General features: G+C 60.6%; 52 protein-coding genes and 1 tRNA gene (1 of these 53 only partly in view). 23 read left to right on the forward strand and 30 right to left on the reverse strand.

Annotation, left to right across the window (positions count from 1 at the left end; all coding sequences use genetic code 11):
* Positions 1-187: 187 nt before the first annotated feature.
* Positions 188-1177: a glycosyltransferase family 2 protein gene (locus tag BTE54_RS11935; RefSeq protein WP_078052603.1), complete on the reverse strand. Its 990-nt coding sequence runs from the start codon at positions 1175-1177 to the stop codon at positions 188-190.
* 110 nt (positions 1178-1287) lie between these two features.
* On the reverse strand, positions 1288-1566 hold the full coding sequence (locus BTE54_RS11940) for an exopolysaccharide production repressor protein (RefSeq protein WP_078052604.1): 279 nt from the start codon (positions 1564-1566) through the stop codon (positions 1288-1290).
* Between the two features lie 340 nt (positions 1567-1906).
* Here BTE54_RS11940 and BTE54_RS11945 point away from each other — a divergent pair, with 340 nt between their 5' ends.
* Positions 1907-2173: a DUF6074 family protein gene (locus tag BTE54_RS11945; protein WP_078052605.1), complete on the forward strand. Its 267-nt coding sequence runs from the start codon at positions 1907-1909 to the stop codon at positions 2171-2173.
* A gap of 71 nt (positions 2174-2244) precedes the next feature.
* On the opposite strand, the gene BTE54_RS11950 is transcribed toward BTE54_RS11945, so the two are convergent.
* Together BTE54_RS11950 and rpsU are read right to left on the reverse strand one after the other, a co-directional pair.
* A complete protein-coding gene (locus tag BTE54_RS11950; protein ID WP_003508539.1) occupies positions 2245-3141 on the reverse strand; it encodes a tetratricopeptide repeat protein in 897 nt (298 codons plus the stop codon).
* Between the two features lie 133 nt (positions 3142-3274).
* On the reverse strand, positions 3275-3502 hold the full coding sequence (gene rpsU / locus BTE54_RS11955) for a 30S ribosomal protein S21 (protein ID WP_003508541.1): 228 nt from the start codon (positions 3500-3502) through the stop codon (positions 3275-3277).
* Between the two features lie 316 nt (positions 3503-3818).
* Between rpsU and BTE54_RS11960 the strand changes: the two genes are divergently transcribed.
* The 5 genes from BTE54_RS11960 to BTE54_RS11980 are packed head-to-tail and all read left to right on the forward strand — an operon-like array spanning position 3819 to position 9312.
* Positions 3819-5072 carry a sarcosine oxidase subunit beta family protein gene (locus BTE54_RS11960; RefSeq protein ID WP_059756984.1) on the forward strand — a complete coding sequence of 418 codons (1254 nt, stop codon included), beginning with the start codon at positions 3819-3821 and terminating at the stop codon, positions 5070-5072.
* Complete coding sequence (locus BTE54_RS11965) at positions 5072-5482, forward strand: hypothetical protein (protein ID WP_161987979.1); 411 nt, start codon at positions 5072-5074, stop codon at positions 5480-5482. The genes BTE54_RS11960 and BTE54_RS11965 overlap by 1 nt, the downstream gene beginning before the upstream one ends.
* An 11-nt stretch (positions 5483-5493) precedes the next feature.
* Positions 5494-5808, forward strand: coding sequence for a sarcosine oxidase subunit delta (locus BTE54_RS11970; protein ID WP_003508553.1), 315 nt, complete (start codon positions 5494-5496; stop codon positions 5806-5808).
* Complete coding sequence (locus BTE54_RS11975; RefSeq protein WP_078052606.1) at positions 5805-8765, forward strand: sarcosine oxidase subunit alpha; 2961 nt, start codon at positions 5805-5807, stop codon at positions 8763-8765. Before BTE54_RS11970 ends, BTE54_RS11975 begins: the two co-directional genes overlap by 4 nt.
* A complete protein-coding gene (locus BTE54_RS11980) occupies positions 8758-9312 on the forward strand; it encodes a sarcosine oxidase subunit gamma (RefSeq protein ID WP_078052607.1) in 555 nt (184 codons plus the stop codon). The genes BTE54_RS11975 and BTE54_RS11980 overlap by 8 nt, the downstream gene beginning before the upstream one ends.
* Here the strand turns inward: BTE54_RS11980 and BTE54_RS11985 are convergent.
* From BTE54_RS11985 to BTE54_RS12035, 10 genes are all read right to left on the reverse strand, one after another.
* On the reverse strand, positions 9309-10352 hold the full coding sequence (locus BTE54_RS11985) for a DUF2332 domain-containing protein (RefSeq protein ID WP_078052608.1): 1044 nt from the start codon (positions 10350-10352) through the stop codon (positions 9309-9311). The two genes, BTE54_RS11980 and BTE54_RS11985, sit on opposite strands and share 4 nt — an antisense overlap.
* Before the next feature lie 23 nt (positions 10353-10375).
* Complete coding sequence (locus BTE54_RS11990; RefSeq protein ID WP_020809754.1) at positions 10376-10864, reverse strand: MaoC family dehydratase; 489 nt, start codon at positions 10862-10864, stop codon at positions 10376-10378.
* Between the two features lie 54 nt (positions 10865-10918).
* On the reverse strand, positions 10919-12874 hold the full coding sequence (gene glgX / locus BTE54_RS11995) for a glycogen debranching protein GlgX (protein ID WP_078052609.1): 1956 nt from the start codon (positions 12872-12874) through the stop codon (positions 10919-10921).
* Positions 12875-13169: 295 nt separating this feature from the next.
* A complete protein-coding gene (locus BTE54_RS12000) occupies positions 13170-14798 on the reverse strand; it encodes an alpha-D-glucose phosphate-specific phosphoglucomutase (RefSeq protein ID WP_078052610.1) in 1629 nt (542 codons plus the stop codon).
* 4 nt (positions 14799-14802) lie between these two features.
* Positions 14803-16245: a glycogen synthase GlgA gene (glgA, locus tag BTE54_RS12005; RefSeq protein ID WP_078052611.1), complete on the reverse strand. Its 1443-nt coding sequence runs from the start codon at positions 16243-16245 to the stop codon at positions 14803-14805.
* A gap of 5 nt (positions 16246-16250) precedes the next feature.
* Positions 16251-17513, reverse strand: coding sequence for a glucose-1-phosphate adenylyltransferase (glgC, locus tag BTE54_RS12010; protein ID WP_003522150.1), 1263 nt, complete (start codon positions 17511-17513; stop codon positions 16251-16253).
* 21 nt (positions 17514-17534) lie between these two features.
* Positions 17535-19742, reverse strand: a complete 2208-nt coding sequence (glgB, locus tag BTE54_RS12015; protein ID WP_078052612.1) for a 1,4-alpha-glucan branching protein GlgB — start codon at positions 19740-19742, stop codon at positions 17535-17537.
* Positions 19742-22204, reverse strand: coding sequence for a glycogen/starch/alpha-glucan phosphorylase (locus BTE54_RS12020; RefSeq protein WP_078052613.1), 2463 nt, complete (start codon positions 22202-22204; stop codon positions 19742-19744). The genes glgB and BTE54_RS12020 overlap by 1 nt, the downstream gene beginning before the upstream one ends.
* Positions 22205-22641: 437 nt before the next feature.
* Complete coding sequence (locus tag BTE54_RS12030) at positions 22642-23412, reverse strand: class II glutamine amidotransferase (protein ID WP_078052614.1); 771 nt, start codon at positions 23410-23412, stop codon at positions 22642-22644.
* Entirely contained in the window at positions 23413-24126 is a 714-nt protein-coding gene (locus tag BTE54_RS12035; RefSeq protein ID WP_035223929.1) for an aspartate/glutamate racemase family protein, read from the reverse strand.
* 166 nt (positions 24127-24292) lie between these two features.
* Between BTE54_RS12035 and BTE54_RS12040 the strand changes: the two genes are divergently transcribed.
* A complete protein-coding gene (locus BTE54_RS12040; RefSeq protein WP_003522155.1) occupies positions 24293-24754 on the forward strand; it encodes an Lrp/AsnC family transcriptional regulator in 462 nt (153 codons plus the stop codon).
* Positions 24755-24772: 18 nt separating this feature from the next.
* On the opposite strand, the gene BTE54_RS12045 is transcribed toward BTE54_RS12040, so the two are convergent.
* The 3 genes from BTE54_RS12045 to BTE54_RS12055 form a co-directional block, all read right to left on the reverse strand.
* Positions 24773-25756, reverse strand: a complete 984-nt coding sequence (locus BTE54_RS12045; RefSeq protein ID WP_078052670.1) for an aldose 1-epimerase — start codon at positions 25754-25756, stop codon at positions 24773-24775.
* Positions 25757-25914: 158 nt separating this feature from the next.
* Positions 25915-26808, reverse strand: a complete 894-nt coding sequence (locus BTE54_RS12050; protein ID WP_078052615.1) for an NAD(P)-dependent oxidoreductase — start codon at positions 26806-26808, stop codon at positions 25915-25917.
* Between the two features lie 88 nt (positions 26809-26896).
* On the reverse strand, positions 26897-27652 hold the full coding sequence (locus tag BTE54_RS12055; RefSeq protein WP_078052671.1) for an SDR family oxidoreductase: 756 nt from the start codon (positions 27650-27652) through the stop codon (positions 26897-26899).
* 220 nt (positions 27653-27872) lie between these two features.
* On the opposite strand from BTE54_RS12055, the gene BTE54_RS12060 reads away from it, so the two are divergent.
* From BTE54_RS12060 to cydX, 7 genes are all read left to right on the forward strand, one after another.
* The gene (locus tag BTE54_RS12060) at positions 27873-28904 is read left to right on the forward strand and encodes an L-idonate 5-dehydrogenase (protein ID WP_003522159.1); all 1032 of its coding nucleotides are present in this window, start codon (positions 27873-27875) and stop codon (positions 28902-28904) included.
* A 459-nt stretch (positions 28905-29363) separates the two neighbouring features.
* The gene (locus tag BTE54_RS12065; RefSeq protein WP_078052616.1) at positions 29364-29942 is read left to right on the forward strand and encodes a GbsR/MarR family transcriptional regulator; all 579 of its coding nucleotides are present in this window, start codon (positions 29364-29366) and stop codon (positions 29940-29942) included.
* A gap of 17 nt (positions 29943-29959) precedes the next feature.
* A complete protein-coding gene (cydD, locus tag BTE54_RS12070) occupies positions 29960-31756 on the forward strand; it encodes a thiol reductant ABC exporter subunit CydD (RefSeq protein ID WP_143240714.1) in 1797 nt (598 codons plus the stop codon).
* Positions 31753-33444, forward strand: a complete 1692-nt coding sequence (gene cydC / locus BTE54_RS12075) for a thiol reductant ABC exporter subunit CydC (protein WP_078052617.1) — start codon at positions 31753-31755, stop codon at positions 33442-33444. The genes cydD and cydC overlap by 4 nt, the downstream gene beginning before the upstream one ends.
* Before the next feature lie 67 nt (positions 33445-33511).
* A complete protein-coding gene (locus BTE54_RS12080) occupies positions 33512-35089 on the forward strand; it encodes a cytochrome ubiquinol oxidase subunit I (protein ID WP_078052673.1) in 1578 nt (525 codons plus the stop codon).
* Positions 35090-35095: 6 nt separating this feature from the next.
* Positions 35096-36253, forward strand: coding sequence for a cytochrome d ubiquinol oxidase subunit II (cydB, locus tag BTE54_RS12085; protein ID WP_078052618.1), 1158 nt, complete (start codon positions 35096-35098; stop codon positions 36251-36253).
* 22 nt (positions 36254-36275) lie between these two features.
* Positions 36276-36398, forward strand: coding sequence for a cytochrome bd-I oxidase subunit CydX (gene cydX / locus BTE54_RS12090; RefSeq protein ID WP_003508602.1), 123 nt, complete (start codon positions 36276-36278; stop codon positions 36396-36398).
* Between the two features lie 233 nt (positions 36399-36631).
* Here cydX and BTE54_RS12095 read toward each other — a convergent pair whose 3' ends face one another.
* The 7 genes from BTE54_RS12095 to BTE54_RS12125 all read right to left on the reverse strand — a co-directional run bounded on the left by BTE54_RS12095 (position 36632) and on the right by BTE54_RS12125 (position 42038).
* The gene (locus BTE54_RS12095; RefSeq protein WP_003522463.1) at positions 36632-36820 is read right to left on the reverse strand and encodes a hypothetical protein; all 189 of its coding nucleotides are present in this window, start codon (positions 36818-36820) and stop codon (positions 36632-36634) included.
* A 22-nt stretch (positions 36821-36842) separates the two neighbouring features.
* Positions 36843-37253 carry a DUF3597 domain-containing protein gene (locus BTE54_RS12100; RefSeq protein WP_065657363.1) on the reverse strand — a complete coding sequence of 137 codons (411 nt, stop codon included), beginning with the start codon at positions 37251-37253 and terminating at the stop codon, positions 36843-36845.
* A 12-nt stretch (positions 37254-37265) separates the two neighbouring features.
* Positions 37266-37517, reverse strand: coding sequence for a GlsB/YeaQ/YmgE family stress response membrane protein (locus BTE54_RS12105; RefSeq protein ID WP_003522465.1), 252 nt, complete (start codon positions 37515-37517; stop codon positions 37266-37268).
* 150 nt (positions 37518-37667) lie between these two features.
* Positions 37668-38525, reverse strand: coding sequence for a carboxylating nicotinate-nucleotide diphosphorylase (gene nadC / locus BTE54_RS12110; protein ID WP_078052619.1), 858 nt, complete (start codon positions 38523-38525; stop codon positions 37668-37670).
* A 1-nt stretch (position 38526) separates the two neighbouring features.
* Positions 38527-40098: an L-aspartate oxidase gene (locus BTE54_RS12115; protein ID WP_078052620.1), complete on the reverse strand. Its 1572-nt coding sequence runs from the start codon at positions 40096-40098 to the stop codon at positions 38527-38529.
* Positions 40095-41066 (reverse strand): quinolinate synthase NadA, encoded by a 972-nt coding sequence (gene nadA / locus BTE54_RS12120; RefSeq protein ID WP_003522468.1) that lies wholly within the window; start codon positions 41064-41066, stop codon positions 40095-40097. Before nadA ends, BTE54_RS12115 begins: the two co-directional genes overlap by 4 nt.
* A gap of 69 nt (positions 41067-41135) precedes the next feature.
* The gene (locus BTE54_RS12125) at positions 41136-42038 is read right to left on the reverse strand and encodes a hypothetical protein (protein WP_003522469.1); all 903 of its coding nucleotides are present in this window, start codon (positions 42036-42038) and stop codon (positions 41136-41138) included.
* Positions 42039-42244: 206 nt separating this feature from the next.
* Between BTE54_RS12125 and BTE54_RS12130 the strand changes: the two genes are divergently transcribed.
* Complete coding sequence (locus tag BTE54_RS12130; RefSeq protein WP_078052622.1) at positions 42245-42619, forward strand: PAS domain-containing protein; 375 nt, start codon at positions 42245-42247, stop codon at positions 42617-42619.
* A 73-nt stretch (positions 42620-42692) separates the two neighbouring features.
* Positions 42693-43193 carry a hypothetical protein gene (locus tag BTE54_RS12135; RefSeq protein ID WP_078052623.1) on the forward strand — a complete coding sequence of 167 codons (501 nt, stop codon included), beginning with the start codon at positions 42693-42695 and terminating at the stop codon, positions 43191-43193.
* A gap of 76 nt (positions 43194-43269) precedes the next feature.
* Here the strand turns inward: BTE54_RS12135 and BTE54_RS12140 are convergent.
* Positions 43270-43345 (reverse strand) — tRNA-Ala (locus tag BTE54_RS12140).
* Positions 43346-43497: 152 nt separating this feature from the next.
* Positions 43498-43884, reverse strand: coding sequence for a TIGR02300 family protein (locus tag BTE54_RS12145; protein ID WP_003522472.1), 387 nt, complete (start codon positions 43882-43884; stop codon positions 43498-43500).
* Positions 43885-44083: 199 nt separating this feature from the next.
* On the opposite strand from BTE54_RS12145, the gene cmk reads away from it, so the two are divergent.
* Complete coding sequence (gene cmk / locus BTE54_RS12150) at positions 44084-44743, forward strand: (d)CMP kinase (RefSeq protein WP_035263287.1); 660 nt, start codon at positions 44084-44086, stop codon at positions 44741-44743.
* 170 nt (positions 44744-44913) lie between these two features.
* Positions 44914-46614 (forward strand): 30S ribosomal protein S1, encoded by a 1701-nt coding sequence (rpsA, locus tag BTE54_RS12155; protein WP_004437832.1) that lies wholly within the window; start codon positions 44914-44916, stop codon positions 46612-46614.
* A gap of 95 nt (positions 46615-46709) precedes the next feature.
* Here the strand turns inward: rpsA and BTE54_RS12160 are convergent, their stop codons facing one another.
* The 4 genes from BTE54_RS12160 to BTE54_RS12175 form a co-directional block, all read right to left on the reverse strand.
* Positions 46710-48257 carry a hypothetical protein gene (locus BTE54_RS12160; protein WP_078052624.1) on the reverse strand — a complete coding sequence of 516 codons (1548 nt, stop codon included), beginning with the start codon at positions 48255-48257 and terminating at the stop codon, positions 46710-46712.
* A 254-nt stretch (positions 48258-48511) separates the two neighbouring features.
* A complete protein-coding gene (locus BTE54_RS12165; protein WP_078052625.1) occupies positions 48512-48820 on the reverse strand; it encodes a hypothetical protein in 309 nt (102 codons plus the stop codon).
* Positions 48821-48868: 48 nt separating this feature from the next.
* Positions 48869-50098 (reverse strand): hypothetical protein, encoded by a 1230-nt coding sequence (locus BTE54_RS12170; protein WP_078052626.1) that lies wholly within the window; start codon positions 50096-50098, stop codon positions 48869-48871.
* Between the two features lie 83 nt (positions 50099-50181).
* A complete protein-coding gene (locus tag BTE54_RS12175) occupies positions 50182-50808 on the reverse strand; it encodes a ribonuclease D (RefSeq protein ID WP_003522478.1) in 627 nt (208 codons plus the stop codon).
* A gap of 176 nt (positions 50809-50984) precedes the next feature.
* Here BTE54_RS12175 and BTE54_RS12180 point away from each other — a divergent pair, with 176 nt between their 5' ends.
* The 5 genes from BTE54_RS12180 to BTE54_RS12205 all read left to right on the forward strand — a co-directional run.
* Positions 50985-51599: a nucleoside 2-deoxyribosyltransferase gene (locus BTE54_RS12180; RefSeq protein ID WP_174040201.1), complete on the forward strand. Its 615-nt coding sequence runs from the start codon at positions 50985-50987 to the stop codon at positions 51597-51599.
* Entirely contained in the window at positions 51596-52345 is a 750-nt protein-coding gene (locus BTE54_RS12185; protein ID WP_003522480.1) for an SDR family oxidoreductase, read from the forward strand. The genes BTE54_RS12180 and BTE54_RS12185 overlap by 4 nt, the downstream gene beginning before the upstream one ends.
* A 553-nt stretch (positions 52346-52898) precedes the next feature.
* Positions 52899-54086: a Xaa-Pro peptidase family protein gene (locus BTE54_RS12195; protein WP_078052627.1), complete on the forward strand. Its 1188-nt coding sequence runs from the start codon at positions 52899-52901 to the stop codon at positions 54084-54086.
* Positions 54087-54206: 120 nt separating this feature from the next.
* On the forward strand, positions 54207-55811 hold the full coding sequence (locus BTE54_RS12200; RefSeq protein WP_078052628.1) for an ABC transporter substrate-binding protein: 1605 nt from the start codon (positions 54207-54209) through the stop codon (positions 55809-55811).
* Positions 55812-55874: 63 nt separating this feature from the next.
* Positions 55875-56610 carry the 5' portion of an ABC transporter permease subunit gene (locus BTE54_RS12205; RefSeq protein ID WP_078052629.1) on the forward strand. The gene runs 272 nt beyond the window's last position, so the window shows 736 of its 1008 coding nt (coding positions 1-736); it begins with the start codon at positions 55875-55877; the stop codon falls past the right edge of the window.

A 56610-nucleotide genomic window follows, 5' to 3' on the forward strand; every position in this document is an offset into this window, starting at 1 on the left:
ACCCGCCACCAGACAAACCCACAAACCAAAACCAGATGGCCTTCCAATGGCCGCAAATTTAAACCGGACAGTAGTGGGACAGGCCCGAGGATCTGCAACCGACCGATCATACGATACGTGAGTAGATCCTCGGGACAAGCCAAGCCCGAGGATGACGGCGAGGAATTGGCGCAGGTCGTCTTTTCCCCTACGAAACCGGCGTACCGTCCAGCAGATAACGCACATCCCGCACCGGCGGCGATTTCCGGAATCGGGCGGTCTTGTCGCTCCAGATGCCGCGCGTGATGGCGGGAAGGGCGGGGAGCCGCGCAAGGGCATGGCTCAGCGCGCCGCCCATGCCCTTCTGCTTTTTCGCATCGAGAAAATGGCGAAGCTCGAATTTGGCGCGGATGTGTTTTTCATGTTCGCGCAGGATCGCCGTTTCCTCTGCCGAAAGCCGGCAGCCGGCGAGAATGGCCTTATCCGCCTCATATAAGCGGCGAAGATCTTCGGTGCGATGGCGGCCGCTCAGCGAGTTGCCGCGCACGATCGCGCCGTAACCGCAATGACGTATGACCTTGTAACGCGCGCCGGCGGCCAGCGCCCGCACGTAAAGCTCGTAATCTTCGCCGAGCCGCAGGCCGTCATCGTAACGCAGTGCGTGTTTGTCGAGAAAAGCGCGGCGTATGACTGGCTTCAGAAACCCGGTTTCCCCGCGTTCAACGCCGGGCCTGGAAATATTGCCTTCCACGAATTCCGTCAGCGACAGAAACCGCGCCTGCGGTTCGAAGCGCGCCGGCTGCATGGAGGATGCGCCGGGGACCGATTGCTGGATGAAGGCGATATTGTCGGCCACCAGATCCCAGTCATCGTCGGCCAGCATGGCGGCAAAACGGCCGCGGAAAAAGAAGTCGTCCGCATCGAGAATGCTGATGAGCGGCGCGGATGAAATCGAGATGGCGTGGTTGCGCGCAGCCGAAGGGCCTCGGTTGACCTCGAATCGCACGACCCGCAGACGGCCCGTGCCGTCATCCGCCGCATGCGCCACATCGCTCGTCGTGTCGGTGGAACCATCGTCGATCACCACCACTTCGCCGACCTCCGGCTCCACAAGGGCGGAACGTATGGCGACATCGATTGTTTCGGATGCATTTTTCGCAGCGATGATGACGCAAATGGGCTGTGAACCGCTCACCATGGATTGTCCTTCTGCTTTGACCAACCGTCAGGATTTGGCCAGCAGAAAGTGTCACGGGTGTGGATGCAAGCGATTTTTTTGCGACGCAATAAATGAAGCTGCGTGAAAGCTCACATATCGGTCAGTTTCGCACCGTGCGGCGGCGGGCTTTTTACGGCGTCCGCCTGCATTGCCTCGGCGCCACGATCCCGCGCGAAGGTTTCGCGTATCCGCCGCTTTTCCCGGGCGACCAGAACGAGAATCCCAATGAAATAACCGACTTGCAGAATGACCGCGCAGATGAGGGTCTGGATGAATGCCGTGTAGAACGAGCCGTGGATGAAATATGTCGCAACCGCAAAGGTAAGCAATGCACCGATCATGCTGAAAAAAACACGAGGTGCATACATGGTGCTCTCCTCCCGAGAACGATTTCTCCATTTTTGACTGCGCTGCGGCATTTTTCTTCTTTGCAAGAAATATACGATGAGACCGGTGCTGTTTCAACACACATATACTTCTTCTAACGGTTGCGGCATGAAATTTCGGTAATCTTGATTGGTAAATTCCTCGGTAATCGATGACTTCCCCCAATCGGGGCTGCCTTACCAGGCGATTTCCTGCTTTTTAGAGACATAAAATCGTTCTCTTGCGGCCATTGTCGGCTGTCTTACGCCCTCTGCAGACTTCGTTAACCATCTCGCCTTTAAAAAGTCGGTATTGATTCCTCAGCAAGAGCAAGGTGCCCGCGTGACAACGAGTTCAGAAGTAATCGCCTTTCCGGCAAAGAACCGTATTGCCGACGTAAAAAGATGTGCAACCATGCTCGACCGGCTGCATGGTGTGGAGGCGAATGATTTCTGGCGCAGGGAGTGCCGTGAACTGGCCGCCCGTCTGATGGCGCTTGGCTATGAGGACGCCGCCATGCGGCGCGAGGTCATGGAATTTCAAAACGCCGTGCAGGCTGAATTGTGGGCGGGCGATGCCGCGCCAGAGGCACGCCGCGACAGCCATTGAGGCCTCAGCGTTTTCCATAAAAAAGCCGGCAGGTGTCAAACCTGCCGGCTTTTTTGTTCATGCCCGTTTGATCAGGAAGCGCCGGCGCCGCGTGTGCGGGCAACGCCGTCGAGTGCGGGCTTGTATTTCGGGTCGAGCCGGGCGGCATGTCCATAGGACTTGGCGGCCTTGGCCATCTCGCCGCGACGCTCATAAACAAGCGCCTGGTTGGCCCAGGATTCCGCCACATTGCCATCCAGCGAAATGGCGTGGTTGAAATCGGCAAAGGCGTTCTCATCGTCGTTCAAGGCGACATAGGAAAGGCCGCGGCCGTTATAGGGTTCCGGCGAGGTCGACGACAGCGAGATTGCCTTGGAGAAGTCCTCGATGGCCTGGGCATGCTGGTTGCGCAGCTGGTAGATCAGGCCGCGATTGTGCCAGGCGCGTCCATCGGTGGTTTCAAGCTCGATGGCGCGGGAGAAATCGTTGAAGGCTTCGTTCACACGCCCGGACTGGCGGTAAAGATTGCCGCGGCCGATCAGCGCCACATCGTAGCTCGGATTGATTTGCAGGGCGGCGTTGTAGTCCTGCAGGGCCTGCTGCTGCTGCCCGGAGTTGCGATAGACCAGCGCGCGGTTGGCATAGGCCTGATAAAAGCGCGGGTTGAGCTGCAGCGCCTTGTTGAAATCCTCGATGGCGCGGCGCGAATCGCCGGCGCGGCCGTAAGCCGAACCGCGGACGTTATAGCCTTCGGGATCCTGCGGATTGGCGTTGATGACCGAGGTAAGCGAGGCGATGTTTTCCTGCGAACCCTGGGCACGGTCGATCCTGAACACATCTTCCGTCTGGTTGGATGTCGCGCAGCCGGAAAGACCGGCAAGGACGGTACAGACGACCAGAGAAGCGCGGAACCCTCTGTTGTTTTTCAATGGCACCCGGCGCGTTGAGGCATCGGAGTTTTTCACAACACAGGCGTCGACAGCGATCATTCGGTGTGGGTTCCCTCGCAGGCCGGTCTCACGGTCGTTTTCAAGAGCGTTCTCCGGCCACAAACACAAAGAGCGGCGGCGAATTGATCGCCCCCGCCCAACAAGCATTCAAAAACGTCCAAAAGACGGCCTATTAACGGCCTGCGCGGGGGCCTGCAACCAGACCTTCGCGCTGTGCACGCTTGCGTGCCAGCTTGCGAACGCGGCGAACGGCTTCAGCCTTTTCGCGAGCGCGCTTCTGGGAGGGCTTTTCGTAGTAATCGCGCATTTTCATTTCACGGAAAATGCCTTCGCGCTGCATCTTTTTCTTCAGGGCGCGGAGCGCCTGATCAACGTTATTGTCGCGGACTAGTACCTGCACGTGAATCCCGTTCCTTTGGTTTGGTTAATTTGCTATGTGAATAAGGCATTCGCACGCAAATAAAAAATCGTTCGTTCGGCTGTCGAGCCGGGCGATTGGTGACGTGCAATAACAGATCATTTGAGCCAAGTCCAGCCGGTAGCGCATAATCACCCAGCAAAATGCGGCTTGCCCGGAATTCTGCCTGCGATGTCGAAACAAAATCATTGCGGCGTCGCAAAATGGATATTGCCTCCCATCCCGATTTGCCATGTGTATGATAAGGGCCGGAGCCATGTTTCCGGCTTCTGGCCGGTTCTTGAGGAGCAGATTGCGAATGCGCAAATATTCCGTTTTTGCCGTGGCGCGTGAGGCGCTCAGGGGTCATAAGGGGTGGGATGCGCAATGGGCCTCGCCCGAGCCGCGCAAGGATTACGATGTCATCATCATCGGCGGCGGCGGCCATGGGCTGGGGGCTGCCTATTATCTTGCCAAGGAACACGGCATTACCAATGTCGCGGTTCTGGAAAAAGGCTGGCTTGGCGGCGGCAATACCGGCCGCAACACCACCATCATCCGCTCCAACTATCTCTATGAAGAGAGCATGGATATTTACGAGCATTCCCTGAAACTGTGGGAAGGCCTGAGCCAGGATCTCAATTACAACGTCATGTATTCGGCGCGCGGCGTGATGATGCTGTCGCACAATATTCATGACCGGCAGTCCTTCAGCCGCCATATCAATGCCAACCGTCTTTACGGCATCGACAATGAGTGGCTGACGCCGGAGCAGGCGAAAGCCTATTGCCCGCCGCTCGATATATCAGGCAATGCGCGTTATCCGATCAACGGCGCTGCCCTCCAGCGCCGCGGCGGTACGGCGCGCCACGATGCGGTGGCCTGGGGTTATGCCCGCGCGGCCTCCGACCGCGGCGTGCACATCATCCAGAATTGCGAGGTTACGGGCATCCGCCGTGGGCCGGACGGGGCGGTGACGGGTGTGGAAACCAATCGCGGTTTCATCGGTGCGAAGAAGATCGGCGTTTCCGCTGCCGGTCATTCCTCCGTCATCATGAAAATGGCGGATGTGCGCGTTCCGCTGCATTCCAACCCGCTGCAGGCGCTGGTTTCGGAGCCGCTGAAGCCGATTTTCCCCTGCGTGGTGATGTCCAACACGGTCCACGCCTATATTTCGCAATCCGACAAGGGCGAGCTGGTCATCGGCGCGGGCACCGATCAATATAACTCCTATTCCCAGACCGGCGGCCTGCAGATCATCACCCACACACTCGACGCGATCTGCGAGCTATTCCCGATCTTCCGCCGCGTCAAGATGATGCGCCAATGGGGCGGCATTACCGACAACACGCCTGACCGCTCCGCGATCCAGAGCGTGACGCCGGTGCAGAACCTCTTCGTCAATTGCGGCTGGGGCACGGGCGGCTTCAAGGCGACGCCGGGTTCGGCCAATCTTTTCGCGCATCTCATCGCGCGGGGTGAACCGCATCGTCTGGCGGCGGGGCTGACGCTCGACCGGTTCCGTACCGGCCGTCTTATCGATGAGGCTGCCGCTGCCGCGGTGGCGCATTGATGCTGGCGGCGGCCATGCTTGCGATCAACATATCAGGCGCGGCCGTGCCCGTGCCCGTCGGCAGCGTCATTCCCGAGGCCAGGGATTTTCGCAGCCAGAAGATTGCGAAGATGCAGGGTGAGAAAGACTGGCCCTTCATGGCGGAAAAAGGCCTGCTTCTCTGCGCTCCAAGTCTCGCGAACAAGATGGTTTATTTTGTCGGTGAGAAGGAGGATGGCGGGCAGGATTACCCCTTCGCGATCGACACCGACATGATGGCGGTTGCCATCGTCAATATGGGCCGGGCCTCGGCGCTACGCCCTTTCGATAATTTCGAGCAGCTTTTAAAGCGGCTTTCCCCTTTCGTAGCCATGGGAAAGCGGCTGTGTGACCAACCCGCCGGAACGATCCTTCCGGAAAATTCTCTCTAGGTGGAGCGACGATGCTTCTGATCCATTGCCCCTATTGCGGGGAAGACCGTTCCGAACTGGAATTCCGCTGGGCGGGCGAAGCCCATATCGCCCGGCCGGAAAACATCGCCGATATTTCCGACGAGGCCTTCGCCGAATATTTCTTCATTCGCGACAATGACAAGGGCCTCGTTTTCGAGCGCTGGCGTCACATTCACGGCTGCGGCCGCTTCTTCAACGCCGCCCGCGATTCGGTCAGCGACAAATTCCTGATGACCTACAAGGCGGGTGAGCCGAAACCCGATACTGAGACGGTCCTTTCCGCAGAAAAGGGAGCCGGGCAATGAGCGGCGATTATCGTATCAAGGGGGCCGGTCGTCTCACCCCGGCCAGAACCGCGCGCTTCACCTTCGATGGCAAGATTTATCAGGCGCTGGAGGGGGACACGGTCGCCTCCGCGCTTCTGGCCAATGGCGTGCATCTGATCGGCCGCTCGTTCAAATATCACCGGCCGCGCGGCTTCCTTTCCGCCGGGCCGGAAGAGCCGAATGCGCTGATCGACGTTTCCCGCGACAGTCTGCGCAAGCAGCCCAATGTGCGTGCCACGGTGCAGGAAGTGTTCGACGGCGCGATCATCGCCTCGCAGAACCGCTTTCCGTCGCTATCCTTCGATCTGAGCGCCATCAACGATCTCCTGTCGCCGATGTTCGCGGCCGGTTTTTATTATAAGACCTTCATGTGGCCGAAGGCCGCCTGGCACAGGATTTACGAACCGCTGATCCGCCGCGCCGCCGGTCTCGGCAGGGCGCCGAGCGAGCCGGATGCGGATCATTATTCCGGTCGTTATGCCCATTGCGACGTGCTGGTGGCCGGTGCCGGCGTTGCCGGTCTGACGGCGGCGCTTGCTGCCGCGAAAACCGGCGCCAGCGTCATTCTGGTCGATGAAAATGCCGAAGTCGGCGGCGCGCTGCGTTTCGACACTGGTACTGTCATTGACGGTCTGCCCGGTTACGAATGGGCGCAGAAGGTTTTTGCCGAACTGAAGTCCCTGCCCAATGTGCGGGTTCTGACCCGCACCACCGCTTTTGGTTATTACAACCACAATTTCGTGGCGCTGGCCGAGCGGGTGACCGATCATCTCGCCACGCCCGCCAGACACCAGCCGCGCGAGCGGCTGTGGCAGGTGCGCGCCAAAAAGGTCGTGCTGGCGGCGGGTGCGATCGAACGTCACATGGTCTTTGCCAATAATGACCGCCCCGGCATCATGCTGGCCTCGGCCGCACGTACCTATCTCAACCATTACGGCGTCGCCGTGGGTCAAAATGTCGGGGTCTACACCGCCCATGATTCGGCCTATGAGACGGCCTTCGATCTGAAGAAGGCCGGGGTGAAAATCGCCGCCATCGTCGATTGCCGCGAGAACCCGGATCAGCGCCTGCTGGATGAGGCGCGGGCGCTCGGCATCGAAGTGCTGGCGGGCCATAGCGTTTACAATACCGCCGGCCGCCTGCGTGTGTCTTCCATGACAGTTGGCCGCAATGGCGGTTCCAACAAGCGCAAGATCGCCATCGATGCGCTGGTGGTTTCGGCCGGATGGACGCCATCAGTGCATCTCTTCTCGCAATCGCGCGGCAAGCTGAAGTTTGACGCGGCTAACCAGCGTTTCCTGCCAGATATCCATGTGCAGAACGGTGTTTCCATCGGCGCCTGCAACGGCACGGACGATCTTTCCGCGTTGATCGCCGAGGCTGCGGCTGCCGGTGGCGGCGGCGTGGAGTTTTCCGGTGAGAATGCAAGGATTTGGACCGGTGGCATGATCGGTGCGGCCGAAGGCGCGGGTGAGGGAACCGGCGTCAAGGCCTTCATCGATTTCCAGCACGATGTCTGCGCCAAGGATATCCGCCTTGCCGTCCGAGAAGGCATGCATTCCGTCGAGCATATCAAGCGCTTCACCACCAATGGCATGGCGTCCGATCAGGGCAAGATGTCCAATATGCACGGCCTTGCCATCGCATCGGAGGCGCTTGGCCGGGATTTGCCCAAGGTCGGTCTCACCACCTTCCGTCAGCCCTATACGCCGGTCACCTTCGGCACGCTCATCAACCATTCGCGCGGCGCGCTGTTCGACCCGGCCCGCAAGACGCCGATGCACGAGGAAGAGCTGGCTGCAGGTGCGGTGTTCGAGGATGTCGGCAACTGGAAGCGCGCCTGGTTTTTCCCGCGTGCGGGCGAGGACATGCGTGAGGCGATCAACCGCGAATGCAAGACGGTTCGGACAAGCGTCGGCGTGTTCGATGCCTCCACACTCGGCAAGATCGAAGTGGTCGGCCCGGATGCGGCGAAGTTCCTGAACCTCATCTACACCAATGCCTGGGACACGCTGAAACCCGGCCGTTGCCGTTACGGCATCATGACCCGCGAAGACGGTTTCGTTTACGACGACGGCGTCGTCGGGCGTCTTGCCGAAGACCGTTTCCATGTGACGACCACCACGGGCGGCGCGCCGCGCGTTCTCCAGCACATGGAAGATTATCTCCAGACCGAATTCCCCGATCTCAATGTCTGGCTCACCTCGGCCACCGAACAATGGGCCGTGATTGCCGTGCAGGGGCCAAAGGCGCGCGAGGTTATCGCGCCCTTCGTCGAGGGCATCGATCTCTCGCCGGAGGCCTTCCCGCATATGGCGGTGGCCGAAGGCACCTTCTGCGGTGTGCCGACGCGGCTCTTCCGCGTGTCATTCACCGGCGAACTCGGTTTCGAAATCAACGTTCCGGCCGATTACGGCGCGGCCGTCTGGTCGGCGATCCGCGAAAGGGCCGAAGCCGTCGGCGGCTGCCTTTATGGCACCGAGACCATGCACATTCTGCGTGCGGAAAAGGGCTATATCATCGTCGGGCAGGATACGGACGGAACGGTGACGCCAGACGATGCCGGGCTTGCCTGGGCCGTTTCCAAAAAGAAGACGGATTTCGTCGGCATTCGCGGTCTGAAACGCGCCGATCTCACGCGCTCCGGCCGCAAACAGCTTGTCGGGCTGAAGACGAAAGACCGGCTGACCGTTCCGGACGAGGGCGGCCAGATCGTTGTCGATCCGAACCAGCCGAAACCCATGACCATGCTCGGCCATGTCACCTCCGCCTACTGGTCGGAAAATCTCGGCCATTCCATCGCTTTCGCGCTGGTGGCGGATGGCAGGGCGCGCATGGGCGAAACGCTCTATATTCCGCTCGCCGATAAAACCATTGCCGTCGAAGTGACCGACATGGTCTTCCTCGACAAGGAAGGAGCCCGTCTCAATGGCTGACAAACTTCACGCAAAACGCAAATCTGTGCTCGAGGATTTTCACGGCGGCTCTCCCTTTGTTTCGCTGAAACCCGCTGCTTCCGCCTCGCGGCTCTCGCTGCGCGCCCGGGAAAGCGCCCTGCCGGCACTTTCGGAAGCGCTCGGTCTAGCCCTGCCGGCCCGCCCGAAAAGCTCCGTCACCTCGGGCCTGCGGTCCGCTTTGTGGCTCGGCCCGGATGAATGGCTGGTGATCGATCAGGGCGAGAGCGACCTGATGGCGGCTCTCGCCGGCGTTTCCGGCCTGTTTTCTGCAACCGATGTTTCCCACCGCAATACGGCCGTCATCGTCTCCGGTGCCGGTGCGGAAGCGGCACTCAATGCCGGTTGCCCGCAGGATCTTTCTCTCGCAAAGTTCCCGGTCGGCGCGTGCTCGCGCACCGTTTTCGGCAAGGCGGAAGTGGTGCTGCTGCGCACGGCGGACGATACGTTCCGGGTGGAATGCTGGCGTTCCTTTGCCGAATATGTCGGCGGGCTGTTGCAGGAGGCGGCTGAGGACGTGGCGGTTTAACCCGCCATCCAGCCCCGCCATTCGACCCATCGCCCATGGAAATCGGCCCGGCCGATTTCCTGTTTCTCGCCGGTCGGCCAGATCTGCAGGGTAATGGCGGCGCTGCCCGGCGTCGCATCCGCCTCCATTTGCAGCCGGGCAAACGGGGCATCCGGCGTGGCGCGGGTTCCAGCGTCGGCAATCACAGCCTCGCCTTCCTGTTTCAGTCCATCGGGCAGATATTGCCAGGCGACTGAGTGATAGACGACGTGGACAGCACCCGCATATTGCGTGGCAAGGCGGCATTTCAGCCAGTCGACCGCGTCCGCCTTCTCGACATGCAGACCATGTTCCACGCCTATCCGCAGGGCGGCGGCGGTTCGCTCCAGCCTGTCTGTCTGGTCGGCCCAGACATAGGACATCAGCCGCAGGCGATCTTCCGCGGATGACGGGTCGAGCGGGTTGAGATCGCAGCCGGCGCGCTCGATAACCTCGATCCGCTCATGGGCGGGCGTGTCGCCGCGCCATTCCGGTGACAGGAAAACATCGGATTGCTCACCCCAGGCGAGATCGCCGAGGCGATATCGGTAACGGTCGAATTGCAGGTTGAGGCCCGCGCTGGCTCCGACTTCGGAAAGCACCAGCGGCTTGCCGGTCAGTGCCGCAATCGAAAGAAAGCCCGGCAGCAGAACGGCGGAACGGCGAACCTCGTTGGTTTGCGGCGGCGATTTCAATCTTTCGAGGATGAAGGCGGAATGAAAACGCAGGGCGCTGGCGCAGGCCTGCCAGAGCGCTTCTTCGTCTTCCGGCGGGATATCGGCAAGCGGCGCGATCTTTTCCTCGATGGCGAGCGCATGCAGGGCGCCCGCCAGCCGCAGGGGAACGGAATCGCCCGAGGGGCCGACATCGCCGGGCCAGGACAAGATCCGCTCGCCCACCTCGGTATGGCGGTCGAGTCTTCCTGCCATGGCGCGGCAGAGCCGTGCGGTAAAGGGCGAGCCGAGGCTGTCGCAGGCTCTTGCCTGCACGAGAAACGCATTCTTTACGGCTTCGTCATGCATGCGGTCTCTCCCTTGCGGCAGTTTCAGGCGTCTTCCGGCCTGTCCTCCGGGTTGAACTGGCTGATGGTGGTCCAGCGGGCGGTAAGCGCCGGCTTTTTCTCGTTTTCGATGTCCACCGTCACGTCATAGGTCGTCATCAACATGGCAGCGCCGCGAAAACGCGCCTCCGCCAGCGTGAAGCGGCCGCGCACCCGCGCACCGCTTTTGACCGGCGTAACGAAACGAACCGCATCGAAGCCGTAATTGATGCCCATGGTCTGTTCGCGGATGCGGGGCAGGGCATCGTAATTCAGCGCCGAAAGCAGAGACAGCGTCAGGAATCCATGTGCGATGGTGCCGCCAAAGGGGCTTTCCGCTTTGGCGCGTTCCGGGTCGGTGTGGATGAACTGTTCGTCCAGCGTCGCCTTTCCGAAGGCGTCAATCATCGTCTGATCGACGGTGATCCAGTCGGAGACACCCATTTCCGTGCCGACCAGATTTTTCATCTCCGCCAGCGCAATTTCTTTTGTCATGTTACCTCGTCCGCATTGTTTCCAGGGACTTATACGGCTGGCGACGCGAAGGGATCAACTGCGCAGATAAAACACCACGGAACGGGCGGGCAGGAAGGCGGGATTGCCGAAATCCGTGCCGATCGCATGCCAGCCATCGCCGGGCAGCGTGAAAGGAACGATCTCGCGACCGCGATTGATGAGAACCGCAAGCTCGACCTCGACGCCCGTTTCGCGGTCAGACGTTGAAAGCACCATGGCGAAGGCGGGTCCATTCGGGCTTTCCCAGTCCGCAATCGTCATGGGCTCCCCGCCCGGGGCAAGCCATGTCACATCGCCGCTGCCGGAAAAGAAGCCGGTCTCGGAAAAGACGCCGAAGCGTTTGCGAAGCGCTGCGAGAAATGCCGTGTGATCGATCAGTTCGGGCACAAGCGAAGACCAGTCGACCCAGGTGATGTCATTGTCCTGACAATAGGCGTTGTTGTTGCCATGCTGGCTGCGGCCGCCCTCATCGCCGGCGGTCAACATCAAGACGCCGCGGCTGACGAACAGGGTGGAAAGCAGCGCCTTCACATCCGCAATGCGGGCGGCGACAATGGCAGGATCATCCGTCAGGCCTTCGAAACCATTGTTCCAGGAGTGGTTTTCATTGTGGCCGTCGCGATTGTTCTCGCCGTTTTTCTCATTGTGCTTGTGTTCGTGGCTGACGAGATCGAACAGGGTGAAACCGTCATGGGCGGCGAGAAAATTGACGCTGCGGCTGTTTAAGCGGCCATGGCGGGAAAAGATCGGCGAAGACCCGGAAAGCGCATCTGCCAGCGCCCCGGTGGTGCTGGCGTCGCCGCGCCAGAAGCGGCGCATATCGTCGCGGGCGCGGTCGTTCCACTCCAGAAAGCTCTCGGGGAAATTGCCGAGCTGATATCCGCCGGGGCCGATATCCCATGGTTCGGCGATCAGCAGGCGGTCATAAAGTGCCGGGTCCGAATGCATGGCCGCGAGCGTTTCGCTTGCCATGTCGAAGCCATTGGCCGTTCGCCCGAGTACGGGCGCGAGGTCGAAACGGAAGCCATCCACGCCGGCATTCAGAACGAAATGCCTGAGAGAATCGACGATGAGCTGGCGAATATAGGGATGATCGCAGGCGACCGTATTGCCGGTGCCGGTATCGTTGACCAGCACGCCCGGCTTTCCCGGCGGGTGGCGGAAGGCGGTGAGGTTGTCGAGCCCGCGCAACGACAGGATCGAACCTTCGATATCGCTTTCGCCCGTATGGTTGAAGACCAGATCGAGAATGACGCCGATGCCTTGCGCATGCAGCGCCGCAATCGTGTCGCGCAACTCCCGCACGCCGCCGGGGCAGAGGCGCGGATCGAGCGCCATGAAACCGACGGGATTATAACCCCAGGCATTGGAAAGGCCGAGCGGCGGCAGGTGGCGCTCGTCGATCCATGCGGTGATCGGCATTAACTCCACCGCATCGACGCCGATTTTTTTCAGGTGCGCGATAATGGCGGGATGGGCAAGTGCGGCAACGGTGCCCCTGATCTCTTCCGGCACTTCAGGATGCAGCCGGGTGAAGGATTTGACGGCGAGTTCGTAAATCAGCCCGCCTTCGGCAAAAAGCGGCGGTTGACGCCTGATCGGCTCATGCTGAGAAAGAATCGCTTTCGGCATGATCCCGCCGGTCTCCGCACCAAAGGCGTAAAGTGCGGGATCGTGCCGGAAGGGGCGGTCGATCTCCGTGGCATAGGGGTCGAGCAGCAGCTTTGCAGGATCGAACCAGAGGCCGTGTTCGGGAGCGTAAATGCCGTGAGCGCGAAAGCCGTATCGCGTGCCGGGGCCGGCATCGGAGACGGTCAACCGGTGAACGTCATCTTCACCGCGCGCCATCGGCAAACGCGCCGTTTCTTTCTCGCCGTTAGCATCGAAAAGGCAGAGATCGACCTGCGAGGCGTGCCGGGAATAGACCGTGAATTCCGTTCCGTTTTCCGTCTGGATTGCGCCTTTGGGGAAAACGGAAGGTGTCTGCATGGTCTGTCTCTCCGGGGGATAGTTGTTTCTTCTTCGTAAGGGTAGAAGGTGGCCGTTAATGGAAGGCGGGTATGCGTCCGCCTGTGATCGATGGCGAACCCAAAACCTCTCCTCCGTCATGCTCGGCCTGTCCCGAGCATCTGCTACGCATTGATTGGACGATGCGTTGGCAGATCCTCGGCACAAGGCCGAGGATGACGTCGAGTTTGGAGAGAGGTCTGCTACTTCTCAGACGTCCTTGTGGCCGCCTCCCGTCTTTTCGATTCTGCGCCTCTCCAGCAACTGAACAAAACCCTCAGGTAATAACGCTCGGCTCGCTACGGCCGGTATGGGCCTTGATGCCGGCGATCGTATCGGCAACGGAAATCAGGTCGGCAAGCGCCTCCTGCGTTTCGATGCCGTGACGGGCTGCATCCGCCTCGTATCGCTCGACATAAAGGCGAAGTGTGGCGCCCGCAGTACCCGTGCCGGAAAGGCGCAGCACGATGCGCGAACCGCCTTCGAACAGGATGCGGATGCCCTGATTTTTGCTGACCGACTGATCGACAGGATCGTGATAGGCAAAATCATCCGCCGCCGCGACCTTCAGATTGCCGTAGCTGGTGCCGGGAAGCGTGGCGAGTTTTTCGCGCAGGGTTGCGACCAGCGTGTTGGCGGCGTCCGAATCCACTTCCTCATAGTCATGGCGGGAATAATAGTTGCGGCCATATTCGGCCCAGTGTTTTGTGACGATGTCCTTCACGCTTTCCTTGCGCGCGGCGACAATGTTCAGCCAGTAGAGCACGGCCCATAGGCCGTCCTTTTCGCGCACATGGTTGGAGCCGGTGCCGAAGCTTTCTTCGCCGCAGATCGTCACCTTGCCGGCATCCATGAGATTGCCAAAGAATTTCCAGCCGGTCGGCGTTTCATACATGCCAAGGCCAAGCTTTTCGGCCACACGGTCCGCTGCCGCACTCGTCGGCATCGAACGGGCAATGCCGGAAATGCCGGCGGCATAACCCGGGGCCAGTTTGGCATTGGCCGCGATGATGGCGAGGCTGTCGGACGGGGTGACGAACATGCCCTTGCCGACCACCATGTTGCGGTCGCCATCGCCATCGGAGGCCGCGCCGAAATCGGGGCCTTCCGGGCTCATGACGTCGTCATAAAGCTCCTTGGCGTGGACAAGGTTCGGGTCGGGATGATGGCCGCCGAAATCCGGCAGCGGCGTTGCGTTGCGGACGGAGCCCTTCGGCGCGCCGAGGCGCTTTTCGATGATTTCCACGGCATAGGGCCCGGTGACGGCGCTCATGGAATCGACCACGACCTTGAAACCGCCGGCGATCAGCGCGCGGATGGCGGCGAAATCGAACAGTTCTTCCATCAGGGCGGCGTAATCGGCAACCGGATCGATCACCTCGACCGTCAGTTCGTCCACCTTGAAGCTGCCCACCTTGTCGAGATCGATATCGGCGGCGTCGGAAATCTTGTAGCTGTCGATGACCTTCGAGCGGGCATAGATCGCATCGGTGATCTTTTCCGGTGCGGGGCCGCCATTGCCGATATTGTATTTGATGCCGAAATCTTCGTTCGGGCCGCCGGGATTGTGGCTGGCGGAAAGCACGATGCCGCCAAACGCCTTGTATTTGCGGATGACGTTGGAGGCGGCAGGCGTCGAGAGAATGCCACCCTGACCGACCAGAACCTTGCCGAAACCGGCAGCGGCGGCCATTTTGATCGCCTTCTGGATGACTTCGCGGTTGTAATAACGGCCGTCGCCGCCGATCACCAGCGTCTGGCCCTGAAAGCCCTCAAGCGCGTCGAAGATCGACTGGATGAAATTCTCGGCGTAATTTTCCTGTGCGAAGACTGGCACCTTCTTGCGCAGGCCGGATGTGCCCGGCTTCTGGTCCTGATAGGGCTTCGTCTGAACGGTCTTGATCATTGTTTCAATGGCCTTTCGAAATAAGCTGGCTGTAAAGCGCGGCGTAAAGACCGGCGCTCTTTTCCCAGGAAACATCGGATTTCATTCCGAGTTTCTGCATTTGTGTCCATAGTTTCGGGTCGTGGTAATAACGGACGGTCCGGCGGATCGCCTGTTTCAGACCATCGAGCGTAACGGGTGAAAACTGCACGCCGGTCGCCGATTTATTGGCGATGGCGGCGTGGTTGGCGTCGATCACCGTGTCGGCAAGGCCGCCGGTGCGGGCGACGACCGGAATGCAGCCATAGCGTAGCGCATAAAGCTGGGTGAGGCCGCAGGGTTCGAAACGCGAGGGAATGATGATCGCATCGCAGCCCGCCTGCATCAGATGCGACAGCGGCTCGTTGTAACCGACAGCAACGCCGACGCGGCCATGGTGGCGGGATGCCGCCGCCAGAAGCGCGCCTTCCAGCGCCACTTCGCCGGCGCCCAGCACCACCAGACGGCCGCCGAGGGAAACGATCTCGTCCACGGCTTCCGCCATGAGGTCGATGCCCTTCTGCCAGGTGAGGCGGGAGATGATGCAGAAAAGCGGGCTGTCATCATCGTCGATGCGGAAATGTTCGGCGACAGCCTTCTTGTTCAGCGCGCGGTTCTTGAGATTGGTGGCCGAATAATTGTCGTGGATCAGATGGTCCGTCGCCGGGTTCCAGACATCGGCATCGATGCCGTTGACGATGCCGTGCAACACATGGGCGCGGCTGCCGATGACGCCGTGCAGGCCCATGCCGAATTGCGGGGTGAGGATTTCCTCGGCATAGGACGGGCTGACGGTGCTGAGCGCCGTTGCCGTCTGCAGCCCGCCCTTCAGGAAGCTCACATCGTTGTAATATTCGATGCCCTCCATGCCGAAGGCATGGGCGGGTAATGCAAGCTTGCTGAAGATATTCGCGCCGAACTGGCCCTGAAAAGCGATGTTGTGGATGGTGAGAAGGCTCGGAATCTCCGGCGTTTCGGCATAACGCATATAGACCGGCGCCATGGCGGCCTGCCAGTCATGGGCATGCACCATATCCGGCCGCCAGCCGGGAAGCGCGCCGGCGGCAATGCGGGCCGCAGCCAGCGAGAGCGCCGCGAAACGCTTCCAGTTGTCAGGGTAATCCTTGCCGGTCTGGTCGAGATAGGGGCCGCCGGAGCGCTCGTAATAGGCGGGCGCATCGAGAATGAGGAGGTCGAGCCCCTCATGCCGCACTTCGAGCACATCGGCTTTTTCGCCGAGCAGATCGGTAAATTCGAAACATTTGACGGGGTCCGTCACGGCGGCTTTCACCGCCGGATATCCGGGTATCAATGTGCGCGTCGTGACGCCATGGGCTTCCAGCGCTATGGGGAGCGCGCCGGCAACGTCGGCGAGCCCTCCGGTCTTGATCAGGGGATAGATTTCGGATGAAACCGAAAGGACATTCATGGGCTCTACAGGTCCAGCTTGTCGATCATCGATTGGGTGATAAGGCAGATGCCGTTTTCGGTGCGGCGGAAACGTTTGGCATCCAGTTCTGGGTCTTCTCCTACAATCAGTCCTTCCGGAATGACCACGCCATGGTCGATGACGACATTGCTGAGCTGGGCGTGACGCCCGATCTTCACACTCGGCAGTACTACGGCATTCTCAAGGCGGGAGTATGAATTTGCGCGCACCCCGGTAAACAGCAGGCTGCGCTGCAGGGAGGCGCCGGAAATGATGCAATCGCCGGAGACGACCGAAGACACGGCCGAGCCGCGGCGATTCTCGTCATCGTGCACGAATTTCGCCGGCGGGGTGATTTCCGCATAGGTCCAGATCGGCCAGGACTTGTCGTAGATATCGAGGTCCGGCACCACATCCGTCAGGTCGATATTGGCCTGCCAATAGGCGTCGATGGTGCCGACATCGCGCCAGTAAGGGCCATGCTCGAAATCCGAACGAACGCAACTATCGGCGAAGCGATGGGCGACAGCTTTGCCGTGTTCGACGATATAGGGAATGATGTCCTTGCCGAAGTCGCGGCTGGAAGTCGGGTCGGCGGCGTCGCGGCGCAGGGCTTCCATCAGGAATTTCGTGTGGAAGACATAGATGCCCATGGAGGCGAGCGCGAATCCTTCATTGCCCGGAATGCCCGGCGGATCGGCCGGTTTTTCAATGAAATCGATGATTTCGTCTTTTTCATTCACATGCATCACGCCGAAGCCGGTCGCTTCCATGCGCGGCACTTCAAGGCATCCGATCGTCACGTCGGCGCCGGAATCGACATGCTGCTGCAGCATGTATTCATAGTCCATTTTGTAAATATGGTCGCCGGCGAGGATGACCATATATTCCGGCGCATAGGGCTCGATGATGTCGATGTTCTGGTAGACGGCGTCGGCCGTGCCTTCATACCATTGCGTTTCGGAAACGCGCTGGGAGGCCGGCAGAATATCGAAGCTTTCGTTACGCTCGGGACGGAAGAAGTCCCAGCCGCGCTGCAGGTGCCGAATGAGGGAATGCGCCTTGTATTGCGTGGCGACGCCGATGCGGCGAATGCCGGAATTGAGCGCGTTGGAGAGCGCGAAATCAATGATGCGCGCCTTGCCGCCGAAATAGACGGCGGGTTTTGCCCGGCGGTCCGTCAATTCCTTCAGGCGGCTTCCTCTGCCGCCTGCGAGGACATAGGCCATTGCATCGCGTGCCAAAGGCTGAACTCTTTTTTCCGACATGGTGTCCTCCCTCTCTGTCTGTCAGTTTTCCGGCTCGAGCATGATCGTTGCGAGTGGCGGCAGGACGAGCATTGTCCCGATGTCTCCCCCGGCATCGACCGCCTGAACGCGTCCGCCATTTCCCTTGCCGCTGCCGCCATAAATTTCGGCGTCGGTGTTGAGAATCTCCCTCCACCGCCCCGCAAGCGGAAGCGGCACATAATAGTTTTCCCGATAGACCGGCGTGAGATTGCAGATGACCGCCACCGGCTTTTCACCCGGCGCCATGCGCAGCCAGGCGAAGACGGAATTGTCGTGGTCATCCACCACAAGCCAGCGGAAACCTTCCTGTTCGCAGTCGCGGGCGTGCAAAGCGGGTTTTGAACGGTAGGTGAGGTTGAGATCGCGCACGAGGCGGCGCATGCCCTCATGCATCGGATATTGGCGCAGGTTCCAGTCGAGCGAGCCCTTTTCGCTCCATTCGCTCCATTGTGCGAATTCCTGCCCCATGAACAGCAGCTTCTTGCCGGGATAGCCCCACATGAAGGCGTAATAGGACCGCAGATTGGCGAATTTCTGCCAGTCGTCGCCGGACATCTTGGCGATCAGCGATCCCTTGCCGTGCACCACCTCGTCATGGGAAAGCGGCAGCACGAAATTTTCGCTGAAGGCGTAAAGCAGGCCGAAGGTCAGCTCCTGATGGTGGAACTTGCGATGCACCGGCTCGCGCGAGAAATAACTCAGCGTATCGTGCATGAAGCCCATATTCCATTTGAAGCCGAAGCCGAGGCCGCCTTCGTGGACGGGCTGCGACACTTTCGGCCAGGAGGTGGATTCCTCGGCAATGGTCATGACGCCCGGATGGGTGCCGTAGACGAGGGAATTCATCTTCTGCAGGAAGCGGACGGATTCGAGATTTTCCCGCCCGCCATATTCGTTGGGGATCCACTCGCCTTCCTTGCGGGAATAATCGAGATAGAGCATCGAGGCGACGGCATCGACGCGCAGGCCGTCGAGATGGAATTTTTCGGCCCAATAAAGTGCGTTGTTGATGAGGTAGGACATCACCTCGATGCGGCCGAAATTATAGATGGCCGTGTTCCAGTCGGGGTGAAAACCCTGACGCGGATCGGCATGTTCGTAAAGCGCCGTTCCGTCGAACCAGCGCAAGCCGTGCTCGTCGGTTGGAAAATGCGCCGGAACCCAATCGAGCAAGATGCCGATGCCGACCTTGTGAGCGCCATTGACGAAACGCGCAAAGCCCTCCGGATCGCCGAAACGGGCGGACGGCGCATAAAGCCCGGTCGTCTGGTAACCCCAGGAAGGGTCATAGGGATGTTCGGTGATGGGCAGGAACTCGATATGGGTGAAGCCCATATCCGTGCAATAGGGAATGAGCTGGGCGGCCAGTTCGTCCCAGCTCAGGAACGTGCCGTCCTCGCGCCGCCGCCAGGAGCCGGCATGCACTTCGTAAATGCTGATCGGCTGGCGGCGCTGGTCCACCTGCGCCCAATGTTCCCGGTGGGCCTGGTCTTCCCATTTCTGGGTAAGTTCCGGTGCGGTAACGGAGGCGTTCTTCGGCCGCAACTCGGCGCGCCGCGCATAGGGGTCGGCTTTGAGGGGCAGAAGCTCGCCGTTTGCGCCGAGGATTTCGAACTTGTAGGCACAGCCGGCATAGACGTCAGGCGCGAAGATTTCCCAGATGCCGGTATCCTTGCGGAACCGCATGACATGCCGGCGGCCATCCCAATTGTTGAAATCGCCGACGACGGAAACGCGCCGCGCATTGGGAGCCCAGACGGCGAAGTGGAAGCCTTCGACGCCCTCGAGCTTCAGCGGATGCGCGCCCATCCTGTCGAAGAGCCTCAGATGCGATCCTTCGCGGACGAAATAATCGTCCATGGGGCCGAGAACCGGGCCGAAGCTGTAGGGGTCGGTCACCGCCCATTCGGCATCGTCGCGGCTGGCGCGATACCGCACCGGCTGGCGCTTCGAAAGATCGATCCGGCCTTCGAAAAAACCGTCCGGATCGAGCCGCTTCAATTCGCCCACGAAATTTCCGTCCAGCGTCAGGACGGAAACCTCCTCGGCGCCGGGAATGAAACAGCGGGCGGAAAACCCTTCCGGCGTTTCGTGAACGCCGAGAAGGGCAAAGGGATTGGAATGCAAACCGCTCTTGATCGCCTCGATTTCAGCCTTCGTGATGTCGCCAGTCTTTTTCTCTTCGGCCGAATTGAGCGGTTTTTTCATCAGGCTCTCCAGATCTCGGTGGCATATTGGCGGATTGTCCGGTCGGACGAGAACCAGCCCATGCGCGCCGTGTTGCGCACTGTCTTGGCATACCAGCTGTCCGGATCGCTCCAGATCGCGTCCACCTCGCGCTGCGCATTGGCATAGGCGTCGAAGTCGGCGGCGACCATGAACCAGTCGCTGTTGTAGATACCGTCGATCAGGCCGGCGAAACGGGAGCGGTCATCCGGCGAGAACACGCCGGAGGCGATGGAAGACAGCGCCTGCGACAGCTCGGCCGATCCTTCGATAATCGCGCGGGGATTGTGGCCTTCGGCGCGCGCCTTGGCCACTTCATCCGCCGTCATTCCGAAGATGACGATATTCTCCGCGCCGACATGATCGCGCATTTCGACGTTGGCGCCATCGAGCGTGCCGATGGTGAGCGCGCCGTTGAGTGCGAATTTCATGTTGCCGGTGCCGGAAGCTTCCATGCCGGCCGTCGATATCTGTTCGGAAAGGTCGGCGGCGGGAACCATGATTTCCGCAAGCGAGACGTTATAGTTCGGAACAAACACCACTTTCAGAAGCCCGCGCACGGCCGGATCGTTGTTGATGACCCGGGCAATATCGTTGGCAAGCTTTATGATCAGCTTCGCGTTGTGATAACTCGGCGCCGCCTTGCCTGCGAAGAACTTAACGCGCGGCACCCAATCCAGTTCCGGGTGAGAACGGATCTGATCGTAAAGCGCGACCGTTTCCACGAGGTTCAGAAGCTGACGCTTATATTCATGGATACGCTTGATCTGGATGTCGAACATGGCCGAGGGATCGACGCGGATGCCCATGCGCTGCGCGACAGTATTGGCAAGCCGCACCTTGTTCAGACGCTTTACCTCGGCAAACTTCTCGCGGAACCCGGCATCGTCGGCGAAACGGTCAAGTGCTGTCAGCTTTTCCGCATCGTCGAGGAAATCGTCGCCGATTGCTTCGCGCAGCAGGCTGGTGAGGCCCGGATTGCACTGCATCAGCCAGCGGCGCGGTGTGATGCCATTGGTCTTGTTGTTGATGCGCTCAGGATAAAGGCTATGCAGGTCGGCAAAGACCGTTTCCTTCATCAGGTCGGTATGAAGGGCGGAAACGCCGTTGATGGAATGCGAGCCGATGAAAGCGAGGTTGCCCATGCGCACGCGACGTTCGCCGCCTTCATCGATCAGTGAGATCGAACGGATCTGCTGATCCGCCATCTTCTTTTCCTTGCGGGCGTAGACCAGCGTGTTGGCGTTGATCGCATAGACGATCTGCATATGTCTTGGCAGAAGACGCTCGAGCAGCGGCACCGGCCAGCTTTCCAGCGCCTCCGGCAGAAGCGTGTGGTTGGTATAGGAGAATGTGCCCTGCGTGATCTTCCACGCTTCCTCGAATTCCAGCCCGTGCACATCGCACAGAAGACGCATCATTTCGGCGATGGAAATGGCCGGATGCGTATCGTTGAGCTGGATCGAGACCTTCTCGGGCAGCGAGGTGAAATCGGGATATTGCTGCAAATGGCGGCGCAGAATGTCCTGCAGCGAGGCGGAGGAGAAGAAGAACTCCTGGCGCAGGCGCAGTTCCTGACCGGCCGGCGTCGCATCGGCGGGGTAGAGAACCCGCGTCAGGCTTTCCGCCTTGTTGCTTTCGCGCAATGCGCCGATATGGTCGCCGGCATTGAAGGCGGCCAGCAGAATGGGGTCGATAGGCTGCGCCGACCACAGGCGAAGCGTATTGACGCGGGTGCCGCGCCAGCCGACGACCGGCGTGTCGTAAGCCATGGCGATCACGCGTTCTGCCGGTTTCCAGACGAAACGCTGCGGATCTTCATAACCGCCGATGGTTTCCACCGAGCCGCCGAAGCCGACCTCATAGGAGCTTTCGCGGCGCTCGAATTCCCAGGGGTTGCCGTGCGCCAGCCAGGTTTCCGGCAGTTCCACCTGCCAGCCATCCGCCATCTGCTGGCGGAAGAGGCCATGCACGTAACGGATGCCGTAGCCATAGGCGGGAATGTCGACGGTCGCCATGGATTCCATGAAACAGGCCGCAAGCCGGCCGAGGCCGCCATTGCCGAGCGCCGCATCCGGCTCCAGCCCGGCGATGACATCCAGATCGACGCCGAGCGAGGACAGGGCATCGCGGATTTCGTGCATCAGGCCGATATTGGAGATGGCGTCGCGCATCAGGCGGCCGATCAGGAATTCGAGCGACAGATAATAAACGCGCTTGGAATTATTGGCATAAGCCTTGCGGGTGGATTCCATCCACTTGTCGATGATGCGGTCGCGCACGACGAGGATGGTTGCGGTCAGCCAGTCATGCGGCTTGGCAACCTTGACATCCTTACCGATACGGTAGGTGAGGCGTTCGATGATTTCCGACGCCATGATTTCCGGGTTGGAACTGCGCGGGGCGGGACGGGGAAGATCGGCGGCGTTAAGATTATTGATCATTGGTCGGTCAGCACCTTGGTGGGAGGAGAGGGTCTGAGAGGTTGATCCGGCTTGCCTTTACTGATGCCAGTTTATGCATCGATATGGAGGCGTGGCAACAGCAATTTTTTCGGAAAATTGAACAGCTTAGCGCAATGAAAAATAAGTGTTTTTCTCGGCGCCCAAAGGATCGCCGAAGGCATTGATCGCCCTGTCTGCGCCGTTCTTCAGCGAATTTTCTTGGTCCTTGCGATGCCGGGCATCGCTCGGAAAAGGGGAAGAGGCTGCAATACTTCTGAAATGGTTCACCGGTCCTGAAATCTGTTTCGAACTATCGGATCACACACTAGCCTTCGCGGTTGCGAAAATTCAATGAAAATAAACAGGGCAGCGCCGCTGCCGCGCCGAACTGCGGCGCGGGTGTAAAAACCGGCTGCGATCATCGCCAGTGGCGCTGTTTACGGCAGGAGAAAAGGCTCCATCGCCATCTCGCCGGCGCGGATCGTCACCCTGGTATTGGGGGGAACGGCGCACCAGGGCGCGCAATCGAAGGAAAAGGGTTCGGAACTCAATGCGATGCCGTCATCAAGCCCGCGCCAGTAGAGTGTCGGCGGCTTGTCGTCGCTCGACCAGCGGAAGGCATGCAGGCAATCGCCATCCATAAGAACTGCGCTGAATCGCAGTGCGGAAGAAACACCTGCCGCCATCATCTTTTCCTGGCAAAGCTGCAGCGCGGTGGAAATGGCGCGAACCGGCTCGGTATCGAGGCCATGCCCGGCGGCGATGAGGAAGATCGCTTCGCTGTCGCCGGTGCCGCGTCGCGACGCATAGATATCGTCGGGGATGAGGGAATCGATGTCGCGCCTGATCTGCTCGTAACCGCCGATCTGGCCGTTATGCATGAACAGGTATCGCCCATGCGCAAAGGGATGGCAGTTGGCGCGGGACACTTCGCCTGACGTGGCGGAGCGGACATGGGCCATGAACATGCCCGAGCGGAGTTGGTGGCAAAGCGCCGCCAGATTGGCGTCGGACCAAGCGGGCCTCGTATCGCGAAAAACGCCGGGCGTTCCGCGTTCGCCATACCAGCCAAGACCGCAGCCATCGCCATTGACGACGGTTTTCGCTTCCCTTGCGGCCATGGACTGGCTGACCAGCGATGCTTCCGGCTCGATCAGCAGACTGTCGAGCCAGACCGGCTTACCGGAATAGGCAAAGAGGCGACACATTCATGCGGCTCTGTTCAGGGCCTTGTTTCCGAGCGCGAAGCCGACGGCGGCCTTCGCGTGAATGGCGGTCGAATCGTAACCCGGCAGCGGCAGGGCATCGGGATCGATCAGCAGCGAAATCTCGGTGCAGCCGAGAATGACGGAATCGACGCCGAGTGCGCGGGCCTTCTCGATGACCGCGAGATAGCGCTCGCGCGAGCAGGACTTGATTTCGCCCTGGCAAAGTTCACCGAAGATGATGTCGTGGATCGCGGCGCGGTCTTCCGCATCGGGCACGACCACCTCTACGCCATGGCGGCGCATGCGGTCGGTGTAGAAACCATGTTCCATCGTGTAGCGGGTGGCGAGCAAAAGCGGCTTGCGGCGTCCGTCCGCCTTCAGGGCTGCGGCGGTTTCATCGATGATATCGATCAGCGCCACGCCGGACATCTTCTCCACGGTGTCCGCGACCAGATGCATGGTGTTGGTGCAGATCAGCACGCAATCGGCGCCCGCATTGGCAAGGCGCGCGCCGGCAGCGCCGAGAAGGGCACCGGCCTCATCCCAGCGATCGGCCTTCTGAAGGGCGACGACCTCTGAAAAATCGAGCGAATGCATGACGATGTCGGCCGAAACCAGCCCGCCGCGGCTGTCACGCACGGCCTCGTTGATCATGCGGTAATAGGTTGCGGTGGATTCCCAGCTCATGCCGCCAATCAGGCCGATCCGTTTCATAAGAGTTCCCTTATCAAGTTTGATTGAAATAATAATGCCATCCTCTGGGCGAAAACGGCATGCGTTTTTGCACGGATTTCGCGGCGTAGGTGCAAAATTGGGGCGCACTTTCTCTAAATATCGCAAATTTCTTGCGCAGTTGTGTTAACCTGTGCATTCTTAGCCGATGATTGATGACCGTGACCGCCGAATCCTTGCGATTCTCCAGGAAAACGCAGAAACGCCGCTCGCCGATATTGCGGAGGAAGTGTCGCTGTCGCTATCCGCCTGTTCGCGGCGCATTACGCGGTTGCGGGCGGAAGGTTATGTGACGGGTACGATGGCGCTGCTCGACCGACGCAAGATCAACCTGCCGACCACGGTTTTCCTGCTGGTGAGAACCGGCCTGCATGCGGAGGACTGGCTGGACCGGTTCCATGCCGCCGTCAGCACCATACCGGAAATTGTCGAGGTTCACCGGCTGACCGGCAATTTCGACTATATTTTGAAACTCGTGCTGCCGAATGTTGAATATTACGACACGATCTACAAACAGATCCTGCGCCGCGTCGAGCTTTACGACATGTCCGCCTATATCTCGATGGAAACGGTGAAGCTGTCGTCTTCGCTGCCGACGACACATATCTGAGCGATCATCGAGCCTTGATCAGCGCCCCGTCTCGAAACGAACACCGAAGCGGAAGCTTCGCGTCTCGCCCGGTTGCAGTGTAATCGCATCCGAGAGTTCCGGCTGGTTGAAGGCGTTGGTCGGCGTTTCCACCGGTTCGAGCGCGATGGATTGGCGCCTGTCGCGGGCGAGCGTATCGCCGGTGAAGACATGCATGTGCCCGCGCTCCTGCCATACCGTCAGGCTCGAGCCGTCGTGCCGGTTTTCGAGCCTCGTCTCGTAAAGCCCGTTTTCGGATGCGATGAGGTCGGTGAAGCAGACATCGAGCACATGGCCGGCCAGCGGCGTATGGAGAAAGCGGGTGTCGTCCCGTTTGATCATCCCGCCCTGTGGGTCCTGCAGGGGGATCAGATCCTCGTCTGTTTCAATTGCCGTTCGCGAGGGCAGCGTGAGGAGAAGATCATCGATAGACGTGGTGCCGGGCAGCCGGAAATAGGGATGCCAGCCGGCGGCGAAAGGCAGGGGCCGGTCATCGCGATTGATGCCGCGTATGTCGATGGTGACCCCATGGCCGGCGAAACGATATTCCACCTCGATGGCAAGCCGATAGGGATAACCCATGAAATCCGCAGGCTCTATTTCGGCGCGGAAGACGAGAATGTGAGCGCCGGTTTCCTCGAAAGACTCGGCAAGTGCGAAGGGCAGGGCTCTGGCAAATCCGTGGAAGACGAGGGCTTCATGGGCAAGCACCGGTTCAATGTGGTGCATCTGCCCGCCAAAACTGAACCGACCATCCGGGATGCGATTGGTAAAGGGGGCGAGAATGCCGTTTCTCACGCCATTTTGCGACTGCATTTCGGCAGGCGTCGAATATCCGTCGACAAGATTTTCACTTTTGCCGCCATCGGCAGAGACCGGCCGCCAGCTTAAAAGCGTCGCGCCCTCGTAAGCGATTTCGGCAGTGAAACCGTTTCCAGAAACGGTCAGACCGGCAATCCCCGTGCCTGTGGTGGAGGGTGTCATCGGGAAATTGTCCTTTGCATGCATGCGTCTGCGGTCATCGGGGCAGCTGCCGTGCCGATTCGCCCGATCATCATCGCTGAAGGACAATTTCGCAATGGCCGTTAAGGGCCCGCAAGGGCTCTATCAACAGGCTCCTGCCATCCATGTCTGCCGGGCAATCAGTCGGGAAAGGTGCGTTTCGCGCCGGTGAAATATTCCATCAGCGCGGCCTGATCCTCCCCACCCAGCCCGGCCGCCGTCAGCATGCGGTGCACCTCGGCGCAAACCGCCGTCAGCGGCATGGCAGTGTTGGTGCGCCGGGCGAGATCCTGCGCGCCGTTGAGGTCTTTTACCATATTGTCGATGCGGCCGGTGCGGCGGTAATCCTTCGCCACGTAGCGCGGCATATATTCCTGCAGGATGGCGCTGTCGGCGCGGCCTCCCTTCAGCGCCTGCGGGATTTTGGCGGCATCGACGCCGGCATCCAGCGCCAGCTGCGTTGCTTCCGCCACCGCAAGGAAGTTCAGCCCGCACAGAACCTGGTTGATGAGTTTTGTCGTCTGCCCCGCGCCGCAGGGTCCCATATGAGTGTAATTGCTGGCCACATGCCGCAGCACGCGGTGCGCATCGGCCACATCCGTTTCGCTGCCGCCGGCCATCAGCGTCAATTGCCCGATGAGCGCCTTGGGCGCGCCGCCCGAAAGCGGGCTGTCCACCCAGCGCAGGCCCTTTTCCGCGGCATCGGCCGCCAGTTCCTTCGTCGCTTCCGGATCGATGGAGGACATGTCGATGATGAGCGTGCCGGGCTTGGCCCCCGCCGCGACGCCATCCTTGCCGAAGACGGCGATGCGAACGATTTTCGGCGAATTGAGGCTGAGGATGACCACATCGGAAACCGAAGCCGCTTCCGCCGCCGTACCCGCGCTCTGTGCGCCAAGGCTCGTCAGCGCCGCCACCTTTTCCGCATCCAGATCGAAAACCGTCAACTGATTTCCGGTCTCGATGAGCCGTGTGCCGATTGCCCCGCCCATGGCGCCAGCGCCGATGAGGGCGACTTTGTTCTTCTCGGTCATGGTGTTCACGGCCTCCTCCCAAAGTGTCGTGGTGTCGTCTGTTCAAAACCGGATGGCGGCCGCAGCCGGCCATCCGGGTTCGGTGTTTTTAAAGCGAAGCGGTGATGCCGCCGTCGACATAGAGAATATGTCCGTTCACGAAGGAGGAGGCATCGGACGACAGGAAGATGCAGGCGCCGACAAGCTCTTCGACCTTGCCCCAGCGACCGGCGGGCGTGCGCTTTTCAAGCCATGCCGAGAAGGTCTCGTCCGCCACCAGTGCCGCGTTGAGCGGCGTGTCGAAATAACCGGGTGCGATGGCGTTGCATTGCAGGCCGTATTTGGCCCAGTCCGTCGCCATGCCTTTCGTCAGGTTGCCGACGGCGCCCTTGGTGGCGGTGTAGGGCGCGATGCCGGGGCGGGCAAGGGCGGTCTGAACGCTGGCGATGTTGATGATCTTGCCACGGCCGCGGCTGATCATGTGGCGCGCGGCCGCCTGTCCGGCATGGAACACCGAGGCGATGTTGGTCTGCAACAGGCGCTCGAAGGCATCTGCCGGAAAATCCTCGAGCGGCGTGCGGTGCTGCATGCCGGCATTGTTGACCAGAATATCGATGGGACCGACTTCCGCCTCGAAACCGTCGATGGCCTTGCGCACCGCTTCATGATCGGTGGCGTCGAAGGCAAGCGTTTTCGCGCCCTTGATGCCGGCGGCGGCGGCTTCCAGCTTCCCCTCGTCGCGCCCGTTCAGCACCACTTCCGCTCCGGCTTCCGCCAGCCCTTGCGCCAGCGCGAAGCCGATGCCCTGGGACGAACCCGTGATCAGGGCGCGGCGGCCGGAAAGATCGAACAATTTAAGGCCCACTGTTTCCTCCAGTCTCTCGACATTGCATTCATACAGGTTTATGTTATCGATAACATTCATCCCTTTCAGACGTGGATGTCAAGGCTTAAACGCCCGGTTTCGGTACGGATTGGGCGGGCGGGGAGGCCGCACGACGTGCAAATGCGCGGCAGGCGGCGGTGACAGGGATGCGGATTATTTTGTCGCGCCGCTCAGGCGCGATGTCGAACGGGAGATATTTATGAGAGCGATTGTTGCCCATGGGGCGAAGGATGTGCGCATCGAGGAGCGGCCCGAGGAAGCGCCGGGCCCGGGAGAAGTGCGGCTTCGTCTGGTCCGGGGCGGAATTTGCGGCAGCGATCTGCATTATTACAACCATGGCGGCTTCGGCGCGGTGCGGCTTCGTGAACCCATGGTGCTCGGCCATGAGGTCTCCGCCGTCATCGAAGAACTGGGCGAGGGCGTGGAGGGGTTGAAAGTCGGCGGTCTGGTTGCCGTTTCGCCGTCCCGCCCATGCCGAACCTGCCGCTTTTGCCAGGAAGGTCTGCACAACCAGTGCCTCAACATGCGCTTTTATGGCAGCGCCATGCCTTTCCCGCATATTCAGGGCGCTTTCCGTGAGGTTCTGGTGGCCGACGCCCTGCAATGCGTGCCGGCCGATGGTCTGAGCGCCGGTGAGGCGGCCATGGCGGAACCGCTGGCGGTGACGCTGCATGCCACGCGCCGCGCGGGCGATTTGCTGGGGAAACGCGTGCTCGTCACCGGCTGCGGCCCTATCGGCATCCTCTCCATTCTGGCGGCCCGCCGCGCCGGCGCGGCTGAGATTGTCGCCACCGATCTTTCCGATTTCACGCTTGCCAAGGCGCGTGAGGCCGGTGCGGATCGTGTCATCAACAGCAAGGATGAGCCCGACGCACTTGCCGCCTATGGCGCGAACAAGGGAACGTTCGATGTTCTTTATGAATGCTCTGGCGCCGCCGTGGCGCTTGCCGGCGGTATTGCGGCGCTTCGTCCGCGCGGCATCATCGTCCAGCTCGGTCTTGGCGGCGATATGAGCCTGCCGATGATGGCGATCACCGCCAAGGAACTGGATCTGCGCGGCTCTTTCCGCTTCCACGAGGAATTCGCCACCGGGGTCGAATTGATGCGCAAGGGCCTGATCGACGTCAAGCCGTTCATCACCCAGACCGTCGATCTCGCCGACGCCATCTCGGCCTTCGAATTCGCCTCGGACCGCAGCCGTGCGATGAAGGTGCAGATCGCTTTTTCGTAAGTAAGGTTTCTACGCGCGAATGCGCCGACGTTTTGATCGGCGGCGGGTCATCCCGCCGCCGATTTTTTCGGCGGGTTCTTGCCCGTGGAGACTCGTGATGATGTTATCGATATCATCAACTGCTTTAGGTACGTCATTCCGGCCTTGAGCCGGAATCTAGTCGACGCGCGTCTGCGCGGCGAGAGAGTCCTTTCAGCCCAAGGACTTGGGCTGGCTGGATTCCGGCTCAAAGCCGGAATGACGGTGGGAAAGTGACGGACGCCAGCAAACGCCCCAGCCTGTCATACCCCTAACGCCACTGCCGCATATTTTGCCCCGGGCTGCACCCACGACCGTCTTTACCGAGGTCGTCTCTGCCCGTTTGCACATTTTGACGCAGGTCAAAAAGGTGATTTGCTGCTCGTCGTTTTTTGCGTTATCGAAATTTCAGAAATTACTGAAAATTCAGGAAACGTAAAAATGCCAACCAGCCTGTCCCCGCTCGTTCAGTCCTTCGTGCTGCATTTCGGTGAGATGGGCAGCCGCTGGGGCATTAACCGCACCGTCGGCCAAGTCTATGCTTTGCTTTATATTTCGCCGCAGCCATTGTGTGCGGACGAGATTGTGGAGGCGCTCGGCATTTCCCGTTCCAACGTGTCGATGAGTCTGAAGGAGTTGCAGGCGTGGAACCTTGCAATTCTCAAGCATTTTCCCGGCGACCGGCGCGATTTTTTCACGACGCCTGACGATGTCTGGCAAATTCTCCGCACCCTTGCCGAAGAGCGCAAGAAGCGCGAGATCGATCCCACGCTCAGCGTGCTGCGCGAAATTCTGATGGAGACGCCGGAAAACGAAGATGAGCGGCATGCGCAAAAGCGCATCGACGAGATGAAGACGCTGATCGAGCAGCTGACCGGCTGGTATGACGATGTGAAGCGGCTGGAGACGGAAAGGCTGGCTTCGCTTCTGGCGCTCGGTTCGAAGGTTACGAGGCTTCTGGAGGCCAAGGACAAGATCGTCTCCCTCGCAAGACCCCGTGGCGCGAAGAAGGACGGGTGAGGAGAACGGCCGTGAGCATGTCCGTGGAAATCCGTCAGGGGGCCGATGGTGATGGCGCACTCTGTCCCGCTCCGGTTGGAGTCTCGCCCGATGCGACGCGTCGGCGCTTCTTCAGCAATGCCAATCGCAAAACCTCTCGCGACAGAGCCGCCGGGCGGGCGAAAATGACAGGCGCGCCGGCGGTTGGGAGATCCGTTGCCTTGCTGCATGTGCTGGCGGCTTTACTCTGGTTGCCGCAGGCAGGTTTGCTTGCCTTTTCAGTCGGAAGAATTGCCGATGGCGCGCCGATGATGGCGATTGTGCCGGCTGCGGCTGCGGTTCTCATCCTCGGCCTCATCAAGGCATGGCTGGAAAAGATCGCGGCGCGGCTGTCGTTTCGCGCTGCCCGTACCGTGCTGTCGCAGCGGCGGCTGGAAGCGCTGCAGGCTGTGGCGAAGGTTTCCCCGCTCGATCTGTCGCGCACTGCCTCCGGTGAGGCGGCAGGCGTCGTGGCCGAGGCGGCGGAAGCGCTGGTGCCTTATCTTTCCCGTTTCCAGCCGGCGCGGATGAAGGCGACCATCGTGCCGCTGGTTTTCGTGCTGGCGATCCTGCCCTTTACCTGGATTGCGGCGCTGGTGCTGCTGCTCGCCATGCCAACCATCCCGCTTTTCATGGCGCTCATCGGCTGGCAGGCCAAGGCTGCCAGCGAAAAGCAGCTTGCCGAGACGGGCAATATGAATGCCTTCCTGCTCGACCGCCTGCGCGGACTGGAAACGATCCGCACGCTGAAAGCCGTCGATCTGACGGCGGAACGTCTCAGCGCCGATGCGCAGAACCTGAAGACGCGGACGATGGCGGTGCTCAGGATCGCCTTTCTCTCCTCGGCGGTGCTGGAGCTTTTCGCAGCGCTCGGCGTTGCCATGACCGCCGTCTATATCGGATTCCATCTGCTCGGATTTCTCGATTTCGGCGCCTGGGGCCACAAGCTGACGCTTGCCGAAGGCCTTTTCATCCTGCTGCTGGCGCCGGCCTTTTTCGAGCCGCTGCGGGAACTCTCCGCCGTCTGGCACGACCGCGCAGCCGGTGAAGCAGCGCTTGATGCGCTCGGCAAATTGACGGCCGGCGGTGCGGCCATCGCCGGCGAGGGCGCGGATATGGCGTCTGTCCCATCCCCGACGCCCGGTCTGCTGGAGATCGACGATCTCTCCTTCGCTTATCCGAATGCTCCACCTGTCATCCAAAATCTCAACCTGACGGTTCAGCAGGGTGAGAGAGTTGCGATTCTCGGGCCTTCCGGTTGTGGCAAATCCACTGTACTCTCCTTGATTGCCGGGCTGGCCGAGGCTGGAGAGGGATCGATCAGGATAGGTGGCGTCAAGCTCGATAATGCGACGGCCGATGGGCTGCGCAGGACGATTGGCTGGGTCAGCCAGAAGCCGTTCTTTTTTGCCGGTTCGCTAAAGGCGAATATTCGCTTCGGCCGTTCGGTTGTCAGTGACGGCATGGTGGAAGAGACGCTGTGCCGCACCGGGCTCGATGGCTTGTCGCAGGCGCGCCGGGATCTGCAGATCGGCGATGGCGGATATGGAATTTCGGGCGGGGAGGCGGTGCGGCTTGCCATTGCGCGTGCTTTCGCAGACCCCGCAACGCAGCTTGTTCTGGCCGATGAGCCGACAGCCCATCTCGACCGGGAAACGGCTGCCCTTGTCACGGAAAACCTGCTGCAACTGGCAAATGGCAGGACATTGATCGTCGCGACCCATGATCCGGTGCTTGCGGCGCGCATGGACAGGATCGTGGATATGACGGCGATCCATTCGAGGGGGCAGCCATGATCGCGCGTTTTGCGATATTGAAACCCATTATCGGCCTGTTCTGGTCGGCGCGGCGCGGCATGCTCCTGGCGGGCGCGGCTCTTGCGGTAACGACGGTGCTGGCGGGCATCGGCCTTCTCGGCGTTTCCGGCTGGTTCATCACCGCAACGGCAATTGCCGGTCTTCTGCCGGTGACTGCCTATGCCTTCGATGTCTTTACGCCTTCGGCCGCCATTCGTCTTCTGGCGCTGGCGCGCACCGCCGCCCGTTACGGCGAACGCATGACGACCCATGACGCCACGCTTTCCGTGCTTGCAGCACTTCGGGAAAAGCTGTTTCGCGGCTTTGCCGCGCCGCAGGCCGCGAAATCCCTGGAGGCGAGGCCTGCGCGCCTGCTGAACCGGCTGACGGCGGATATCGATGCGCTGGATTCGCTTTATCTGCGCGTGCTGGTTCCCGCCGCCGTCGCGGTCCTTGCTGCAATCGCGACAGGCCTCGGGCTTGCTTTTCTCCATCCTCTGGCGGGCATTCTGGCGGCGGTTTTCCTCGTCGCGGCGGGGCTTGGAATTTCGGTTCGCGCCGCCTTGCGGGCGGAAACATTCTCGCGCCGCCGGGCAATCGGGCTGGAAGCCCTTCGGGCCCGCACGGCCGATCTCGTGAGCGGGCAGACGGAGCTCTTGACCACCGGCCGCCTTTCCGCGCAGGTCGCGGCGGTGAAACGGGCGGATGGCTACCTCTCTGCCTGCGATGACACCCTGAACCGTATCGAAACCAGTGCCGGTTTTTCCTTTGGTGTTTCAGCGGCCGTTCTTTTGAGTGCCGCCCTTCTTGGCATGGCCTGGCTCGCGGAACAGGGGGCGGTGAGCGCGCCGGCCGCAGCACTCGGGCTGCTCGTCTGTTTTGCCGCGCTGGAGCCTTTCACGGCGTTGCGTCGTGGGGCGATGGAGCTGGGGCGCACATTGTTCTCCGCAAAGCGCACCGCGCCGCGTCTTTCGGCAACGGCTGAAGGCCGCTGTCCCGTCTCGCCGGCCAAGGGCATGGCGGCAGAGCTAAAAAACGTGCGTCTGGAGCGGGAAGGGAACGACAATCCGGTCCTGACGAATATCAACATTGCAATCGCCTCCGGGGAAAGGGTTGCCATCATCGGCCAGAGCGGTGCGGGCAAGACAAGCCTCATCCAGCTTCTGGCGGGTGAATTGCGGCCGGCAGCGGGCACGGTCAACGCCCTGCCGTCCACTCTTATGACGCAGCGAAGCCAGCTTTTCCGCGACAGCATCGCCGACAATCTGCGGCTGGCGAAACCCACCGCAACCGGGGCCGAGTTATGGGACGCGCTCGGGGCGGCTGGCCTTGCCGAACACGTCAAAACCTTGACTGCCGGGCTGGAGACAAGGCTTGGCGAGGCGGGCCAGGGGCTTTCCGGCGGTCAGTCGCGCCGACTGGCGCTCGCCCGTTTCCTGCTCGCCGAGCGGCCGCTCTGGCTTCTTGACGAGGTGACGGAAGGGCTGGATGGCGAGACCGCCCGCGACGTGCTCACCCGGCTGTTTGCGAGGGCAGAGGAAAAGACTGTCGTGATGATCACCCATAATCGCCGCGAGGCGGAATTTGCCGATCGCATCATCGTGCTGAAAGAGGGACGTCAATTTGATGAATGTCAAAGCGGCACCCCGGAATACGGCGTAGTGCTGGAGACGCTGCGCCCGGACTGAGATTTTTTGAGAGCCGGCGTCGTCTTTGAAGTGGAAGGCCGGCCTTCCGGAAAAGGTGGGTAAGATTATGGAACTCGACATAGTGGCGCTGTCGCGCCTGCAATTTGCAGTGACGGCTTTATATCACTTTCTATTCGTTCCCCTGACGATCGGACTATCGGTAGTGATCGCCATCATGGAAACGGTCTATGTCATGACCGGCCGCACGGTCTGGCGGCAGATGACGAAATTCTGGGGCACCTTGTTCGGCATCAACTTCGTGCTCGGCGTTTCCACCGGCATTGTCATGGAATTCCAGTTCGGCATGAACTGGAGTTACTACAGCCATTATGTCGGCGATATTTTCGGTGCGCCGCTGGCGATCGAAGGCATGATGGCCTTCTTCCTGGAAGCCACCTTCGTCGGCCTGTTCTTTTTCGGCTGGGACAAGCTGTCGAAACTCGGCCATCTCGTCGCGACATGGTGCGTGGCGCTCGGTTCGAATTTCTCGGCGCTATGGATATTGATCGCCAATGGCTGGATGCAGAACCCCACGGGCTCCGCTTTCAATCCCCAGACCATGCGCATGGAAGTGACTGACTTCTTCGAGGTCCTGTTCAACCCGGTGGCGCAGGCGAAGTTCGTCCACACGGTGTCTGCGGGTTACGTGACGGCCTCCATCTTCGTGCTCGGCGTTTCGGCCTGGTATGTGCTGAAAGGCCGTCATGTCGATCTCGCCAAGCGCTCGATGACGGTCGCCGCCTCCTTCGGTCTGGCGTCCGCGCTGTCGGTCGTCGTGCTGGGTGATGAAAGCGGCTATCTCTCCACCGAACACCAGAAGATGAAGCTCGCCTCCATCGAGGCCATGTGGGAAACCGAGCCGGCACCGGCGCCCTTCACGGCCATCGGTTTTCCCGATCAGGAAGCACGCGAAACGCATTTCGCGGTTAAGATCCCGTGGGTGATGGGCCTCATCGGCACCCGCTCGCTCGACACGCAAATTCCGGGCATCAACGATCTGATGGAGCAGGCCAAGACCCGCATCCGCGACGGTATCAAGGCCTATGACGCGTTGATGCAGATGAGGGCCACCGGCAAAGGCGCGGAGTTGCCGGAAGAGGTGCGAGGCACCTTTGCCGAACTCGGCCATGAGCTCGGTTATGCCCTGCTGCTGAAACGATATGTCGACGATCCGCGCCAGGCGAATGAAGAGCAGATCGCCAAGGCGGCGGCGGATACGATTCCGCATGTGCCGACCCTGTTCTGGTCGTTCCGCATCATGGTTGGTCTTGGCATCTTCTTCATCCTTCTGACGGCGACATTCTTTTATCTTTCGGCCCGCCGCCGGCTGGATCATTATCCGTTGCTGCTGAAAGTGGCGGTCTTCGCCATTCCCCTGCCGTGGATCGCGGCGGAAATGGGCTGGGTGGTGGCCGAATTCGGCCGCCAGCCATGGATCATCGAGGGCGTGCTGCCCACGGCCGCGGCCGTCTCCAGCCTCAGCGCCTCCACGGTCCTCATCACGCTCCTGTGTTTCATCGCCATCTACACGGTGCTGTTCATCGTCGAAATGGGGCTGATGCTGAAGGCGATCCGCAAGGGGCCCGAGCCGGACCATGAGCCGGAAGCGCCGCTCGTTCCTGAAAAACTCGTCGCTGCGGAGTAAACGATCATGATATTGCACCAACTCATCGACTACGAAATCCTCCGCGTCATCTGGTGGCTGCTGCTTGGCGTGGTGCTGATCGGTTTTGCCGTGACCGGCGGTTTCGATCTCGGTACCGGCGCGTTGCTGCCCTTCGTGGCGAAAACGGATATCGAGCGGCGTGTCGTCATAAATTCCATCGGCCCCGTCTGGGAAGGCAATCAGGTCTGGCTCATCCTTGGCGGCGGCGCGATCTTCGCCGCGTGGCCGCCGCTTTATGCAGTGTCGTTTTCAGGGTTTTACCTGGCGATGTTCGCCACCCTGTTTGCGCTGATCCTGCGGCCGGTCGGTTTCAAATATCGCTCCAAGCGGGAAAGCGCCGCCTGGCGCACCGGCTGGGACTGGGCGCTCTTCATCGGCGGCTTCGTTCCGGCGCTAATCTTCGGCGTGGCCATCGGCAATGTGCTGCAGGGCGTTCCCTTCCACCTCAATGACGACCTCAGGATTTTCTACGATGGCACGACGCTGTTCGAGCTTCTGAACCCTTACGCCATCCTCTGCGGCCTCGTATCCGTCGCCATGCTCGTCATGCACGGTGCCGCATGGCTGGTGCTGAAGACGGATGGTCCAGTCGCGGCCCGTGCCCGCGGTTTCGGCAGCATCGCGGCGCTTGCCACCACCGTTCTTTTTGCGCTCGGCGGCGTCTTTCTGTGGCTCGGTGTCGATGGTTATCGCTTCACCTCGGAGGTCGTCACCGACGGTCCGTCCAATCCGCTGTCGAAGACGGTAGAGGTTGCGGGCGGTGTCTGGTTTGCCAATTATGCGGCGCATCCCTGGATGATGCTGGCGCCGGCGCTCGGTCTTGTCTTTCCGCTCGTCGCTTTCGTCTTGCTCCGCGCCCGCAGGGAAGTGCTGGCGCTGCTTTCCAGCTCGCTCGCGATTTTCGGCATCATCGCAACTGTCGGGCTGACGATGTTTCCCTTCATCCTTCCGTCTTCGGTCGATCCGAAATCGAGCCTGACGGTGTGGGATGCATCTTCCAGCCATATGACGCTGTTCATCATGCTGGTCGTCGCCCTCATCTTCATCCCGATCATCGTTGCCTATACGTCATGGGTCTATCGCGTGCTGTGGGGCAAGGTGGATGAAAAGGCGATCCGCGACGACAGCGGTCATGCTTATTGATTGAGAAAGAAGGAGATCGAACATGTGGTATTTCGCCTGGCTGCTCGGCCTGCCTCTCGCCGCCATCTTCGCCGTCATGAACGCCATGTGGTATGAGCTGATGGAAGAAAACGCGAAAAAGGCCGAAGCGAAGCTGGATAAATAGGGCTTTGGCGGAATCCTCTCCCCCGTCATGCCGGACTAGATCCGGCATCCAGCCACGGCGCGTCTGCGCCGTGAAAAGAGTTTCTCGCGATCAAGGCCTTGATCGCGCTGGACCCCGGATCTGGTCCGGGGTGACGGAGTGCGGATGATGCAACTCCGCCAAATATACAAGGGCGGCATCCGGTTTGGATACCGCCCCTTTTGCTATAACTGCCGTGCCTGCGACGCGCGGCGTCAGTGGATCGCGATGCCGCGCTTGTCCGCTTCTTCCTTGATGATGTCTTCGACGATGGCCCTCTTGAGATTTGGATTTCCCAGAAGATAGTCGTCGGCGATCTCGAAGATCGATTTCGGATTCTCGGTCCTGTGCAGGGTGTCGAGGTCCTGGCCGATCTGCTCTCGAAGGCTGGAATAGTCGTCCATCACGGCGCTCCCGTTTATCGGTTCAATCCAGAAGGTCGGCCGGAACCTTGCCGCCGTTTTCGGACAGTTTCTTGATGACGGCCTTGTGCAGCCAGATGTTCATGGTCGCGGAATCCGAGGTGTCGCCGGTATAGCCGAGTTCGCCGGCCAGTTCCTTTCGGGCGCTGAGGCTGCTGTCCAGATTGAGCGCTTTCAGAAGGTCGACGATCGAATGTTTCCAGTCGAGTTTCTGGCCGTTCTGCTTGACCGCCGCATCCAGGATTGAAGCGACGTCGACATTGCCGGTGGGAGCCGGAGCCGCGGCTGTCGGAGCGGGTGCGGCCGGTGCGGCCGGGCTTGCCGTGGCTGCCGGCGTGCCGGCCGGAGCCGAAGTCTGCGGTGCGGCTTCGGCCTTGCCGAAAATAGCGTTCTTGATCTTGTCGAAAAAGCTCATGGTGTCCTCCCCTTAGCGGCGAAATGCCCGCCCGACGGCGATGAGAATGCAGGCGCCGATGAAGCCGGCGATGAGATAGCCAATCCAGCCTCCGAGCGAAATGCCCACGAGCCCCAGAAGGAAATTGGCGACGATGGCGCCGACAATGCCGAGGATAATGTTCATGAAAAGACCCATATTGCTTTTCATGAACTGTTCGGCCAGCCAACCGGCTACGCCGCCGATGATGATTGCTGCAATCCAGCCAACTTGTGCGTCTTCCATAACAAGCCTTTCCTTTGTAAGAGAGGTCCGCAGGCATATGGACAGGCTTTTGCGCGCACTGATCCCCCCGCCTTGAATAGACCCCAGGCGGAGCAATAACGGCGACATGGGCGATTGGTTCCGTGCGGCGAACTATGCGCCGCATATTCTTTAGCTCTGGCTTTGAAAGTCGAGGCCGATATCGAGAACCGGCGCGCTGTGGGTCAGCCAGCCGACGGAGATGAGATCGATGCCGGTTGCGGCGATGGCTGCGGCCGTCTGTGGATTGATGCGGCCCGACGCTTCGGTAATGGCGCGACCGGCGACGATCCCCACCGCCTCGCGCAGCTGTTCGGGTGTCATATTGTCGAGAAGGACCGCATCGACGCCCTCATCCATGACCTCGCGCAACTGCGCTAGCGTATCGACCTCCACCTCGATCTTGACGAGATGTCCCACGCCCTGCCGGGCCCGGCGGATGGCGTCGCGCACGCCGCCCGCCACGGCAATATGGTTGTCCTTGATGAGAACGGCGTCATAAAGCGCAAAACGATGGTTCATGCCGCCGCCGGCGCGCACGGCATATTTTTCCAGCGCTCTCAGCCCCGGCGTCGTCTTGCGGGTGCAGGCGACCGAGGCCTTGGTGCCGGCAATGGCGGCAGCGATTTTTGCGGTGACGGAAGCGATGCCCGACAGGTGGCCGAGGAAATTCAGCGCCGTGCGCTCCGCCGTCAGAAGGCCGCGTGAGGGACCTTCGATCGTTGCGATGATATCGCCAGGCGTCACGGCGGCCCCATCCTGCACATGCCGTTTCATCGCGATGGCCGGATCCACGAGCTGGAAAGCGAGTTCTGCCGCGTCGAGACCGGCGATAACGCCCGGTTCGCGCGCGGCCATGACGACGACCGAGCGATGATCGGCGGGAATGACGGCGACGGACGTGATGTCGCCCGCCAGTCCGAGGTCTTCCAGAAGAGCATTGCGCACGAGCGGTTCGATGATGAGGCGTGGCAGGGGTGAAAGGATCATGTCAGGCGCTCCGCGCAAGGCTGGCCGAAGAATGGCTGGAAGAGGAAAATTCATGGGCGATGGTGAGAACGTCGCTGAGGTTCAGCCTGCGCCTCGTGGCCGTCGCATGTTTTTCAGGGAAATCGTCGCGGAAATGCGCGCCGCGCGATTCCGTGCGCAGCGCCGCAAAGACGGCGATGGCCAGCGCGACAAGGGCAGGATCGCATGCCGGGCCGTTCCGCTCAGCCAGTGGCAGAAGATCGCGGATCGCGCCCGTCAGCCCTTCCGCATGTCTTGCGATGCCGAGATGGCGGGAAACGATGTGCCGGACGGGTGAGAGGTCGGCTGCCGGGACATCGGGCATCGGGAGTGTTGCGATATCCACTGCCCGTTTTTCCGCATATGCCTGCCTGCCTGCAATGTCTTCTGCGGCACGCATGCCCATGGCCGCCGCTTCCAGCAGGGAATTGCTGGCAAGCCGGTTCGCGCCATGCAGACCCGTGCAGGCGGTTTCGCCGGCGACCCACAGGCCCGGCACCGAGCTTCGGCCTCTGCCATCGGTGGCGACGCCGCCCATATGGTAATGCACCGCCGGGCGCACCGGCACGAGTTCACGGGCCGGGTCTATCCCGGCTTCGCGGCAGAGCAGGTCGATCGAGGGGAAGCGAGCGGAAAAGCCGGAGCCGAGCGCCTTGCGGGCATCGAGAAAGACCTTGCCGCCACGCAGTATTTCGCGGTCGATGGCGCGGGCGACAATATCGCGGGAGGCGAGTTCCGCACCCGGAACGGCCGCCATGAAACGTTCGCCGTTTTCATTGAGAAGCAGCGCGCCTTCACCCCGCACCGCTTCGCTCACCAGCGCCAGCGGCCGTCGGGGCGAGGAAAGCGCCGTTGGGTGGAATTGCACGAATTCCATATCGGCGAGGATGGCGCCGGCGCGGGCGGCGAGCACGATGCCCTGCCCGAAATTGCCGGCGGGATTGGTCGTCGCCTCATAAAGCCCGCCGAGGCCGCCGGTGGCGAGAACGACCTGGCTTGCCGGCAAAGTGAAGCAGCCTTTTGGCCCGATGCAGGCGAGACCAACGACGACGCCGTCTTCCGTCAGCAGGCGGCGAACCTCCGTGCCTTCCAGAACGGTTATGGACGGCGTGCGAAGAACGGCGGCGGCGAGAGCCCTGACGATGGCCGCGCCTGACCCGTCCCCTTCGGCATGCAGGATGCGCCTTCTGCCATGGGCGGCCTCCAGCCCGAAAACGAGCCTGCCTTCGACATCCCGGTCGAAGCGCACCCCGGCCCGCTCCAGCGCCTCGATGACGGCGGGGGCGGCGGAAACGATCTCTGCGGCCATTTCCGCGTCGCAGAGGCCGTCGCCTGCGGCGAGCGTATCGGCAAGATGCAGCGCGGCGCTATCGTCCGGACCGAGGCTGGCGGCAATGCCGCCCTGCGCCCAGGCGCTGGAGGTCTCGCCGCCCAGAACGCCGCGTGTGAGAAGCAGCACGGGCTGCGGCGCAAGCGTCAGCGCCGCCATCAGGCCCGCAATGCCGCTGCCGACAATGACCGTCCAGCCCGTATGCGACGGGAGGCGTTCGCTCATACTTCCAGCATCCTTTCCACGGCGCGGCGGGCGGCGACAGCGATGGCCGGGTCGACCGTCACTTCGTGGCGGTTTTCCTCCAGCGCCGTGCGGATATTGCCAAGCGTGATGCGCTTCATATGCGGGCAGAGATTGCAGGGGCGGATGAATTCGACATCGGGGTGATGCACGGCGACATTGTCGCTCATCGAGCATTCCGTCAAAAGCACCACGCGGGCGGGGCGCTCGCGGCCGACATAATCCGACATGACGGCGGTGGAGCCGGAAAAATCCGCAGCCTCGACGACATCGGGCGGACATTCCGGATGCGCGAGTACGGTGACACCCGGATGGCTTTCGCGCAATTCGCGAATATCATCGGCGGTGAAAAGCTCGTGCACCTCGCAATGGCCGCGCCAGGCGATCAGCTCGACATTGGTTTCCCGCGCTACGTTTTTCGCCAGATATTCATCCGGCAACATCAGCACGCGCGGCACGCCGAGCGATTCCACCACCTGACGGGCATTGCCGGAGGTGCAGCAGATATCGGATGCCGCCTTCACCGCGGCGGAGGTGTTCACGTAGGTCACGACCGGAACGCCGGGATAGGCCTTGCGCAGGAGCGCGATGTCCTCGGGCGTGATGGAATCGGCCAGCGAACAACCGGCGGCCATATCCGGAATGAGCACGGTTTTCTCCGGATTGAGCAGTTTCGCCGTCTCGGCCATGAAATGCACGCCGGCCAGAACGATGACATCCGCTTCCACCTCCATCGCCTTGCGGGCAAGGGCAAGGCTGTCGCCAACGATATCGGCGACGCCGTGGAAGATTTCCGGTGTCTGATAATTATGGGCGAGGATAACGGCATTGCGCTTGCGCTTCAGCTCGAGGATCGCCTCCACATCGTCCTGAAAGCTCATCCATTCGGCCTTGGGAATGACGCGGGCAACGCGGTCGTAAAGGCTTGCGGCGGAAATCTGCTCGTTCACGGTGCTCTCCCATTTATACTCTTTTTGAGTATATCTAGGGTAAAGACATATTCTCATTGTGAGCATATGTCAATTGCGGGAGAGTGGCAGTTTCGTTCCGGAAAGGGCGCGTTCATCGAGAACGGTCTGGCGGAAGCGGAAGAGCTTTGCCGGGCGGCCGCCGGTTTCGGTCGCCATCTCGCCGGTCTCTTCCACCAGTTGCTGCTGTTCGATAAGCCGGCGGAAGTTCTGCTTGTGCAACGTCAGCCCGGCCAGTGCCTCGATGGCGCGCTGTAGCTGCAGGAGTGTGAAGGCGTCGGCCATCAGTTCGAACACCACGGGACGATATTTGATCTTGGCCCGCAGACGCGCGATGCCGGTGGCAAGGATGCGGCGGTGATCGGCAAACATTGGCCTGCCGAAATTGATCCGCGGTTCGCCCTGCGCCTCTTCGACCAGCCCGGCTTCATACAGCAACTCGTAACGCTGCAGGGTCAATTCCTCGTTCCAGCCTCCGCCATCGAGGCCGAAGGTGAAATCCGCCCGCAAATGGCGCTGGCTTTTGGAGGCGGGATCGGAATCCGCCCAGGCGCGCAGCCTGTCGATGATGCTGTCCAGAACTTCCGGGCGTCCCTGACGGTGATCCTCCCAGGGGAAATATTCGTACCAGCCGTGCCAGAGCGGGCGTTTGCCGCCGGAGGCCTCCTGTTCGCGAACCAGTCCGAGATAACCGATGGAGATGGTTCTGCCGCCTAAAATGTCGTTGTTGCGGTCGCGATCGGCGAAAGTATAGAGCTGTTCGAGATAACCGACGGGGTGATGGGTCTGTTCGTGAATCCATTCCCGCAAGCCGCTCTGGAGGGTTCTGTGTCCGAATTCGAACGGTCCCGACGGAAGCGCTGCGCCTTCCCGAACGGTCATGACCCGCGGCTCATCCGTGGTGATGGCGGTGACGACGGCGATGAGTTCGGCATGGGCAAGCCCGATGGTCACGGCGGCTCCTCTGGTCGTTGGCGCAAGATCAATCTTCTTTGGCACAGGAAGGTTGCTTCGCCAACATGGCGGCAGAAAAGGGCTGTCGATAAATAGTCTCACTGAAAACGGGGCGCCATCAGACAAAAGGATGAATTCTTGTGGTTAGTCGTGCGTCATCTGATATGTTACAGACCCGCACGAGCATTTCAGACTGTAGAAGGCCGATGTTGGAGAATATATCTCTCGAAGAGACACTTGTGGGTTATTACACCTGGAACATCGGGCAAAACCTGATTTACCTCGATGCCGTGGCGGCCCGCCTGCGCGAATTCTCCCCGGAAAAAGCCGCTCGCGGCATTCCGGTCGAGGATTTCATCGCGCAGATAGAAAGCGGCTCGCGCGCACGCGTCGCCAAGGCGGTTTACAATTCGCTGACAAATGGCGTGTTTTATGATCAGGAATATCGCATTCAGCTCAAATCTGGCGGCTTCCGCTGGTTGCGGACAACCGGACGGGTAATCCTGGACAGCGACCAGCTTCCGATCATGGCCATGGGCACGGTGCGGGATGTCAGTGCGGGCAAGATTTTATTGATGTGATATGCGGCGGGCCTCTTCGCGAGGCGGCGGCCGATCGATTTTAATTTGTTCATTGTTTTGATGTTGCGGTGACATGGTCCGGCAGATCGCAATTTTGCTGTTTCAGATCGTCCTGGCCATTGGCCTCGGCATAGCCGGCATCCGCATCGCCTCGCTCGTCAATGGTGAGGCAACATCGGCGCCAGCAGGCCTTGCGGCCAATACGGAACTGCTTTGGACGACCTCGCCGGTGCGGGTCGATCCGCGTAGCCAAAATTACGAGCGCATTCCGACGCCTCCCGATCTTTATCCGCTGAAAATGCATGCGGACCAGCGCCTGCGCGTCATCTCCAGCAGCCGTTTCACCTTCAAGGGTCAGGAATTCCGCCTCGCCGGCGTGGAGGATGTCGAGCGCAACCGCGTTTGCGCCGGCCCCGACGGCCGCCGTTACGCCTGCGGCCTCAACGCCTTCAAGGCGCTGGAGAATCGGCTGCGCGGCAGATATCTGGAATGTCGGACGGTGGAGGAAGGTGGTGCCGGCAGTTCCGTGGAGTGCCGGATCAACGGGCAGGATGTGCGAGCGCTGATGCAATAGGCGATCGGGTCGAAGGACTAGCGATATGCGCAAGAGCGACTGGCCGAAGGGAAGATATTTTTTTTCTGGGAAGGTTTGGTGGAGCTAAGCGGGATCGAACCGCTGACCTCTTGCATGCCATGCAAGCGCTCTCCCAGCTGAGCTATAGCCCCATAAGGGTTCCGGCATTTCTTCCGGTTCCGGGAACCGAAGCGGTTGTTGTTCCGTTCGGTGGCGGCTTACTACTGCGGCTTTCCGACGAGTGCAAGCATAAAAAACGGCCCGGCGTCATTTTTTTGTCGTCGGGCCGAATTATCAAGTAAAATCAAGCTTCTTCGTCGTCGCCCGATACGCCGATGATGCCGGACATGTCGTCGTCGTCATCTTCGTCGTCGGTTTCGAGGAAGGTGTCGTCGTCATCGTCGATTTCGACGTCATCGTCGTCGCCGAGATCGGGGATATCGTCGCCGTTGTTGTCGCCATCGGCATCTTCCAGCGAGACGAGTTCGACTTCCGTGTTTTCGGTATCGACTTCCGCCACTTCCTCTTCTTCAGCCTGCTCCATCTTGGCCTGGGCGGTGCTTTCCTCGAAGAAGGAGAGCGGCCAGGACTTGCCGGTGTAGGGAGAAACGACCGGATCGCGGTTCAGATCGTAGAACTTCTTGCCGGTATCGGGGTCTGTGCGCTTGGTACCAAGTTCCGCTTTTGCCACTGTCTAAGCCTCAAATTGTCGAATGAGTTTCGGTGTGTACGCCGTAAAACCGGCATAGACGGTAAAATTTATAGCCGGTCCCCTTAATCGTTGCGCTCTTTCGTGTCAAAGACAAACTTCGGGTGCCGCCTGCCTCGGCGCAACCCCTATGCGGGGATGCTGATATAAATAGGAAGGTGTTGCGCACTCTATTATATGAATGACGAATGCACAGGCGGAAAGCTTCATGACCTTCACGATCGCCATAGACGGGCCGGCTGCGGCGGGCAAAGGAACCCTGTCGCGCAGGATTGCCGAGACCTATGGTTTCCACCATCTCGATACCGGGCTGACCTACAGGGCGACCGCCAAGGCGCTTCTGGATGCCGGCCTGCCGCTCGACGATGAGGCTGTGGCGGAGAAGATCGCGCTGGAAGTCGATCTTGCGGGGCTCGATCGCGCCGTTCTTTCCCGGCACGATATTGGCGAGGCCGCATCCAAAATCGCGGTGATGACGCCGGTGAGGCGCGCGCTCGTGAAGGCGCAGCAGCGTTTTGCCGCAAAGGAGCCGGGCACGGTGCTCGACGGCCGTGACATCGGCACGGTTGTATGCCCTGAGGCGCCGGTGAAGCTTTATGTCACGGCCTCTGCGGACGTGCGGGCGCGACGCCGTTACGATGAAATTCTGGCCAATGGCGGCAGCGGCGATTATGATGCCATTTTCGCTGAAGTGAAAAAACGCGACGAGCGCGACATGGGCCGCGCCGACAGCCCGTTGAAGCCGGCTGAAGACGCGCACTTGCTAGATACGTCGGAAATGAGTATAGAGGCGGCGTTTCAGGCCGCGCGGACGATCATCGACGCCGCCCTGAAGAGATAGGTTTCTCGCGGAACGGCTTCCTGCCGTCCGCGTTTAGTCCGGAATTGCCCGAAGACATGTCCTTGCGCCGGAAAGCCTTTTGAAAAGGCGGGCATGGGGTCGGGTATCAACAACACTAGCCCACCGGCGCTTTTGTATTCGCCATTGCGCGGATGCAATCAGGAGATTTCATGTCAGTATCTACCCCCACGCGCGAAGATTTCGCAGCGCTTCTCGAAGAATCCTTTGCCTCCAACGATCTTGCCGAAGGCTATGTTGCCAAGGGTATCGTAACGGCAATCGAGAAGGACGTTGCCATCGTCGACGTCGGCCTCAAGGTTGAAGGCCGCGTACCGTTGAAGGAATTCGGCGCGAAGTCCAAGGACGGCACGCTGAAGGTCGGCGACGAAGTGGAAGTTTACGTCGAGCGCATCGAAAACGCTCTCGGCGAAGCCGTTCTGTCGCGCGAGAAGGCTCGCCGCGAAGAAAGCTGGGTCAAGCTCGAAGCCAAGTTCGAAGCTGGCGAGCGCGTCGAAGGTGTTATCTTCAACCAGGTCAAGGGTGGTTTCACCGTCGATCTGGACGGCGCTGTTGCCTTCCTTCCGCGTTCGCAGGTCGACATCCGTCCGATCCGCGACGTTACCCCGCTGATGCACAACCCGCAGCCCTTCGAAATCCTCAAGATGGACAAGCGTCGCGGCAACATCGTTGTATCGCGCCGCACGGTTCTCGAAGAGTCGCGTGCCGAGCAGCGTTCTGAAATCGTTCAGAACCTCGAAGAAGGCCAGGTTGTTGACGGCGTCGTCAAGAACATCACCGATTACGGTGCGTTCGTTGACCTCGGCGGCATCGACGGCCTGCTGCACGTTACCGACATGGCATGGCGCCGCGTCAACCATCCTTCGGAAATCCTCAACATTGGCCAGCAGGTCAAGGTTCAGATCATCCGCATCAACCAGGAAACCCACCGTATCTCGCTCGGCATGAAGCAGCTCGAGTCGGATCCGTGGGATGGCATCTCCGCCAAGTACCCGGTTGGCAAGAAGATCTCCGGTACGGTCACGAACATCACCGACTACGGTGCATTCGTTGAGCTGGAGCCGGGCATCGAAGGCCTGATCCACATTTCCGAAATGTCCTGGACCAAGAAGAACGTACATCCCGGCAAGATCCTGTCCACGAGCCAGGAAGTCGACGTTGTCGTTCTCGAAGTCGATCCGTCCAAGCGCCGTATCTCGCTCGGCCTCAAGCAGACGCTGGAAAACCCGTGGCAGGCATTTGCCTACAGCCACCCGGCCGGCACTGAAGTTGAAGGTGAAGTCAAGAACAAGACCGAATTCGGTCTGTTCATCGGCCTCGAAGGCGATGTCGACGGCATGGTTCACCTGTCGGACCTCGACTGGAACCGTCCGGGCGAGCAGGTCATCGAAGAGTACAACAAGGGTGACGTCGTCAAGGCTGTCGTTCTCGACGTTGACGTCGAGAAGGAACGCATCTCGCTCGGCATCAAGCAGCTCGGCAAGGATGCTGTCGGCGAAGCCGCTTCTTCCGGCGACCTGCGCAAGAATGCAGTCGTTTCCGCTGAAGTCACTGCGGTCAACGATGGCGGCATCGAAGTGAAGCTCGTCAACCACGAAGACCTCACCTCGTTCATCCGTCGCGCTGACCTTTCCCGTGACCGCGACGAGCAGCGCCCCGAGCGCTTCTCGGTTGGCCAGGTTGTCGACGCCCGCGTCGTCAACTTCTCGAAGAAGGACCGCAAGGTCATGCTTTCGATCAAGGCTCTGGAAATCGCTGAAGAGAAGGAAGCCGTCGCACAGTTCGGTTCATCCGACTCGGGCGCTTCGCTCGGCGACATCCTCGGCGCGGCTCTGAAGAACCGCGGCGAATAATCGCTCCGATCTTTGAAATGGAGAACCCGCCGGAATTTCCGGCGGGTTTTTTGTTGCTTCGAGCTCGCGCCGGCGAGCGCGCAGCGGCGCGTTCCTCAGAGCATGCCGCTCATCTTCAGATAATAATTTTCCGCGCTGTCGTCGGAAGCCACCGCCGTCGGGCTTTCCTGCGTGTCGATCCCGTCATTGGCGGCGATGCGCTCTTCTTTTTCGTCCTGACCGTCGGAATTATCAGCACCGGCTTCGGCCTCGTCATTTGCCTCATCATCGGAAAACGGGCCGCCGCCGCGCGGCGGCGTTTCCGATTCATAGTCCTCATCCGCCGGCGGATAGGCGACGAGCGGCAGCGGTGTGCCGTCTTTTACCAGAGCCGCGGCGATCAACGATTGCGAAGCCGATTGCTCCAGCATCGCCATCCTCGCTTCCGGGTCCAGCATGGCCCGAGGCAGCGGCGGGGCTTCGGGGCGATGGGTCGCCGTTTCCGTTTCCTCACCCGAGGGGCGGGCTGCGGCTGTTGCGAGGGTCGATTTTTCGGCGGGCTGATCGTCGGACGGTTGCTGCGCAACACCCTGCGGCGTGGGCGGAGGCTCTTGCGTGCCGGTCGGCTTGAGCGGAAGTTTGCCGGCGGTGGCGGCAAGCAGCAGGCTGTTCACGGTCTCCGCGTCGTCTGCGAACAAACCGGATGGCGGGGTAAGGCCCGTGCGGATTTCTTTCTGCTCCGGCTTCATCGTCTCCCGATGCGGAAGGGCAGGGGAGGCTTCGCCGGTTTCGGCGCGGGGCGGATTTGCCGGGCGGGCCTCGGCCGATACTTCCTTCATCACGCTGCCGGTTTGTGGCGGAAGCGGACGTGCCGTGTTTTCGGCTCTTCCATCCGGCTTTACGGCAACGGTCGGCATATCATGTGTGTCGGCAGGCGGGGTGGAAAGCGTGGGCCGGGGGTCCAGTTGCGCCGTTAGCACCGCCACTGTGGCTTTCATCGCTGCGCCACTGAGGGCGAGCGGCCCGATGAGCAGCGGCAGGAGCCGGCTGACGGTGGCGGAATTTGCCGTCTGCGCTGTCGCGGACGAAGAAGGGCGCGCTTCCGCATTCTGGCTCTGTGCGTTCTGCTGTTTCGGCTGGGCCGATTGTGCGGGGGCGGGGTTGGAGGAATTGTTCTGCTGATAGGAGGAAACCACCGCCTTTGCCGCAAGGTCCGTTCCCTTGTAACGGGAAAGCTCGATCAGCAGCGCGAGGCGGGCAGCATCCGGCCCGGTCGGCTGTTTCAGGATTTCGGCAAGCATCGAAAGGGTCAGGCCCTGCAGGGCCTTGCCGACCTGCTGTTCCAGCGCTAGGCGTTGTGGCGTCGGCAGGGTGCGGAGCGCCTCCGTCAGCCGCGTCACATAGGTCTCTATGGCTTCGCCATCCCGCCGGGGCAGGTTCATCAGCTTGCCGAGCGCTTCCGCCAGAACGGCGGTGCTGCGCGAGAGCTGAAATTCGCTGGTGAGGGAGGCGATTGCCGCGCGGGCAAAAAGGCTGCTGTTTTCAGGGGCGGGAATGTTCGGTTGCGGCGGTGCAGCCTCTTTCACCTGCTCGCGCGGTGTCAGTGAAACCGTGGTTCCATAGGCGGCATCGGTTGCCGCAATTTTCGGTACAGGCGGTAACATGCTGCGCTCCGTTTCTATCGGTGACCGCCGCTGGCTGCGAAAGAGCCAATCCCCATTGGCTCTGTGATCCGCATCTGGCTTGAATGTTGAAAAATCGCCGCGCCGGTGATGGACAGGTGTCATCTCGCCCGCTCATGCGGGAGCGCCGTATACGCCTCTGGCCGCAATACCGGTTGCAGCGCATACAGAATCATCGAGCTCAATCTTGGCTTGCAGATGTTAAGATTTGGCTAACCAACGAATTGCGCGCCCGGTCAGGGCGAAATGCCGATGAACATGCGGTAAAGGCCGTTATCGTCGGAATTGACCGAGGAAATATGGTCGGGATCGCTGGGCGCCGTCTCAAAAGCTTCCGGCGGCATGGCATCGAGCCAGCTTGCCTTGGGAAGATTTCGTTCCGGTTGAATGTTGACGGGGTCGATGAGGCGGTCTTCCTCAGCGGGCGTGGTGAAGGCCTCATCATCCGGAACGAGCGACGGGGCGGCCATGGATAGCAGCGCCTGCGCGGCATTCGGTTCTGTGTCGTAAACGGCGCTGCCGGATAGGCCGGAAATATCGGTCATGTCTGAACTCACATCATGTTTCGCTCAAGTGACGATCGGAAGCGGCAATCATGCCGCCTTTTTCTTCAGCAGTTCATAAAGGCCATTGTCGTCGATCGAGATCGGCAAAATGGCGTTGCGGGTGTCTTCGACAAGCGCCTGCGCATCGAGCAGTTTTTCGCCGTCGTCTTCCGCATCGGCCGGATCGGTGACCGCGTCTGTCTCCGCCGGCTCATTTTCGTTTTCCGCCGGGGCGGCTTGCTCAGCCGGCACAGCCGCAAGCACGGCGATCAGCGCCGTTTCCGACGATGTGTCGGCTGGCGCCTGCGGGTCGACGCCTTCCGTTTTGTCGTCGCCGGAAGCATCGATATGCTCCTTTACGACGTCCTGAAGCTCCTGCACGTCTTCAAGCTTGCCCTGCGCATCGCGCGCCTGGATATCCTGTTCCCGCTCGGCCTTCACCTCGGCATCGTTGATTTCGCCGATACGATCCTTGCCGCGTTCGGCCTGCAACTCTTCCCTGGTTTTCGGATCGGCGACATCTTCGAGACGCTGAATGACTTTCAGGGTTTCACGCGTCATGAAGCGGGTGCCCTGCGCCTGTTCGTCCAGGGCCTCCTTCACGGCGCGCGCCTCATCGCCATAGGGGTTGGCGATGGCGGAGATCATCTGCCGGGCGGAGACGCCGAGTTGTTTGAGGCCGGTCGATTCTTCCAGATCGTCGACGCTTTTCGGCAGGGTCGCGCGCGCCGCCATGATGGCTTTCGACATCTGCTCGCCGAAATCCTCTTCCGTGCCTGTGAGGCCTGCGCCCTTTGCGATGCGGGCGGCAAGGGCGGCCATGGGATCGGTCTTGCTGTTGACGCCATTGTTCAGCACGTCCACGACCTCAGCCTCCGAAACGCCGAAGGATTTCAGGGAAATCTTCGTGGCTTTCCCCTGCGAATCGGTTTTTTCGAAGCCGTCGGTCAGGGTCAGCGCATCCTGAAGTCTTCGCGCGAAGGAAAAGCTCGATTCGTCTTTTTCCTGTGTGATGCCCAGCGCGGAGGAAAAGCGGGAGACGAGCGAGGCGAACGCATCGGCATCCGGTTTCATGACGCCGAAGAGATAGGCGCTTATCTTCTCATTGGCGGCGCGCTGGCTTTCGTCCGGCTGCGGGTTTGTCTTGACCGCATCGTCCTTTTTGGTGCCGTTGGCCTTTTCCTGCTCTTCGCGCTGGCGTTCCTCGATGGTTTGGACCATCGAGCGCATGAGGTCGCTGACTGCAATGCCCGCCGTCTGCTGTAGCGGAGTAATCATCCCTCAAAGTCCCCGACCGCCAAAGTTGCGGCCGAGAATAGGCAATTCTGGTAAATCAGTGCTTAAGCCAGATGCGGGCGCGCTCAGCTATGGGCGAAAATATCGGTTTCTTCCCAGCCGAGGAGGTCGAGCTTCGCGCGGGTCGGCAGAAAGGCGAAACAGGCGTCGGCATGGTCGAGGCGGCCGTCACGCACGAGGCGCCCTGTCAGCTTGTCGCGCAGCGCGTGCAGGTGCAGCACGTCGGAGGCGGCATATTCGAGCTGCGCTGGCGACAGGGTCTCGGCAGCCCAGTCGGAAGATTGCTGGGCCTTGGAAATATCGACTTCCAGCATTTCTTTGAGGTTATCCTTCAGCCCGTGCCGGTCCGTATAGGTTCGGGTCAGTCGCGAGGCGATCTTGGTGCAGAAGACCGGTGTGGTCGTCACGCCGAAGGTGTGGAACAGAACGGCGATATCGAAACGGCCATAGTGAAAAATCTTCTGGCGGGCAGGGTCGGCAAGCATCCGGACGAGGTTCGGCGCTTCCTTTTGACCGGCGGCGATGCGAATGACGTCCGCCGTGCCGTCGCCCGGTGAAAGCTGAACGACACAGAGGCGGTCGCGGCGCGGCACCAGTCCCAGCGTTTCCGTATCGATTGCGATGGCGCCGGTGTAACGCGCGGCATCTTCGGCGGAAATATCGCCTTCGTGGTAACGGATGGGTGCTGCCATGTCCTGCTCCAGAAATTCCAGTTTCCTGCTCCGGCTATAACGGAAAGAGCGGCGGGACGATACCGTTTTATCGGCTCGTACAGTGCGTCACGCCGCATGGCCTTGGCACTTGCCTTTGCGAAAGCCCCCGGGTTAGGGTCGGGAAATCCTTTCCTGACAAATCGCATGAATTCCCGATGACAAAGAAAATCTATCTCGCCGGACCGGAAGTTTTCCTCCCGAACGCGCGCGAAATGCTCGACCTCAAGGCCTCGCTGGCGCGGGACGCCGGTTTCACGCCGCTTTCGCCGGGCGATCTGCAAATTCCGCCGGCGGATACCAGGGTCGGTCACGGCTGCAACATCAATGCGGTCGATGAGCGGATGATGCTGGAAGCTGATGCGGTGATCGCCAATCTCACGCCGTTTCGCGGCATCGCCGCCGATACGGGAACCAGCTATGAGTTGGGCTTCATGTGCGCGCTGGGCAAGCCGGTTTTCGCCTATACCAATATCGCGGCCAATCACTTCACCCGCATCAAGGCGCATTATGGCGGCGTCGCCACCCTGGATGAAACGGGCCGTTATCGCGGGCCGGACGGGCTGTCGATCGAGAATTTCGACATGGTCGACAATCTCATGCTGCATGGCGGGATTTTGCGGCGCGGCGGCGTCATCATCGTTGGCGATGCTCCCGAAGAGGCTTTGTATACGGATCTCGAGGCCTACAGGCGCTGTCTTACGGCGGCGGCGGAAAAATTACTGACACCGATTGACCCTGAAAAAACCAATAGAGTGGAGGCATCATCATGAGCGGAACCATCCTCATCACCGGCGCGACATCCGGCTTCGGACAGGCCACGGCGCGGCGCTTCGTCAAGGAGGGCTGGAAGGTCATCGGCACGGGCCGGCGGGCGGAACGGCTGGAGGCGCTTTCAGCCGAGCTCGGTTCCGCCTTTCATGGCCTCGCCTTCGACATCACCGACGAGGAGGCGACAGGAAAGGCGCTGTCCGGATTGCCGGAAGGCTTCCGGGATATCGACGTTCTCGTCAACAATGCCGGCCTCGCACTCGGCACCGCGCCCGCACCGCAGGTGCCCTTGAAAGACTGGCAGACCATGGTGGACACCAACATCACCGGTCTCCTGAACATTACCCACCATCTGCTGCCGACGCTGATCGGGCGCAAGGGTATTGTCGTCAACCTCTCGTCTGTGGCTGCGCATTATCCCTATACGGGCGGCAATGTGTATGGCGGTACCAAAGCGTTCCTGCGGCAGTTTTCGCTCGGCCTGCGTTCCGACCTGCATGGCAAGGGCGTGCGGGTGACATCCATCGAGCCCGGCATGTGCGAAACGGAATTTACGCTGGTGCGCACCGGCGGCAATCAGGAAGCCTCGGACAATCTCTACAAGGGCGTCAATCCGATCACGGCGGACGATATTGCCAACACCATCCACTGGGTCGCCTCGCAGCCCAAGCATATCAACATCAATAGCCTCGAACTCATGCCGGTCAACCAGTCCTTCGCCGGCTTCCAGGTCTATCGGGAAAGCTGATTTTCCCGCGATTTTGGGGAGTGCTGAAAAACCGGGCAGGAATTTTCGAGCTATGCAGAAATGCAATGCTGCATTGCGAGACTTGCTCTGTTAAAAATCACGGATACCGCTATATTCAAATCATCGAAGCGACGCACTCCTCCTCCCAGCGTCGCTCGATGTGGATCGGTGGTACTCCTCCTCCCAATCACCGATCAAGTTTGAAGCCTGCCGCACCTCCTCCCGCGGCAGGCTTTTTCCTTTTCTGGGCGTCTATTCCTTGAATATTTTGGGCTGTCGACTTTCAGCGCACCGGCTTAGTGCTAAAGACGGTCCGCGGTCTCCCCTTGGATTTCCGGGGGATTTTGAATTTCTGCGTCAAGGCAATGAGCGTTGAAATCAGGCGTGCGTCGATCACATTTTCGTTATGTCTAGATAAATTTGCACAGTTTTGTGGTGGCGTGCCCTGCCGGGCCATTGCTTACCCCCGGCCCTGTGTTTAAGCATGAGCAAAAGAACGCTTGGGAGGTTGCCGGCACGCCTGTGTCTGCGGCCCGAAAGCGGCGGGGAGAGAATGGCAGACTTTAAAGAGGCGCTGAAGCGGTTTCAGCCGATCGCGGTTTCATCGATCGCTGAAGACGAGCTCAGGTTGCGACTACGCGGCCTGCAGGCGCGAATGATCCAGCAAAATATCAAGGCGGTCTGGCTCGATGCATCATCGTCGCTGACCTATTATACCGGCCTGTCGCTTGGTCTTTCCGAGCGCATTCACGGCGCCCTGGTGCCGGCGGAAGGCGTGCCGGTCTATGTCAGCCCGACCTTCGAGGAGCCGAAGCTTCAGACGCTCATCCGCATTGCGGGTGAGGTTGCCGTCTGGGAAGAGGATGAAAGTCCCTTCGACCTGATGGCAAGACGTATCGGTGCCTTGACCTGTCCCGGTCATCTTGTCGCCATCGATCCCGCCACCCCCTTTGTTTTCGCATCGGCCCTCATGCAGCGCCTTGAAGGGCGCATCATTTCCGCCCAGCCGATGATCGTCGCCCAGCGGCAGGTCAAATCCGCAGCCGAGATCGCCATCATCCAGACGGCGATGGACGCGAGCTACGGCGTGCAGAAGGCCGTGTTCGAGGGGCTGCGTCCCGGCGTTTCCACCACGGAAGTCGCTGATTTCGTTAATGCGGCGCATATTGCCCTTGGCCTGAAGCCGCTTTTCGTGGCGGTGCAGTTTGGCGAGGCGACGGCCTATCCGCATGGCGTGCCCCATGCGCAGACGCTCAGCGAAGGCGATATGGTGCTGGTCGATCTTGGCGGCATTCTTCATGGCTATCGTTCCGATATCACCCGCACCTATGTCTTTGGCAAACCGACGGAACGGCAGTGTTTCCTCTGGAACGCCGAGCGCGACGCGCAGGCGGCGGCCTTTGCCGCAGCCAAAGTCGGCGCTGCCTGCTCGGATGTGGACAGGGCCGCGCGCGAAAGCCTGAAAGCGGCCGGTTTCGGCCCGGATTATCAGCTTCCCGGCCTGCCGCACCGCACCGGCCACGGGCTTGGGCTGGATATTCACGAAGAACCCTATATCGTTGCAGGAAATGCCACGGCGCTGGAGCCGGGCATGTGTTTTTCCATCGAGCCGATGCTGTGCGTTTATGGCGAATGCGGCGTCCGTCTCGAGGATATAGCCTATATGACGGAGGCGGGACCGCGCTGGTTCTGCCCACCGGAGAAGAACCTCGACCGGTTGTTTCAGCCGGTCGCCGGGTAATTGGTCGGGAGGCAAAGGACCGAACGGCGATAGGGGTGATCCCATATCGCTGCTGACCAGAAGAGGTAGGCCCCCGGACGGGGCCGCAGGAACTCAGAAAAAGAGGGAAAGGACCACCAGATGAAAACGCTGACCCGCAGTTTGCTTATCGCCTCTGCGATTGCGATCACTTCCGCCATGCCCGCCATGGCGAAGACCTTCGTTTATTGCTCCGAGGCATCGCCGGAAGGCTTCGATCCGTCGCCTTATACCGCAGGCGGCACCTTCGATGCCTCCGCGCATCCGGTCTATAACCGTCTGACCGAGTTCAAGAAGGGCACGACCGAAGTAGAGCCCGGCCTTGCGGAAAAATGGGACGTTTCCAAGGATGGTCTCGAATACACTTTCCACCTCCGCAAGGGCGTCAAGTGGCACTCCAACGACAAGTTCACGCCGAGCCGCGAATTCAACGCTGACGACGTGATCTTCAGCTACAACCGCCAGGGCGACGCGAAGAACCCGTGGAACCAGTACATCGCAGGCATCACCTACGAATATTACAACTCCATGGAAATGCCGTCCCTGATCAAGGAAATCGTCAAGGTCGACGATTACACGGTCAAGTTCGTGCTGACCCGCCCGGAAGCGCCGTTCCTCGCCAACATCGCCATGCCTTTCGCTTCGATCGTGTCGAAGGAATATGCCGATACGCTTGAGAAGGCCGGCACTAAGGAAGACTTCAACAACCTGCCGATCGGCACCGGCCCGTTCAAGTTCGTCGCCTATCAGAAGGACGCGGTCATCCGCTACCAGAAGAATGCCGACTACTGGGGTGAAGCTCCGAAGATCGACGACCTGATCTTCGCGATCACGCCTGACGCCGCCGTCCGCCTGCAGAAGCTGAAGGCTGGCGAATGCCACCTGATGCCATACCCGGCTCCGGCTGATCTGGCGACCATCCGCGCCGACAAGAACCTCAAGCTCGATGAGCAGCCGGGTCTGAACGTCGCTTACTTCGCCTACAACACGACCGTTGCACCTTTCGACAACCCGGAAGTCCGCAAGGCGCTGAACATGGCGATGAACAAGCAGGCGATCATCGACGCCGTGTTCCAGGGTGCCGGCCAGGTTGCCAAGAACCCGATCCCGCCGACAATGTGGTCCTACAACGACAGCATCAAGGACGATGCTTACGATCCGGAAGCTGCCAAAAAGGCTCTCGAAGCCGCTGGCGTCAAGGATCTGTCGATGAAGATCTGGGCAATGCCGGTGCAGCGTCCTTACATGCCGAACGCCCGTCGCACCGCCGAGCTGATCCAGTCGGATTTTGCGAAGGTCGGCGTCAAGGCCGAGATCGTTTCCTTCGAATGGGGTGAATACCTCAAGAAGTCCACCGAAGTGAAGCGCGACGGCGCTGTCATCCTCGGCTGGACCGGCGACAATGGTGACCCGGACAACTTCCTCAGCGTTCTCCTGTCCTGCGCCGCAACCGGTGAAGGCGGTGCGAACCGTGCACAGTGGTGCAACAAGGAGTTCTCGGACCTGTTGGCCAAGGCAAAGCAGACCACCGACGTTGCCGAGCGCACCAAGCTTTATGAGCAGGCACAGGTGATCTTCAAGGAACAGGCTCCGTGGGCGACGCTTGCGCACTCCACGCAGTTCGTTCCCATGTCCGCCAAGGTTTCCGGCTTCACCATGAGCCCGCTTGGCGACTTCACCTTCGAAAACGTCGACATCGCGGAGTAATCCTCGAACAACCGGACGCGCGGAAGAACCCTGTTCTTCCGCGCGTCTTTTCAGGAAAAAACCATGATCCGGTTCATTCTCGGCAAACTTCTCTATCTCGTTCCGACCTTCCTCGGGATCACCATCGTCGCCTTCGCCTTCGTGCGCGTCCTGCCGGGCGATCCCGTGCTGTTGATGGCGGGCGAACGCGGCATTTCACCCGAACGGCATGCGCAGCTTGCCGAACAGCTCGGTTTTGCTCAGCCCATCTGGCAGCAATATCTACATTTCCTTGGACGGCTGCTTCAGGGCGATCTTGGCAATTCGCTGGTCACCAAGAAGCCGGTTCTCACCGAGTTCCTGTCGCTCTTTCCCGCGACGGTCGAGCTTGGTCTCGTTGCCATCATCATCGCAACGCTGATTGGCGTTCCGGTCGGCGTCATCGCCGCCATTCGTCGTGGCTCCTGGTTCGACCAGATTTCCATGACGACGGCGCTCGTCGGCTTCTCCATGCCGATCTTCTGGTGGGGTCTGCTGCTCATCATCATGTTCTCCGGCATCCTGCAATGGACGCCGGTGTCAGGCCGTATCTCGCTGATGTATTTCTTCCCCTCTGTTACCGGTTTCATGCTGATCGACAGCCTGATTTCGGGACAGAAGGGCGCGTTTGCCTCGGCCCTGTCGCATCTCATCCTGCCCTCGGTGGTGCTTGCCACCATTCCGCTTGCCGTGATTGCGCGCCAGACGCGTTCAGCCATGCTGGAAGTACTCGGTGAGGATTATGTGCGCACGGCCCGTGCCAAGGGCATGTCTCCTTCCC

The organism is Agrobacterium sp. YIC 4121 (assembly GCF_002008205.1).
GTDB classification, from domain to species: Bacteria; Pseudomonadota; Alphaproteobacteria; order Rhizobiales; family Rhizobiaceae; genus Agrobacterium; species Agrobacterium leguminum.

What these genes read in the sequence shown, in the direction of transcription:
- BTE54_RS11935 (WP_078052603.1), bottom strand. Translation starts at nt 1,177, where the DNA reads ATGGTGAGCGGTTCACAGCCCATTTGCGTCATCATCGCTGCGAAAAAT.
- BTE54_RS11940 (WP_078052604.1), bottom strand. Translation starts at nt 1,566, where the DNA reads ATGTATGCACCTCGTGTTTTTTTCAGCATGATCGGTGCATTGCTTACC.
- BTE54_RS11950 (WP_003508539.1), bottom strand. Translation starts at nt 3,141, where the DNA reads ATGATCGCTGTCGACGCCTGTGTTGTGAAAAACTCCGATGCCTCAACG.
- BTE54_RS11960 (WP_059756984.1), top strand. Translation starts at nt 3,819, where the DNA reads ATGCGCAAATATTCCGTTTTTGCCGTGGCGCGTGAGGCGCTCAGGGGT.
- BTE54_RS11965 (WP_161987979.1), top strand. Translation starts at nt 5,072, where the DNA reads ATGCTGGCGGCGGCCATGCTTGCGATCAACATATCAGGCGCGGCCGTG.
- BTE54_RS11970 (WP_003508553.1), top strand. Translation starts at nt 5,494, where the DNA reads ATGCTTCTGATCCATTGCCCCTATTGCGGGGAAGACCGTTCCGAACTG.
- BTE54_RS11975 (WP_078052606.1), top strand. Translation starts at nt 5,805, where the DNA reads ATGAGCGGCGATTATCGTATCAAGGGGGCCGGTCGTCTCACCCCGGCC.
- BTE54_RS11980 (WP_078052607.1), top strand. Translation starts at nt 8,758, where the DNA reads ATGGCTGACAAACTTCACGCAAAACGCAAATCTGTGCTCGAGGATTTT.
- BTE54_RS11985 (WP_078052608.1), bottom strand. Translation starts at nt 10,352, where the DNA reads ATGCATGACGAAGCCGTAAAGAATGCGTTTCTCGTGCAGGCAAGAGCC.
- BTE54_RS11990 (WP_020809754.1), bottom strand. Translation starts at nt 10,864, where the DNA reads ATGACAAAAGAAATTGCGCTGGCGGAGATGAAAAATCTGGTCGGCACG.
- glgX (WP_078052609.1), bottom strand. Translation starts at nt 12,874, where the DNA reads ATGCAGACACCTTCCGTTTTCCCCAAAGGCGCAATCCAGACGGAAAAC.
- BTE54_RS12000 (WP_078052610.1), bottom strand. Translation starts at nt 14,798, where the DNA reads ATGATCAAGACCGTTCAGACGAAGCCCTATCAGGACCAGAAGCCGGGC.
- glgA (WP_078052611.1), bottom strand. Translation starts at nt 16,245, where the DNA reads ATGAATGTCCTTTCGGTTTCATCCGAAATCTATCCCCTGATCAAGACC.
- glgC (WP_003522150.1), bottom strand. Translation starts at nt 17,513, where the DNA reads ATGTCGGAAAAAAGAGTTCAGCCTTTGGCACGCGATGCAATGGCCTAT.
- glgB (WP_078052612.1), bottom strand. Translation starts at nt 19,742, where the DNA reads ATGAAAAAACCGCTCAATTCGGCCGAAGAGAAAAAGACTGGCGACATC.
- BTE54_RS12020 (WP_078052613.1), bottom strand. Translation starts at nt 22,204, where the DNA reads ATGATCAATAATCTTAACGCCGCCGATCTTCCCCGTCCCGCCCCGCGC.
- BTE54_RS12030 (WP_078052614.1), bottom strand. Translation starts at nt 23,412, where the DNA reads ATGTGTCGCCTCTTTGCCTATTCCGGTAAGCCGGTCTGGCTCGACAGT.
- BTE54_RS12035 (WP_035223929.1), bottom strand. Translation starts at nt 24,126, where the DNA reads ATGAAACGGATCGGCCTGATTGGCGGCATGAGCTGGGAATCCACCGCA.
- BTE54_RS12040 (WP_003522155.1), top strand. Translation starts at nt 24,293, where the DNA reads ATGATTGATGACCGTGACCGCCGAATCCTTGCGATTCTCCAGGAAAAC.
- BTE54_RS12045 (WP_078052670.1), bottom strand. Translation starts at nt 25,756, where the DNA reads ATGACACCCTCCACCACAGGCACGGGGATTGCCGGTCTGACCGTTTCT.
- BTE54_RS12050 (WP_078052615.1), bottom strand. Translation starts at nt 26,808, where the DNA reads ATGACCGAGAAGAACAAAGTCGCCCTCATCGGCGCTGGCGCCATGGGC.
- BTE54_RS12060 (WP_003522159.1), top strand. Translation starts at nt 27,873, where the DNA reads ATGAGAGCGATTGTTGCCCATGGGGCGAAGGATGTGCGCATCGAGGAG.
- BTE54_RS12065 (WP_078052616.1), top strand. Translation starts at nt 29,364, where the DNA reads ATGCCAACCAGCCTGTCCCCGCTCGTTCAGTCCTTCGTGCTGCATTTC.
- cydD (WP_143240714.1), top strand. Translation starts at nt 29,960, where the DNA reads ATGTCCGTGGAAATCCGTCAGGGGGCCGATGGTGATGGCGCACTCTGT.
- cydC (WP_078052617.1), top strand. Translation starts at nt 31,753, where the DNA reads ATGATCGCGCGTTTTGCGATATTGAAACCCATTATCGGCCTGTTCTGG.
- BTE54_RS12080 (WP_078052673.1), top strand. Translation starts at nt 33,512, where the DNA reads ATGGAACTCGACATAGTGGCGCTGTCGCGCCTGCAATTTGCAGTGACG.
- cydB (WP_078052618.1), top strand. Translation starts at nt 35,096, where the DNA reads ATGATATTGCACCAACTCATCGACTACGAAATCCTCCGCGTCATCTGG.
- cydX (WP_003508602.1), top strand. Translation starts at nt 36,276, where the DNA reads ATGTGGTATTTCGCCTGGCTGCTCGGCCTGCCTCTCGCCGCCATCTTC.
- BTE54_RS12095 (WP_003522463.1), bottom strand. Translation starts at nt 36,820, where the DNA reads ATGGACGACTATTCCAGCCTTCGAGAGCAGATCGGCCAGGACCTCGAC.
- BTE54_RS12100 (WP_065657363.1), bottom strand. Translation starts at nt 37,253, where the DNA reads ATGAGCTTTTTCGACAAGATCAAGAACGCTATTTTCGGCAAGGCCGAA.
- BTE54_RS12105 (WP_003522465.1), bottom strand. Translation starts at nt 37,517, where the DNA reads ATGGAAGACGCACAAGTTGGCTGGATTGCAGCAATCATCATCGGCGGC.
- nadC (WP_078052619.1), bottom strand. Translation starts at nt 38,525, where the DNA reads ATGATCCTTTCACCCCTGCCACGCCTCATCATCGAACCGCTCGTGCGC.
- BTE54_RS12115 (WP_078052620.1), bottom strand. Translation starts at nt 40,098, where the DNA reads ATGAGCGAACGCCTCCCGTCGCATACGGGCTGGACGGTCATTGTCGGC.
- BTE54_RS12130 (WP_078052622.1), top strand. Translation starts at nt 42,245, where the DNA reads ATGTTGGAGAATATATCTCTCGAAGAGACACTTGTGGGTTATTACACC.
- BTE54_RS12135 (WP_078052623.1), top strand. Translation starts at nt 42,693, where the DNA reads ATGGTCCGGCAGATCGCAATTTTGCTGTTTCAGATCGTCCTGGCCATT.
- cmk (WP_035263287.1), top strand. Translation starts at nt 44,084, where the DNA reads ATGACGAATGCACAGGCGGAAAGCTTCATGACCTTCACGATCGCCATA.
- rpsA (WP_004437832.1), top strand. Translation starts at nt 44,914, where the DNA reads ATGTCAGTATCTACCCCCACGCGCGAAGATTTCGCAGCGCTTCTCGAA.
- BTE54_RS12160 (WP_078052624.1), bottom strand. Translation starts at nt 48,257, where the DNA reads ATGTTACCGCCTGTACCGAAAATTGCGGCAACCGATGCCGCCTATGGA.
- BTE54_RS12165 (WP_078052625.1), bottom strand. Translation starts at nt 48,820, where the DNA reads ATGACCGATATTTCCGGCCTATCCGGCAGCGCCGTTTACGACACAGAA.
- BTE54_RS12170 (WP_078052626.1), bottom strand. Translation starts at nt 50,098, where the DNA reads ATGATTACTCCGCTACAGCAGACGGCGGGCATTGCAGTCAGCGACCTC.
- BTE54_RS12175 (WP_003522478.1), bottom strand. Translation starts at nt 50,808, where the DNA reads ATGGCAGCACCCATCCGTTACCACGAAGGCGATATTTCCGCCGAAGAT.
- BTE54_RS12180 (WP_174040201.1), top strand. Translation starts at nt 50,985, where the DNA reads ATGACAAAGAAAATCTATCTCGCCGGACCGGAAGTTTTCCTCCCGAAC.
- BTE54_RS12185 (WP_003522480.1), top strand. Translation starts at nt 51,596, where the DNA reads ATGAGCGGAACCATCCTCATCACCGGCGCGACATCCGGCTTCGGACAG.
- BTE54_RS12195 (WP_078052627.1), top strand. Translation starts at nt 52,899, where the DNA reads ATGGCAGACTTTAAAGAGGCGCTGAAGCGGTTTCAGCCGATCGCGGTT.
- BTE54_RS12200 (WP_078052628.1), top strand. Translation starts at nt 54,207, where the DNA reads ATGAAAACGCTGACCCGCAGTTTGCTTATCGCCTCTGCGATTGCGATC.